This window comes from Pseudomonas sp. MF6396 (assembly GCF_002018915.1).
GTDB classification, from domain to species: domain Bacteria; phylum Pseudomonadota; class Gammaproteobacteria; order Pseudomonadales; family Pseudomonadaceae; genus Aquipseudomonas; species Aquipseudomonas palmensis.
Map to the genome: position 1 here is coordinate 170,888 of NZ_MVOK01000008.1, position 57,671 is coordinate 228,558.

A 57,671-nucleotide genomic window follows, 5' to 3' on the forward strand; every position below is an offset into this window, starting at 1 on the left:
TACCGCACCGATGAGGATCTGCTCGGCAATCAGCAGCAGCCCGCTGAGCGACAGCGGATTGACTTCGGGCATCGGCGGCAGGCCCGGCACCACCACCACGGTGATCGCCAGGGCCAGGTACAGGCGGATGCGCCCCGGCACCATCTTGGTCCCGATGATGGGCATGGTCATCAGCACGGCGGCAATGCGAAACAGCGGCAGGATGAAGCTCGCCACCCAGGTGGCGATCTGCGCATCGGTCAACTGGAGCATCGCGCGCTCAGCCGATCAACTGGGGAATGCTGCCGTACAACGACAGGATGTATTCCATGAACTTCTGCACCAGCCAGGGCCCGGCCACGATCAGCGTGATCAGCATCACCAGCAGGCGCGGCAGGAAGCTCAGGGTCTGTTCGTTGATCTGGGTGGCGGCCTGGAACATGGCCACCATCAGGCCCACCAGCAGGCTCGGCACCACCAGCACAGCCACGATCATGGTGGTCAGCCACAGCGCATCGCGGAACAGGTCGACAGCAACTTCTGGGGTCATGTTGTTCTCCTCGGCGCGCTAGACGCCACCGAAACTGCCGGCCAGGGTACCCATGATCAACGCCCAGCCATCCACCAGCACGAACAGCATGATCTTGAACGGCAGGGAGATGATCAGCGGCGACAGCATCATCATACCCATGGCCATCAGCACACTGGCCACCACCAGGTCGATGATCAGGAACGGGATGAAGATCATGAAGCCGATCTGGAACGCGGTCTTGAGTTCGGAGGTGACGAAGGCCGGTACCAGGATGGTCAACGGCGCCTCGTCCGGCGTGGCGATATCGGTACGCTTGGACAGGCGCATGAACAGGTCGAGATCGCTCTCGCGGGTCTGCGCCAGCATGAAGTCCTTGAGCGGCACCTGGGCCTTGGCCACCGCGTCCTGGGCCGACAGGGTCTCGGCCAGGTACGGCTGCAGGGCATCCTTGTTCACCCGGTCGAATACCGGCGCCATGATGAACAGGGTCAGGAACAGCGCCATGCCGGTGAGGATCTGGTTCGACGGCGTCTGCTGCAGGCCCAGGGCCTGGCGCAGGATCGAGAACACGATGATGATCCGGGTGAAGCTGGTCATCAGGATCACGAACGCCGGAATGAAGCTCAGCGCCGTCATGATCAGCAGGATCTGCAAGCTGACCGAGTACTCCTGTTGCCCATCCGCCCCGTTGGACAGGGTGATCGCCGGAATCGACAGCGGGTCGGCGGCTAGGGCCAGCGGCGCTGCGAACATCAGCAGCAGGGTCAACAGCATGCGCAATGCGCCCATCACGACTTGTCCTTTTGATCCTTGCCCAGCAGCTCCATCAGGCGCTGGGCGAATTCGGGCGTAGCCTGGCGGGCGCTGGCCGGTACCTGCACCGGCTCGGCCAGCACATGCAACGCGGTAAGGCTGCCCGGCGTATGACCGATCAGTATCTGTTCGTTGCCCACCTGCACCAGCAGCAGCCGATCACGCGGGCCGACCACGCGCGTGCCGACGATCTCGATGACCTGCTGGCCACGCGGCGTCACGTTCTGCACCCGGCGCAGCAGCCAGGCGAGAAAGAAGATCAGGCCCAGCACCAGCAACAACCCCAGCACCAGACGGCCCAACTGCCCGCTGGCACTGCCGGCTGCTGCCGTGGTCGCCGCGGCTGTCGTGGCCGCGGGCTGTGCCGCCAGTGCCAGGTCGAGCCAGAGCAGGCCGACCCCGGTCAGCCCCGCTTGCAGAAGACGCTTCACTCAGCGCAGCTTCTTGATGCGTTCGCTCGGGCTGATCACGTCGGTCAGGCGGATGCCGAACTTCTCGTTCACCACCACCACCTCGCCGTGCGCGATCAGGGTGCCGTTGACCAGCACGTCCAGCGGCTCGCCGGCCAGGCGGTCCAGCTCGATCACCGAACCCTGGTTCAGTTGCAGCAGGTTGCGGATGTTGATTTCGGTGCTGCCCACTTCCATCGAGATGCTCACCGGAATATCCAGGATCACGTCCAGGTTCGGGCCGTCCAGGGTCACTGCATCGTTGCCCTTGGGCGAGCTGCCGAATTCTTCCATCGGCAGGCGGTTGGGCGAGCCGGCACTGCTGCCGCCGTCAGCCGCCAACAACGCGTCGATGTCGGACTGGCCGGCGTCGCCGGTCTCGCTCAGGGCTGCTGCCCACTCATCGGCCAGGGCCTGGTCTTCCATGGAGGTGATATCGTTTTCGTCAGCCATCTTGTCCTCGACGGGGCAATCAATTCAGTGTTAAAGCCAGGGTACCGATCAGCGGCGCTCGATCGGCTCGGTTACTTGCAATGCCAGCGTGCCCTTGTGCGAGCCCAACTTGGCCTTGAACGACGGTACGCCATTGGCGCGCAGTACCAGCTCGTCCGGCAGTTCGACCGGGATCACATCACCCGGCTGCATGTGCAGGATGTCGCGCAGGCGCAGCTCGCGGCGTGCCACGGTGGCGCTGATCGGCACGCTGACGTCCAGCACGTCTTCGCGCAGGGCCTTGATCCAGCGTTCGTCCTGGTCGTCCAGGTCGGACTGGAAGCCCGCGTCGAGCATTTCGCGCACCGGCTCGATCATCGAGTAGGGCATGGTCACGTGCAGGTCGCCGCCACCGCCATCGAGTTCGATGTGGAAGGTGGACACCACCACCGCCTCGCTCGGGCCGACGATGTTGGCCATGGCCGGGTTGACCTCCGAGTTGATGTACTCGAAGTTGACCGGCATGATCGCCTGCCAGGCTTCCTTGAGGTCGACGAAGCACTGGTCCAGCACCATGCGCACCACGCGCAATTCGGTGGGCGTGAACTCGCGACCCTCGATCTTGGCGTGACGACCGTCACCGCCGAAGAAATTGTCCACCAGCTTGAACACCAGCTTGGCATCGAGGATGAACAGCGAGGTGCCGCGCAACGGCTTGATCTTCACCAGGTTGAGGCTGGTGGGCACGTACAGCGAGTGCACGTACTCACCGAACTTCATCACCTGCACGCCCCCCACTGCCACATCCGCCGAGCGGCGCAGCAGGTTGAACATGCTCACGCGGGTATACCGGGCGAAACGTTCGTTGATCATTTCCAGGGTCGGCATGCGCCCGCGCACGATCCGGTCCTGGCTGGTCAGGTCGTAGCTCTTGATGCTGCCGGGGTCGGCGCCGCTATCGGTTTGCACCAGCCCGTCGTCGACGCCGTGCAGCAGGGCATCGATCTCATCCTGGGACAGCAGGTCCTGCATGGCCATCTTGGGCTCCTACTGCAATACGAAATTGGTGAACAGCAACTGGTCGATCACCAGCTTGCCGACTTCTTTCTGGGCCACTTCCTGCACGCTGGCGGTGGCCTTCTGGCGCAGCATCTCCTGGCCGACCGGGGTCGCCAGGGAGTCGAACGGCTGGCCGGAGAAGAGCATCACCAGGTTGTTGCGGATCACCGGCATGTGCACTTTCAGCGCATCCAGCGCAGCCTGGTCGCGCCCCTGCATGGTGATGCTCACCTGCATGTAGCGCTGACGACCGTTCTGGTTGAAGTTGACGACGAAGGCTGGCGCCAGCGGCTCGTAGATGGCCGCAGGCCTGACGTTGCTGACGGTTGCCGGGTCGACCTGAGGTTTGCTGTCGCCCCTTTGCAGGAAGAACCAGGTGGCGCCCACCGACAAGCCGATGGCCAGCAGCAATGCCAGCACCAGCAGCAGGATCAGCTTGAGTTTGCCTTTTACGGCGGGGTCTTTCACTGCTTCGCTCTTCGCCATGCCAATAATCCGTCACTCACAAGAGGTTTGTCCCACATGGCGAGGGTTGAGCAAGTGTTATGCCAGATTTGCGGGCCACACCGGCCCGATTGAGGAAGGCGACGAACGCAGGGGCAGATTCATCCGTGAAGGGCTGGGCAGCCGCCCCGCAACGCCCAGCCCTACCCGTGCAATCAGGCGTAGAAATCGACCGCGCTGGACCCCAGCACCACCGGTCGCTCCACCGGCTGGGCCGCCGCGTCGGCGTCGGCCTCTTCGCCGCCCGCGCCTTCATTGCGACGCGCGGCCACGCCGCTGAGCTTCGAGGTGCCGTCCTGCGAGCCCTGCTGCTGCTCGCGGGACTGGTCGGCCACGTTCACGTCAGGTTGCGCCAGGCCCTGTTCGGCGAACATTTCCTTGAGCCGGCTGGCCTGGTTTTCCAGCGCTTCGCGCACCACCACGTTGCCACTGGTGAAGGTGATCTGCGCCTGCTGCTCGGGTGTCATGTGCACGCGAATGTCCAAGCGCCCCAGCTCGGCTGGCTCCAGCTTGATTTCAGCCGACTTCAGGTTCTGGCTGGACAGGTACATCACGCGATTGACCAGGCCTTCGGTCCAGCCACCCTGGTGCATCGCCAGCGGCTGGTTCAGCGGCATCGCCACCGGCACCGCATTGGCGGTCTTGGGCGTCGCAGCCTGGGTCAGCGCGCTGAGGCGCTCGGCAAAGTCATCGACACGGGTATCGCTGGAGGCGCCCTTGAGGTCCTTAAGGCCGTCATCGAGCAGGTTGCTGAAGCCCTTCTCGCCCGGCTCGCTGTCGCCCGGATCGGCCTGACGCGGGTCGAGCATGGCCGCCAGGGTATTGACGGCAGGCTGGCCCTGGGTGGCTTCGGGTTGCGCCGTGGTCGGCTTGCTGGCATGGGCAGAGGTGGTGCCCTGGGCCTGGGCGTTCTGCTCCAGGGCCAGGCGCAATGCCGGCAGGTCCTCGAGCACGTCGCCGGCCGGGTCGAAAGCGGGTTCTTCCGGGGCCGGTGGCTGCGGCGCGACGGCCGGGGCCTGCACCTGGGCCTGCAACTGTGCGGCAGCCGCCTGCACCACTGGGGCCACCGCTTCGGCCTGAGCCTGGATCAGCTGTGCACCGGCCTGGGCGTCAGTAACCTGACCCGCCACCAGGCTCGAATCGAGCAGTTGAAGGTCATCGGCAACTGGCGTCGACTCGTCCGATACCGGCTTCTGTTCAGGCAATGAATTGCCGCTGTCGGCAACAGTGCGCTCCTGATCGGTCGCCGTCTTGCCGGCATTTGCCGCCCCGGCTGCAACGCCCGCCTTGTCGGCATTGGGCACATCCGCCTTGGCCGGCAGCTTGTCGCGGGACTGATCGGCATACACCTTGGAGAAGCCCGCAGCCTTGTCATTGGCGACCTGGGGCACCTTTTCGGGCGCTGGCGCAGCCGTGCGCGAGGCCTTGGCCACGGCGGACGGTTGCAGCAGCGGGTTTGAAGCGACAGGCATGGGAAGGGTCTCCACTACAGAAGCGCGAACTTGAATAGCGAAGAGACTGCAAGAGTCGCGCCAGGTTTGCGCTACACAGGATGCCTGACCGCCTGCGGCGACACGCGCTCCAACTCGGCGACATAGAAGGGACGCACTTCGAGGTACTCGCACCTGATCTGGCTGATCAGGTCCTCGATGCCGTGTGCCGGCTGCTCCATCACGCGCACTTCCAGCTGCCGACACAACTCGGCCAGGTCGGTGGCGCCCATGTTGCTGCAGCTACCCTTGAAACTGTGGGCAGCCTCACTCAGCTGCCGGGGGGAGCGGGCGTCGCGCAGTTGCACCATGCGCTTTTCGCAATCGGCCAGGAAGGTCTCCAGCAACTCGGCATACTGGCTACCCATGACCTCCCGCAACTCGCCCACTACCTTGTTATCGATACGCTGATCGGACACTTGCTCACTCCTTGATCAAGTTCAATTATGCCAGAGCCACCCAGGCGAACTCCACGCGGGCCCTGCGCCCTCCGTCGGCCCATTCGGCGTGACGGCTCAAACGCCGGATCAGGCTCAGGCCACGCCCGCACAACCGCTGCTCCAACACCGGTCGGGCCAGCACTGTACCCACATCGAAGCCACTGCCGCTATCTTCGATCTCAATCACCAGACGCCCGCCACCCGCTACGGGTTCAACCTGAAGGTGCAAGCGTATGTAACCTTCCTGCAATGCCTGCAGGCGTCGGCTGCGCTCCTGATAATAGGCGGCAAACCCCTGGGCGTCGCGCTTGAGGGCCGAGTCGAGGGCCAGCACACCGTGCTCCAGTGCATTGGTGTAGAGCTCGTTGAGCACGCTGTGCAGCGCACCGCTCTGGGGGCGCAGGCCGTGTATTTCCTGCAGTACCTGCAACAGATAGGGCAAGGGGTTGAAGCGTTTGAGGGTCTGCGCGCGAAACTCGAACGACAGCGACCAGTCCAGTGGGCTGGACTGGCCGCTGTCCGAATAGACAAGCGGCGGCGGGGCCAGTGTCTGTGGCTCGACCACACTGATCTCGAGCATGCTGACATCGTCGCGGGACTGGCCGCGAAAGTCTTCGAGCGCCTGCAGCACATCCTCGAACAGGTGCTGCGGCGCACGGTTGCGCGCAAACACCTGGCGCAGGCGTTCCACCCCGAACAGCTGCTCATCCTGGTCGCAGGTATCCACCACCCCATCGGACAGCAGGAACAGACGATCCCCCAACGCCAGCGATACCACCTCGGGGTGCTCGTCGAAACGCTCCGGCGCCAGCACCCCCAAGGGCAAGTGCCGCGACACCAGCGCCTGGGGCTCGCCACCGGCCGCGGGCAGCAGGTAGCCGTCCGGCATGCCGCCGTTCCATACCTCGGCCAGGCGTCGTTCGAAACTCAGGCTGAGCATCATTGCGCAGCAGAACATGTCGACCGGCAGGATGCGCTTGAGCTTGGCGTTCATCTCGCGCAAGGTTTCGGCCAGGCCGTAGCCCTTGGCGGTCATGCCGTAGAACACCTCGGCCAACGGCATGGCGCCCACTGCAGCCGGCAGGCCATGGCCAGTGAAGTCGCCAAGCAGCACATGCATTTCACCGGTCGGCGTGAACGCCGCCAGCAGCAGGTCGCCGTTGAACAGCGCATAGGGAGATTGCAGGTAGCGGATGTTCGGCGCATTCAGGCACCCCGAATGCGTGACCTGATCGAACACCGCCTTGGCCACCCGCTGCTCGTTGAGCAGGTGACCGTGGTGGCGCGCCAGCTCGTCGCGCTGCTCCAGCACGGTCGCCTGCAGGCGACGCAGGCGATCCATCGCCTTGATCTTGGCGGCCAGGATCACCGGGCGATAAGGCTTGGGCAGAAAGTCGTCGCCACCAGCCTCCAGGCAACGCACCAGGGCCTGCTCCTCACTCAGCGAGGTAAGAAAGATGATCGGCACCAGCGCCTGGCCAGCCATCAGCTTGATCTGGCGAGCCGCCTCGAAGCCGTCCATCACCGGCATCAGCGCGTCGAGCAGCACCAGTTGCGGACGCAGCTCGGCAAACAGCGCCACTGCCTGCGCACCGTTCTCGGCCGTGATCACCGAATGCCCCTGCTCGCGCACGATGCGCGCCAGCAACAGGCGGTCGGTGGCGCCATCTTCGGCAATCAGCACGGTCAGCGACGACTGCTCGTTCACGAGGTCGCTCAAGTGATCTCGAACAGCTTGTCGAAATTGGAGATGGCGAGGATCTTGCGAACGTCGGAGCTGGCGTTGATCACCCGTATATACGCATCGTCGCCGCCGGCGTGGTCACGCAGCAGCAGGAGCATGCCCAGGGCGGAGCTGTCGAGATAGGTGGCGTCCTTCAAGTCGACGACCACGCCCTTGGAAGGTACTGGCTCGCGCTCGTAGCATTCACGAAACGCCTGGTGCTTGCCGAAATCGAACCGTCCCTTGACCCTGATCGTCAGGCTGTTCCCATCCGGCGATAGATCGTGCTCCACGGCCATATGCTCGACTCCTTCGATCATGGCGATTGCAGACACCACAGGTTTAGCAGCCCGCCCGCCCCTGGGCAACCTGCGCCGACCAATGCCGTGCTAGAAGCGATCGTGGCGCGGCAATCGCTGGGACAATTCGTCGAGCAGCTTCTGCTCGCGCTTGTCCTCGAGCATGCGGGCTTCATCGCGGTAGCGCTGTACCAGCTTGCGCAGGCCCTCGACCCGGGCGTAGGCCTGCTGCCAGGTGGCCCGTGCGTTGTTGAGGTTGGTCTGGTGCCACACCAGGCTCTGGTGTTGCTGGGCCACGGCGGTGTCCAGCTGGCTGAGAAAGCGCTGATAGCCCAGCAGCCAGCTGCCTGAAACGCCCTGGCCGCCCTTTTCCATCCACTGGTTCTGGTACTCGCTGCGAAACTGGTCCAGTTCCCGGAGCTTGGTTTCGGCCATGCTCACCTGCTGCTGGAAATGCCCGAGGCGCTGCACAGCCTTGCGCTCGGCCTCCTCGGCCATCTCCACCACCGGCACCAGGCGCGCGGCACGACTTGGCAGGGCCATCGGTTATCAGCCCGAAGCCGCTGGGGCGAACACCGCCGCCAGTTCATCGCGGCTCTGCTCATGGCTGACGTTTTCATTGAGCCCCTGGCGCAGGTACTGCACCAGCTTGGGTTGCAGGGAAATCGCCAGGTCCGTCTCGCGGTCGCCGCCAGCCACATAGGCACCCACGCTGATCAGGTCGCGGCTTTGCGACAGGCGCGACCAGAGCTGCTTGAACTGCTGGGCCTGGGTCATCTGCTCGGGGCTGACCACCTGCGGCATGACCCGGCTGATCGAAGCCTCGATATCGATGGCCGGGTAGTGCCCCTCTTCGGCCAGGCGCCGGGACAGCACGATATGGCCGTCGAGTACGCCCCGCGCGGAGTCGGCAATCGGGTCCTGCTGGTCGTCGCCTTCGGACAACACGGTGTAGAAGGCGGTGATCGAGCCACCACCGGCCTCGCCGTTGCCGGCGCGCTCCACCAGCTTGGGCAGCTTGGCGAACACGGAAGGCGGATAGCCCTTGGTGGCTGGCGGCTCGCCGATGGCCAGGGCGATTTCCCGCTGGGCCTGGGCGAAACGGGTCAGCGAATCCATCAGCAACAGCACGTTCTTGCCCTTGTCGCGAAAGTACTCGGCGATCCGCGTGCAGTACATGGCGGCGCGCAGGCGCATCAGCGGCGCATCATCGGCAGGGGATGCCACCACCACCGAACGCTTGATGCCCTCCTCGCCCAGGATGTGCTCGATGAACTCCTTGACCTCACGCCCCCGCTCACCGATCAGCCCCACCACGATGATGTCGGCCTCGGTGAAACGGGTCATCATGCCCAGCAGCACACTCTTGCCCACGCCGGTACCGGCGAACAGGCCAAGGCGCTGGCCACGGCCCACCGTCAGCAGGCCATTGATGCTGCGAATGCCCACGTCCAGCGGCTGGCTGATGGGGTCGCGGTTGAGTGGGTTGATGGTGGGGCCGTCCATCGGCACCCAGTCCTCGGCCTTCATCCCGCCCTTGCCATCCAGCGCCCGGCCGGCACCGTCCAGCACGCGACCGAGCATGCTCATGCCCATCGGCAGGCGGCCGCTTTCGGCCAGCGGCACCACCCGCGCACCGGGCGCGATGCCGGCAACGCTGCCCACCGGCATGAGAAACACCCGGTCACCGGCAAAGCCCATGACCTCGGCCTCGACCTGCACCGGATGGTAGCTGTCATCGTTGATCACCAGGCAGCGGCTGCCGACGGCAGCGCGCAGGCCCTCGGCCTCCAGGGTCAGGCCGACCATGCGCAACAACCGCCCTTCCACCACCGGCTGCGCCGGCAGGCTCACGGCCTCGGCATAGGTGCCCAGGCGCTTGCCGAAGCTGGTGCGGTCAAGGCGCATCGGGCGTGGCCTCGCGGGTGCCCGGGTCGCCAGCAAGGTCGACGTGCAAGTCTGGTGCGGCAGGGTGCAGGCCCTGGTCATGCAACTGGTCGAACAACTGGGTCATGGCCTTTTCGATGCGGGTCTCGACGGTGGCGTCGATACGGCTGTGCAACGTCTCGATGCGGCAACCACCGGGCAACAGTGCGTCGTCTTCGAGCAGGCGCCAGTTTTCCTCATGACGCTCGCGCAGGGCCTTGGCCAGCTCGAAGTCCTGCGGATTGACATGAATGCGGATGTTTTCGGCGCCCATCGGCAGCAGCTTGAGGGCCTCGCGCAGCACGTGGGTGATCTGGCTGGAGTCGGTGGCCAGCTCACGCCCGATCACCTCGCGGGTGATGCGGCTGACCATGTGCACCAGGGCCTTCTCGATCTGGTTGTCCTGCTCGGCGATCGGGTCGAGCAGGTGGCCCATCAGCTGCTCCAGGCTCGCCAGCTTGGCGCTCAGGGCCACTTCGGCCTCCTGGCGGACCTTGAGCTGGGTGCTGTGAAACCCTTCGCGCTCGCCGGTGGCAAAGCCTTCGTTGTAGGCTTCCTGGCGAATGCTTTCGAGCTCTTCGAGGGTCAGCGGCTGGACTTCTTCCAGCGGCACTTCTTCGACTTCCTCGACGATTTCCGGCTCGGGTTCGGGCTCGGGTTCCGGCTCCGGGTCGAAGCTGGGCAGCGCCCAGCGGTCGAAGCCCTCGACGTCGCGGGCGGGGATCAGTTCACTCAGGTGCTCGTTGGTCGACATGATTCCACGCGTTCAATTGGGTAGGCGCCGGGGTGGTCGGCGATGCGGCTGCCAGGCACCGGCGTGTACCGCGTTGAGGCATCCGCCGGCAAGGCCGGCTCCTGTGGAGGAGCCGGGGCCGGCGAACGGCTTTAGATCATTTCTTCGGCGCCCTTGCCGCCAAGCACGATCTCGCCGGCTTCGGCCATGCGCCGGGCAATGGTGAGGATCTCTTTCTGCGCCGTTTCCACGTCGCTGACCCGCACCGGGCCCTTGGCCTCGAGGTCGTCACGCAGCAGCTCGGAAGCCCGCTTGGACATGTTCTTGAAGATCTTGTCCTTGACCTTCTCGTCGGCGCCCTTGAGCGATACCACCAGCACGTCCGAGGACACTTCGCGCAACAGCGCCTGGATACCGCGGTCGTCGACATCGGCCAGGTTGTTGAAGACGAACATGAGGTCTTCGATCTGCTCGGACAGCTCGCCGTCGACGTCGCGAATCGCGTCCATCAGCTGGCCTTCGACCGAACTGTCGAGGAAGTTCATGATGTCGGCCGCGCGCTTGATACCGCCCAGTGTGGTACGCGCCGCGTTGGAGTTGCCCGAGAACTGCTTCTCCAGAATCTGGTTGAGCTCCTTGAGCGCCGCCGGCTGCACGGTGTTGAGCGAGGAGACGCGCAGGATGATGTCCAGGCGCACCTTGTGATCGAAGTTGCCCAGCACCTCACCAGCCTGGTCGGGGTCCAGGTAGGCCACCACGATGGCCTGGATCTGCGGGTGCTCGTAGCGGATCACGTCGGCCACGGCACGCGGCTCCATCCACTTCAGGCTGTCCAGGCCGCTGGTGTTGCCACCCAGCAGGATGCGGTCGATCAGGCCGTTGGCCTTGTCCTCGCCCAGGGCCTGGGTGAGCATCTTGCGGATGTAGCCGTCAGAGCCGACACCCAGGCTGGTCTGGTCGCCGACGATCTCGACGAACTCGCTCATCACCTGCTCGACCTGTTCGCGATGGACGTTGCCCATCTGCGCCATGGCCACGCCGACCCGCTGCACTTCCTTGGGGCCCATGTGGCGCAACACCTGCGCCGCATCGGTTTCACCCAGCGACAGCAGCAGGATGGCCGCCTTGTCGACACGGGTCAGTTTGGCGGTAAGGGCTCGATTATCACTCATCGGCGTTGATCCACTCTTTCACGACCTGGGCCACACGACCCGGGTCTTCGGCCACCAGGCTCTTGATTGCGTTCAGCTGAGCGTCGTAACCCTCGCTCGGGCTAGGCAACAGAATGCTTTGCGGACCACCCAGGCTGACGCGGTCGTTGGCCAGATCGCCATCCAGACCGAGCATGCCGCCCAGTTCCATGTCGCCATCGGCACCGGCGCCCTGCTTGCCGTTGCCGGTGATGTTGTTGAGCACCGGGCGCAGCACGCCGAACACCAGCACCAGGATGAACAGCACGCCCATGACCTGCTTGATGATGTCCCAGAACCACGGTTGCTGGTAGAACGGAATCTCGGTGAACACTTCGCCACGGTCGGCGGCGAATGGCACGTTGATCACGCTGACGCTGTCACCGCGGCTGGCATCGAAGCCGACGGCGTCCTGCACCAGGCGCGTGAAGCGCGCCAGGTCTTCGGCCCCCCATGGGGCGCGTGTCGACTCGCCAGTGGCCGGGTCGAGCTTGACCTGGTCGTCGACCACCACCGCGACCGACAGGCGGCTCAGGCGCCCCTGCTGCTGGCGGGTGTGGCTGATGGAACGGTCCAGTTCGAAGTTCTTGGTCGACTGCTGACGCTTGTCGGCCGGGTACGGTGCGAGCATCGGCTGGCCGGTGGCCGGGTCCATGATCTGCTGGCCGTTGGCGTCCAGCAGCGGCTGGCCTGGTTGCACCATGCCCGCTGCAGCCTGTGCCTGACCGGTCTGCTGTGGCGCAGTGGCCGGGCCGGGTGGCTGGTTGCTCAGGGCACCAGGCACGCCCTGCGGGCCCATACTGCTGGAGCGTTGTTCGTTCACCGACTGCTCGCTGCGCAAGGCAGGCTGGTCGGGGTTGAACTGTTCGGAGGTGGACTCGACCGCACTGAAGTCGACGTCGGCGGAGACTTCGGCCTTGTAGCGGTCGTTGCCCAGCACCGGCAACAGAATGTTGTGCACGCGCTGGGTGAGCATGCCTTCCATGCGGCGGCTGTAGTCGAACTGCTTGCCGGCCATGGTCAGCTCGGAGTTCTCGCCCTGGTCGGACAGCAGGTTGCCCTTCTGGTCGACCACGGTCACCTGGGACTTGTTCAGTTCCGGAACGCTGGACGCCACCAGGTTGACGATGGCCGCCACCTGGCCGGGCTCGAGGCCACGCCCCGAATACAGCTCGACCAGTACCGAGGCACTGGGCTTGCGCTCGTCGCGCACGAACACCGAGCTTTTCGGGATGGCCAGGTGCACGCGGGCACCCTTGACGTTGTTCAGGCTGGAGATGGTACGCGCCAGTTCACCTTCCAGTCCGCGACGATAACGGGTGGCCTCCATGAACTGGCTGGTGCCCAGCCCCTGCTCCTTGTCGAGCAGTTCGAAGCCGACGTTGCCGTCGCCTGGCGCCACGCCGGCCGCGGCAAGTTTCAGTCGCGCACGGGAGAGGTCTTCGGACTTGACCAGCAGCGCCCCGGAGCTGGGCTCGACGTTGTAGGCGATGTCGGCAGCGGACAGGGTGTCCATGACCTGCTTGGTGTCCATGCCGGCAAGGCTTGGGTACAGCGGGCGGTAATCGGGCTGCTGCGACCACAGCACCACGGCAAAGCCGATCGCCACGCTCGCCGCCAACCCGACCAGCAGGCCGACCTGACGCAGCATGGGCATCTCTGCGATGTTTTCCAGAAAGGACATGCCGAACAGCGGCGGCTTGGGCGCCGGGCTGCCTTTGGCGGGCACGTTATCAACGACTGCTTCGGCCATGACTCAATCTCGCCCTTATACCGGCATCTGCATGATGTCTTGATACGCCTGCACCAGCTTGTTGCGCACCTGGGTCAAGGCCTGGAACGACACGCTGGCCTTCTGCGAGGCGATCATCACGTCGGTAAGGTCGACGCCGCTCTTGCCGATCTCGAAGGCGTTGGCCAACTGGGTGGACGCCTGCTGGGTATCGCTGACCTTGTTGATGGCCTGGCCAAGCATGTCGGCAAAACCGCTCGAGCCAAGCTCTGGCGCAGGGGCAGCCTTCGACATCGACATGGCGTCCGCCTGCATGGCCCGCATGTCCAACATCAATCGATTAAATTCAACACCTTGGCTCATTGACTCTTCTCTCCGACGACCCGCATTTTTTTGACACTACGCAGCGGACAGGCAGAACTTAGCAACAAGAGTGCCAGCTCTACCCCCAGGACCAACAAAAACGACCGGTTACGGCGTCACACGCCGCTGGCGTAGAGACTCGCCTCCACATCCAGGCCGGCATCACGCATCTGTGCCAGCTTGTAGCGCAAGGTGCGCGGGCTGATGCCCAGACGCTCGGCAGCCTCCTTGCGGCGCCCGCGCTCGGCGCGCAGGGTATCGATGATCATCTGGAACTCGTGGCGGCGCAGATCATCCCCCAGCCCGGCTGGCTCGGACGGCTCGGCCAGCACCGGCACCGGCTCTACGGGCGATGCCGCCAGCAGCGGCAGCACCCCGGCCAGGCAGAAGTCCGCCGCCTCGATCACCCCGCCCTGCTGCAGGATCAGCGCCCGCTGGATGGCGTTGTCCAGCTCGCGCACGTTGCCCGGCCACGGATAGCCTTGCAGGCAGGCCTGGGCCTGGGCCGACAGGCGCACGGGGGCATGCTTCATTTTATTGACGTGTCGCGCCAGCAGACGCTCGGCCAGCGGCAGAATGTCGGCGCTGCGCTCGCGCAGCGGTCGCCAGGCCAGCGGGAACACCGACAGGCGATAGAACAGGTCTTCGCGAAACCGCCCCGCCGCCACTTCGCCGGCAAGGTCGCGGTTGGTGGTGGCGACCACGCGGATGTCCAGCGCGATCGGCTTGCGCCCGCCTACCCGCTCGACCTCGCGCTCCTGCAGCACCCGCAGCAGCTTGGCCTGCAGCCCCAGCGGCATTTCGGAAATCTCGTCGAGCAGCAGCGTGCCACCGTCGGCCTGCTCGAACTTGCCTGGCTGGGCGGCTATCGCCCCGGTGAACGAGCCCTTTTCATGTCCGAACAACGTGGCTTCGAGCATGTTGTCGGGGATGGCGGCGCAGTTGATGGCCACGAATGGCTGGTCGGCACGCAGGGACTGCTGGTGAATGTAGCGCGCCAGCACCTCCTTGCCGGTGCCCGATTCGCCGGAAATCAGCACGGTGGAATCACTGCGCGCCACCCGCGCGGCCAGTTCGAGCAACTGCGCACTGGCAGGCTCGCGCGCCACCGGACCGTCGGCGTCCGCGCCGCTGGCAACGCCCAGGGCATGACGGGCCACCAGGTCGAGCAAAGCTCGCGGCTCGAAGGGCTTGACCAGATAGTCCGCAGCGCCCTGGCGCATCGCATCCACTGCACGCTCAACGGCGGCGTGCGCGGTCATCAGCAACACCGGCAACTGCGGCTGGCGGGCCCGCAACGCGGCCAGCAACTGGTGGCCGTCCATGCCCGGCATGTTGACGTCGCTGACCACCAGGCTGAAGGGCTGACTGGCCGCCACTTCCAGCGCTTCTTCGGCCGAGCCCACCGCGTGATAGGCAAAACCGCCCAGCTCCAGGGTATCGGCCAGGGCCTGGCGCAGTACGCGGTCATCCTCGACCAGCAGAACCTTGATCGCCCTCATGCCGTTGCCTCCAGCGGTGCGCCGATCAGCGGCAGGGTCACCAGCGCGCAGGTACCGCGCCCGGGGCGCGAGCGTAGCTGCACGGTGCCCTGGTGTGCACGGGCAACCGCCATCACCACCGCCAGGCCAAGCCCGGTGCCAGTGGCCTTGGTGGTCAGGAACGGCTCGCCCAGGCGCGCCAGCAATGCACTGTCGATGCCCGGCCCGGCATCGCTGATGCACAGGCGCAGGCTTTGCCCGCGACGATACAGGTGTACCTTGAGCCGAGCAGCGCCGGGCGCGGCCTGCAGGGCGTTTTCAATGAGATTGAGCAGCGCCCCCACCAGGGTGTCGCGGTTGCACAGCAATTCGCCCAGGTGGCTGTCGCACTGCCAGCGCACAGCATGCCCCTGTACATGTACCTGCGCGGCCTGCTGCAGCGCCTGGAACAACGCCTTGGGGGTCACGCGGTCGGTCAGCGGCAGTTCGCCGCGGGCGAACACCAGCATGTCGCGTACCTGGTGCTCGAGTTCGTGCAGACGCTCCTTGAGGCTGCCGGCAAAACGCTGACGGGTGTCCAGCGGCAGGTCCTGCTCGGCCAGGTGACTGGCATACAGCAAGGCGGCCGACAGTGGCGTGCGGATCTGATGCGCCAGCGAGGCCACCATCCGCCCCAGGGTCGACAGGCGCTCGTGCCGCGCCAGCTGGCTTTGCAGGTGGCGGGTTTCGGTGAGATCGGTCAACAGCACCAGCTGGCCCGGCTCGGCATCCAGCGAGCGGGTAGCGATCGACAGGCGGCGACCATCGCGCAGCGACACTTCGTGGCCGTCGTCCTCGCGCGGCGCAAAGCTGCGGGCGATCACCTGACGCCACAGCTCGCCCACCAGCGGCTGACCCAGCAGTTCGACGGCGGCCGGGTTGGCCTCGCGCACGCGGCCCTGGCCGTCGATCACGATCACCCCGCCGGGCAACAGCGACAGCAGGTTCTGCAGGCGGTTGGCCAGTCGCTCCTTCTCCGCCAGCTCCGCCATGCGCTGCGCACTGACCACGGCCAACTCCCCCTTGAGCTCGGTGACACGGGCCTCGAGCAGGTTGTAGGACTGGCTCAGTTGGGTCGACACCTGGTCGAACAGGGCAAACGCCTGCTCGAGCCCCTGACGACTCTGCTGTTCGGCGGCGTCAGAACGCCTGGGCTCGGCGGCGGGGATGTGGGCGGCGTGGGGCATGGGTTGCTCTCTCGCATGGCTCACCGTCATAAAACGGTATGTTGCCAGCGGTATAGCAATAGACGTGCCGGATACTTTGACGGGGGGGTGCCAGCAGCAGCGGCGCGCCGCCCAAAGCCAGCAAGGGCAGGCTTTACAGCCCTGTGGAAAATAGGGGTATTGCGTTCGGCAGGCCCCGGTCGGGGCCTGCCAGCAGGAAGCAGGCGTCAATCCTCCGCCTGTTCGTCTCCATCGCGACGGCTCATGCCGTACTTGCGCATTTTTTCCACCAGCGTGGTGCGGCGGATGCGCAGGCGCTCTGCGGCACGCGCCACGATACCGTTGGCATCGTCCAGCGCCTGCTGGATCAGGCCCTGCTCGAGGCTGCCCAGGTAGTCCTTGAGGTCGAGACCTTCGGGCGGCAACATCGCATGGTTGCTGAAATTGGGCGTATGGCCGTTGATTGCCACGCGCTCTTCCAGGTCCGAGCGCAGGCTGTCGACCAGTTGCTCGTCCTCATCATCGACGTAGCGGAACTTCTTCGGCAGCTCGGACACGCCGATCACGCCATACGGGTGCATGATCGCCATGCGCTCCACCAGGTTCGCCAGCTCGCGCACGTTGCCCGGCCAGCCATGGCGGCACAGCGACATGATCGCGGCGGAATTGAAGCGGATCGACCCCCGCTTCTCGTGCTCCATGCGCGAGATCAACTCGTTCATCAGCAGCGGAATGTCTTCGACCCGCTCACGCAGCGGGGCCATCTCGATCGGGAACACATTGAGGCGGTAGTACAGGTCTTCGCGAAAGCTACCCACCTCGATCATGCTCTCGAGGTTCTTGTGAGTGGCGGCGATGATGCGCACATCGATGCTCTGGGTCTTGTTGCTACCCACACGCTCGAAGGTGCGCTCCTGCAGCACGCGCAGCAGCTTGACCTGCATCGGCAGCGGCATGTCGCCGATTTCGTCGAGGAACAGGGTGCCGCCATTGGCCAGCTCGAAACGCCCGGCACGGCTGGTGATGGCGCCGGTGAACGCCCCCTTCTCGTGACCGAACAGTTCGCTTTCGAGCAGCTCGGCCGGGATCGCGCCGCAGTTGACCGGCACGAACGGCGCTTCACGGCGCTTGGAATGGTAGTGCAGGTTGCGCGCGACCACTTCCTTGCCCGTACCCGACTCGCCGAGGATCAGCACGCTGGCGTCGGTGTCGGCCACCTGCTGCATCATCTGGCGCACATGCTGGATGGCGCGGCTGGTACCGACCAGGCTACGGAACAGGTTGGGCTCACGCTGACGACCGCGCTCGCGGGCCTGGTCGTACATCTCGCGATAGACCTGGGCACGGTGCAGCGAATCAAGCAGCTTGCTGTAGCTGGGCGGCATCTCCAGGTTGGAAAGCACCCGGCGGCGCAGGTCCTCGGGCAACTCGGCAGAAGATATTTCACCCAACAGCAATACCGGAAGGAACTCATCCCAGGCAGCCACGGTCTTAAGCAAGCCCAAAAGGCTTGCCGGAGCGTTCACGGTGCCGACCAGGACACAGAGTACTTCACGGCTGGATGACAACGACTGAACGACCTGCTGCCAATCGTGGCTGGAGCAGGAAAGATTTTCTTCGCCAAGAAAATTCAGCACCACCGCCAGGTCGCGGCGGCGAGCGTCATCGTCATCGATCAGGAGAATTTTGGTTTCACGCCACATGCAATCGAAACTTCCCTAGTCAACTCGACACCCAATGTGGGCATGCTCGACATCCATTCCGACTGGAGCGGTCAGTGATCGGACGTCTGAAATTAGAAAACAGCCACTAGTTAAGTCAAAAAATCGTACACAGTCAAATTTATGGCGCACTGCATTTTCGAACCGTCCAGCGTCAGCTGAACAGATGGTATACCTTTGCGGCGTTTTTCGCTTGGCGGATCTGCGTCATCTCGTCGACTATTGTTTGACGTTCACCACTTGCAACATCAATTAGTTGGCGGTAGACGTCGAGCAATTCCTCAAGACTGGTGCGCAGAACCTGTTCGTTGGTCGATGCCTCGGCCAGTACGTCCTCGACGCAAACACGGCAGCTCAGGTCCAGTTCGGTGATCGTTTCCCAGTCGCGGCTGGCCAATGCCCCGAGCAGGGCTTCGCGGGTTTGTTCGATACGTTCGAGCACGGCACTCATGGCGTTCTCCTAGACGTCGGCGACCTGATCGCCGATCGCGTCCCAACCTTCCTTGACGGTAATCAGCAGGCGTGCGACTTCATTGAGGATCTCCGGGTCGTTCTGCACGTTGGCCTCGACCAGGCGCCTGCTCATGTAGGCGTACAGCCCATCGATGTCGGCCAGTGCCTCGGCCTGGTTTTCGAGGTCGAGCCCTTCGCGCAGACCGCCGATGATCCCGATGGCCTTGCCGATCAGGATGCCCTTCTGGGCCAGGTCATTGCGCGCGATTGCACCTTTGGCCTGCGCGATGCGATCCAGCCCGCCCTGCATGAGCATCTGCACGAGACGGTGCGGGCTGGCCTCGGAGGTCTGCGCCACGCCGTTGACTTTCTGATACTGCCGAAGGGCCAACATAGGGTTCATGTTCTACCTCGTAACAAACGAAAAGGTTCATATACCGCCTGTATCGCCTGCGGGTCAAAAAACTTTAACCCCGAAAACGAAAAGCCCGGAGCACCCGAAGGGGTGCTGCCGGGCTTTTTTGCGGCCCCTGCTATCAGGAGTTCTTCTGCTGCGCTTCGATCGAGGCGAACATCGAGGCAATGTTCTTGCGCTGCGCCTCGAGCTTGCCGACCAGGGTATCCATGGCCACGTAGCGTTTGGTCAGCGACTCGGTCAGCGACGCAATGCGCCGATCCAGGGCCTCCTGCTGGTTCTCGAGGTCTTTCTGCAGCCTGTCCAGGCCGTTCTTGCGCGAGTCGAGAATGCCACCGGTCTGCAGGTACGGTTCGATCGCCTTGTTCATGTGCGCGAACACGCCATTTTTACCGGTGAAGAGCTCCTGCACGTCGGCACCGAGCTTCTTGTCCTTCATCGCCGCGTCGTACTTGACGGAGTTGAACTCGAGGGTACCGTCCTTCTGGGTGTTGATGCCCAGCTGGCTGAGGGTGGTCAGGCGGGTACCGTCCGACTCGGTCGCCAATTGGCTGCGCAGGTCGCTCAGCAGCGAACGGGTGGTCGGGTCGTTGGTCAACGGGCCCAGCACGGTGTTGCCATCGGCATCCTTGCTCACGGAGGTCAGGTTGGTGACCGCCTTGATCAGGGTGTTATAGGCATCGACATAGGCCTGCACCGATTTTTTCAGCCCATCGGTGTTCTCACCCACCGTAACCTGTACAGCCTTGCTGGCGTCGGGGCCGGTTGCCTGAAGCAGGTCCAGGCTGATGCCACTGATGGCACCGGTGACGGTATTGCTCTTGCTCGTGACCGGCAGGCCGTCGACGTACAGTTTTGCGTCCTTGGCCGGCTCACCGATGTAGCCGGCACCGTCACCATCCATCTTCTCGCCCGGCGCGATCTTGAGCGCGTCGATGGTGCCGTCGACGGAAATGTCCGTACCCTCACCGGTCTTGGTCGAACTGAACACCAGGCGCGAACCGTCTGCACCATTGACCAGGTTGGCAGTGATGCCTTTCTCGGACAGCGACGAGTTGATGGTGTCGCGCACGGACTGCAAGGTTGCACCAGGGCCGACCTTGACGGTGTGGGTGACACCGTCCTGGGTAATCAGCAGGTCGCCTTCGGGAATCGGCGTGGTGGCGCCGGTGTCGAAGTTCTGGCTGGCCACCTTGGACGAGGTGGCCAGGTTGTCGACACGGATCGTGTAGGTACCAGGCACCGCGGTATTGTTAGAGGTTGCCTTGATCGCGGCGTCGTTGCTGGACGTTGCCGCATAGGCATTGAACGACGGCGCGAGGGGATCATTGAGCTTCTTCATCGCCGCCTGATAGACAGACAGCGCGCTCTTGAGCGATGCGACACCAGAAAGCATGGCCGAGTTGTTGGCAGTCTGGCGTTTGATCTGGTTGGCTTTCGGATCGGTTTCAGACGCCACCAGCGTGCTGACGATCTTGTTGATATCGACCCCAGAACCCAGACCGGTGCCCGGTAAAATTGAACTCGCCATTGCTATTCCCTCTTGGTTGCGCGCCGCCCCTAGCCGATCAAGGCTAGCGAACGTGCTGCTCGGACGCCAGCATCAGACCTTGGCGTTGAACAGCAGGCTGTTAACATCGCTCAGACTGTGGGCAATTCTCAACGCCTCTTCCGAAGGAAGTTGGCGGATCAGCTCACCGGTTTCACTGGCGATGACTTTAACTACAATTCGGCCGGATTCTTCATCCGTGGAAAATTCGAGATTGCGACGCGACGAGGCGAGAAACTTCTCGATGTCCTTGAGCGCGTTCTTGACCTTCTCAGCTTCGGTCAGGCCGCTGTCGGCGCTTTCCTTCGCTGGCTTGATGGATTCGACAGCCTCCACGGGCTTGACCGCAGGGCGCTCGGTGGGCTGCTCCACAGGCTTTGCAGCCTGGTAGGACAGGTTCAGCTTGACGCTCATATCCATGCCAACCACCTCTCAATGCAAAAGGCGGGGGAGCGCCACAGGTGCACTCCCCCGCCGATAACCATCAGGCGATTACTGAAGCAGTTTCAGTACGGCGGATGGCAGCTGGTTGGCCTGGGCCAGAACCGAAGTCGAAGCTTGTTGCAGAGTCTGCTGCTTGGTCAGCTGAGCGGTCTCGGCAGCGAAGTCGGTATCTTGTACACGACCACGGGCAGCGTCGGCGTTTTCGTTGATGTTCTGCAGGTTGTTGATGGTGCTGGTCAGACGGTTCTGAACGGCACCCAGTGCAGCACGGCCTTCACCGATGGTCTTGACCGCAGCATCGATCGCGTCCATTGCAGCCGAGAAGTTGGTCTCGGCAGTGGCGCTGTCGCTACCGGCGATGGTGATGGCGTTGGTGATACCCAGGTCGCTGGCCAGGTACTTGCCGGTCAGGTCGATGCTGATCTGGTTGATGCCACCGGTTTCCGAACCGACCTGGAAGGTCATGGTGCTGGCGGAACCGTCCAGCAGGTTCTTGCCGTTCAGCTGGGTGGACTGAGCGATACGGGTCAGCTCGTCACGCATCTGAGCGAACTCGGAGTTCAGCGAGTCACGGTTGTCCGAATCGTTCGAGTCGTTTCGCGATTGCAGAGCCAGTTCACGCATACGCTGCAGGATGTTGACCTGCTCTTGCATCGCGCCTTCAGCGGTCTGGGCGATCGAGATACCGTCGTTGGCGTTTTTGATTGCCATGGTCTGACCGCGGATCTGCGAGGTCATACGGGTAGCGATCTGCAGGCCAGCGGCGTCGTCTTTGGCGCTGTTGATTTTCAGGCCGGAAGACAGGCGAGTCATCGAGGTGCTCAGGGCGTCGGAAGCGCGGTTCAGGTTTTTCTGAACGTTCAGCGACGTGACGTTGGTGTTTACGGTTAATGCCATGACGAATTCCTCGTTTGTGGGTATTGCGGCTTCCGGCCCTGGCAAGCGCCGGGTGTGGCCTAGAGAACCTTCGTAATAGTTATCGTCGTCTGTGCAGGTTGCTTTAGGGGTTTTTTGAAAATTTTTACTGGCACCCTGCCACTCCAATGAAATCAAGGGTTTGACGCCAGCTTTATGGCCCCTGCGGCACAGCCTTGGTTGTGGCATACCGCCAAGGCAAAAAAAAGCGCCACCTTCAAGGCAGCGCTTCTGTAGACGGGAGGTCGGTTCAGTCCCGACGCTCGATGATTGCCGAGCCCCACGACAGGCCCACGCCAAAACCGCTCAAGGCCACACGCCTGTGCTGGGTGCCCAGTACGTGCTTTTCCAGCAGCAACGGGATGCTCGAGGACACCGTGTTGCCGGTCTCGACCATGTCCTTGACGAATTTCTCGATGGTTTCGGGCTTGTCTTCCTCGAAGCGGCGCGCCACGGCATCGACGATTGCCGCACTGCCCTGGTGAATGCAGAACAGGTCGATGTCGTTGGCCCCCAGGTTGCTCGCCTCGAGCAACTGACGCAGGTGCGCAGGCACCTTGAGCAACGCGAAGTTGAACACCTGGCGACCGTTCATGAAGAACACCCCGTCATTCACCTTCAGGTGCTCTGCGCCGCCACCGTCGGTGCCAAAGCTCGATTTGCCCAGTTGCCAGGCCGCGTCCTCGCCCATCCAGGTGACCGTGGCAGCATCACCGAACAGCATGGTGGTGTTGCGATCTTCCGGATCGACGATCTTGGAATAGGGATCGGCGGTGATCAGCAGGCCGTTCTTCAGTCCCGCCGCCTCCATGAAGCCCTTGATGGCATAAAGGCCGTAGACGTAACCGGAACAGCCCAGGGAAATGTCGAAGGCTGCCACATGGGTGGGCAAGCCAAGCTTGTGCTGGACGATCGCGGCAGTGTGCGGCAACCCTTCGGCGTCGCCGTTCTGGGTGACCACGATGAGCACATCGATCGACTCCGGGGACAACGAAGGATTGGCAGCGAACAGGACCTTGGCGGCCTCTACACACAAGTCCGAGGTCTCCTGACCTGCCTCCTTGCGCGGCAGAAAGGTCGAACCGATCTTGCCCAGAATGAAGTCCTGATCCTTGCCGAATTTCGCACCCTGGGCGTAATTGTTCAGACCCTCGACAGGTACGTAACTCGCGATACTTTTGATGCCAATCATTGTGGCTTCCCGATAGATATGCGGATTTTCACGGGCCTCACTCCCCTGCAGGCAAGGGATCTCACGCAGCGCCGCTCCAGGCCACCTGCACCGCCCGCTGATTCATTAGCTTAGAGATGCACGTTTCGACTGCCAAGTCACGGCATTGTACGCGAACCAGGGCGATGCTTGTGCACAGCACTTCACGGTCACGTGAGGACGGCCAGGTCGGGAAGGCCCGACCGCCCTGCAAAACCACTCAGCCCGCCAGCCAGGCCGCGCGCCACAGCGCCAGGCGCTCGCCCTCGAGCAGCCAGTCGCGCCGCACCCTGGCCTGCAGCACCTCGCCCAGGCTGGCGGAAGCCTGCGGGTCGCCCAGGTGCAGGCGGATCGCGGCCAGCCAGTCGGCCGTGGTGTTGGCCACGCGGGTCAGCGGCAGCACATCGACACCGGCAAAGCCCGGCACATTGCTGCAGATGATCGGGTAGCCACAGGCGGCGTACTCCAGCAACCCCGGGTTGCCCGAGCAGGCATTGAGCAGGCTCTGGGCCATGGGCGCCAGCGCCAGGTCCAGGTTGAGCGCGGCCAGCGCTGCGGCCTGCCGTTCGGGGGCGACGGCGGCGTGTACCTCCTTCATGTAGGGGCGCAGGGCCTCGGGGCAGTCGCCCAGCGCCACCCACTCCACCTCCGCGGCCAGCGTCCTGACCACATCGACCAGCAGGTCGGCATCCACCGCCCCGGCCCAGCCGACACGGGGCTTGCTGCCCATGCCACGCTTGCCCTGGAGATTGCGCCACCATCGGCCCGGCAAGCTGGCCTCCAGCACACGAATATCGTCGTGCTGGCCTGCCAGCACCTCGGCCAGCGCGGGCGCAGGCACGATGATGCGATCGGCGAGGATCACCGCGCTCTGCAAGCGCTGGCTGATTTCGTCGGCGCCAAACCCGGCATGCGCGCCCTGCAAGCGCATCTGCGGCAGATAGCCGTCCACGTCGAGCACCTTGAACGCCCGCGAGAACGCCCGCAGGCGCCGCATGGCCAGCAGTTGCGCGTCATCGAGCGGGCGCTGCAGCAGCACGGTGTCCGGTGCGTAGCGCTCCAGCTCCACGGCAGACAGCAGGTGCGGCGTGACCAGCCCGTCCACCCACCCCGCCTCGCGCAGCGCCTTGAACGGCTCGACGATGCGCTGCTGGCCGGCGCCCTGCAGGTCGGCCGGGTGAGCCAGCAACATGGGCAGCGGGTGCCAGCTTTTCAGCGGGTTCCACACCAGCGAGTTGCTCGCCCGGACAAAGCCACCCGGCACCTGCAACGACAGGTTGGCGTTGTATGCCGGATCGCGGGCCAGGCGTGGCAGCCAACGGGCCAGCAGAGCGTCCTCCTGCTCCGTGGTCGCCGCGTCGCGCTCGCAAGCGTCCATCAGCAATTGCACATGGGGCGTCCAGACGTTCAGGTAACCGGCCTCCTGCAGCTTCAGGCACAGGTCGACATCCACCCAGCGGGCCAGCAGCGGATCTTCGGCAAAGCCGCCGGCCTCGAGGAACAGCGCCCGGCGCAGCATCAGGCATTCGCCACTGAGCGCCGAACAGTCCTGATCGACCTGCAGCCGCCCCATGTAACCGGCCTGCTGATGATCGACCCCGTCGAATGCCGAGCCCACCAGGCCGGTGAGCCCCAGCACCAGGCCGGCATGCCGGACCTTACCGTCGGCCGCCAGCAGCTTGGCCCCCACCGCGCCCACCTCGGGCCGCTGGGCGTGATTGAGCAATTGCTGCAGCCAGTCGCGCGCGAGGATCCCCGCACGCGCATCCAGCCACAGCAGGAAATCGCCACGGGCCTGCTGCGCCGCGTGATTGCACATGGCAACCCGCGACTGGCCGGCAGCATAGTGCAGAACCTGAATCTGCTCACCGCCGATCTGCTCGACCATCGCCAGCCATTCACGGGCAGCCTCGTCCAGGGCAGACGGCGCCAGCAACAGCACTTCGAAGCCGCCAGCCAGCGCCGTGTTCTCCAGCAAGGTTTCGATGCAGCGCTGGAAGTGGCCGACGCTGCCTTCCAGGGCGATCAGGATACTCACCGAGGCGGCCTGGGCATGCCCGTAATCAAGACGATAACGGCCCGGCAACGACGCCAGCACCGCGACCTGCCCCTGTGTATAACCGCGGGCCTGCAGGTGGCGTTCCAGCACCGCGCGCTCGTGGGCGCAATCACGCAACGGCAGGGCCTCGCCGATCAGCAACGGCTCGGCGACATGCCCCACGCAGCCCAGGCCTTGCTGTTCGACCAGGCGCAGCTGGTACTCCAGCTCGAAGGCCCGAGCGCAGTCGAGGGCGAAGCCGCCCCGTTGCAACAAGGCCTGGCGCTGGTACAACCAGTGCCGCGACAGGCTCGCCGGGAAACTCAGCAGCAGGTCGAGGTTGAAATCCGGTCGCAGTGCGATGTCGGTGCTGCCATTGGTCGCGCGCATCGCTTCATCCGCCATGTACGCTAGGCAACCGGCCTCGGCACCGACAAGCTCGAGTGCCGCGATCAGCAGGCCCGAGGCCGTGAATTCGACGCCCGCCTCCACGATCAGGAACCAGTCGCACCGGCTGTGCTGCAGCGCAGTATTGATGGCTTCAGCTTGCCGCTCCCGGGCACAGGGCACATGCCGTACCTGCGGGTCGGCCAACGACTGGTTGCCAAGCACGCTGACCTCAAGGTGCGGGTACAGGCAGCGCTGCGTACCCAGGCTGGCCAGGGTGGCGGCCAGGCGCTGGCGATCATCACCGTCATCCAGCACAAGCACACCGATGACCGGCATCGGCTGGCTGTCGAGGCGCTCGTTGATCAGGCACAGCTGCTGGGCATCCGGGTGGCGCTCGCGCAACCAGGGCAGCACGCCCAGGTTCAGGTCCGCCGCTTCGAGCGCGGCCGCGGCCTGGGTCTTGGCAATGAACGTATCCAGCTGCTGCCAGAACGGCAGCGTTGCCAGCACGTAGCGCTGCAATGCCCCCTCCACCCCTGCCCTGGCGGTGGCCAGCGCGTCCGGCTGGTCAAGCAGGGCAAAGCCGGCGCTGCCAAGGAAGCCGGTTTCGAGAAACGCCTGGTCGACACCACTACCGGGCATGAAGATCACCGGGCAGCCACACAGCACGGCGATCACGCAGGTCATCGACCATTCGTAGCTGTACATCACCTCGGCCGAGCGCAGCACCTGGGCCAGTTCATGAAGCGGCAGCGCATTGGCGATGCGCAGCAGCTGGATACCCTCGGGCAACAGCGAGTAGTCGATCTGCTCCAGGGGATGACGGTTGTGATACAGGTAGCAACCCCTGCGTGGCGTGCCCGCCGGCGGCGCCTTGAACAGGTCGATGTCGAGCACCGGCAGGCCCAGCAGGTCGGGGTTGGCGTGGCCGCGTTTTTCAGCCAGCGCCGGGCCGTAGTAGAACAGCAGGTCGGTGGGCGCGGCCTCCATCGACTTGCCGTTGATCAGCCCTTCGAAGTTAAGCAAAAAGCGCGAAACCACCCTGCGCCCCAGCGGGTTGCCGACCACCACCTCCGGATACACGGCGATGGCCACCTTGCCCTGTTGCTGATGCCGCTGCTCGGTGGCGGCGTCGAGCAGCGGCGTCTTCAGGTTGGGGTTGACCACCTTGGGCCCGCACAGGTACGCCTCGCGCCCGTTCAGGTTGAGCACGTGACACAGGTAGTGCAGCGACACGATGCCCGAGGAGGTGTCCCGGTAGTCGGGCGCCATGATGTAGTAAGGGTGTTCGGGCTTGGCGAACATCAGGGTGTGTCGAAACAACGCCTGCTCAAGGACCTGCGCGTCGACCTGCGAGGCATGCGACATGGTGAAACTCCAATCTCTGATTAGGGGCGTGCTGCTGTCAGCGCGAGGCGCTCGAAGGCTTGTCCTGGAAAAAGCGCGCGATGCACGCACACACATGCGCCACCTGGCGGCTACGCATGTCGGAAAACAACGGCAGGCGCAACAGGCGCTGCGAGACATCCGTGGTGATCGGCAACTGGCCGCTGCTGCGCGCATAACGCAGGCCGGCTGGCGAGTCATGCAATGGCACATAGTGGAACACCGCATTCACCCCATGCTCGCGCAGAAACGCGATCAACGCCGTGCGCTCTTCGACACTGCGCACCAGCAGGTAGAAGATGTGCGCGTTGGCCGGCTTGTCGTCCAGGGTACGTGGCAGCTGAAACAGACCATCGGCGGCCAGTGGTCGCAGCAGGCTGAAATACTTCTCGTACAGGGTCCGACGGTGCTTGTTGATGCGCTCGCCATGCTCGAGCTGCGCGTACAAAAATGCGGCCGTCAGCTCGCTGGGCAGGAACGACGAGCCGACATCCACCCAGGTGTACTTGCTCACTTCGCCGCGGCTGAAGGCCTTGCGGTTGGTGCCCTTCTGCCAGATGATCTCGGCCCGCTCGACCAGCCGCGGATCGTTGATCAGCAGGGCACCGCCCTCGCCGCTGATGACGTTCTTGGTTTCGTGAAAGCTCAGGCAGCCCAGGTGCCCGATGGTGCCCAGGGCGCGCTTGCGGTCGCGGGCCAGGATCGCCTGGGCGGCATCCTCGATCAGGAACAGGCCATGCTTTTCGCAGATCTGCGCCAAGACATCCATGTCGCACGGCTGCCCGGCGTAGTGCACTGCCACCACGGCCTTGGTCTTGTCGGTGATGGCCGCCTCGACCAGGCGCTCGTCCAGGTTCAGGGTGTCGTCGCGAATGTCCACGAACACCGGTACCGCACCGCGCAGAACGAAGGCATTGGCCGTGGAGACAAAGGTGAAGGACGGCATGATGACTTCGTCGCCCGGCCCGACGTCGGCCAGGATCGCGGCCATTTCCAGCGCAGCGGTGCACGAATGGGTCAGCAGCGCCTTTTCACAGCCCAGGTTGTTTTCCAGCCAGCCCTGACACAGCGTGGTGAATTCGCCGTCCCCCGCAATGGAGCCGTTCATGACCGCCTGGGCAATGTAGAACAGCTCTTTGCCAACCACGAACGGCTTGTTGAAAGGGATAACCTGTTTGCTCACGGTAACGCCTCCATCGCACGGCCCTGGGGCCGGTACGATCTGTGTAGGTTTTTCAGGCGATCACAACGGCGCACCTGCGGCTTGAAAAGCCCGCCCGCCCTGCGATGGCTGTCAATAAACTGCCGTACCCCGGCATGATCCTGACGCGGCGCTCATGCCTGAGCGGGTCGGGCACAAAAAAGCCGGGTACGAAACCCGGCTTTTGCAAAACCCGCGCCATCAGCCCAGGTCGGCGAGCCACTCCAGCACCGGCGAACCACCGGCAGCGACCGAGCGCGACACATCGACACCAAACCGGCCGTCGATGATCACCCGGCTGCTGAACGCAGCCGGCCAACGGCCTTCCAGCGCCTGGCAGGCCTGGGCATCCGGCATCGGCACCTGGTCGCTGAGCAACTGCGCCTGTGGCGCCCAGATCACCAGCAGGCCGGCATCGGCTGCCTTCAGGCACAGCTCGATGTCGGCACCGCCCTCGGCAGACAGGCCATCGCACTGCTCGAACAGTGCCTTGCGTACCATCAGGCAGTCAGCCGACACCGCCGCACAACTGCGGACCACGCCCGACCACAGCGACGCCTTGCTGTCGCGCGTCGACACCCCCAGCCAGGGCGACTGCACCTGGGCGCCGGCAAGCAGTTCGTAACCGGCATGGCTGATGGCGGCTTCGCGGTCCACCAGACGCGCACCTACCACGCCCACTTCAGGGCGCTGGGCCTGGTTGAGCAGGGCTTCGATCCAGGCCGGCGTCACCACCTGGCAACGGCTGGAGAGCAGCACCAGGTACTCGCCACTGGCGTTGACGGCAGCCAGGTTGATGAGCTGCGAGGCTGACTGCACGTGTTCGCCGGCCAGCAGCTTGACCCGCCCGCCAAACCCTTGCAGCGCAGCGACCGTGAGGTCTGCCAGGGTGTCGCGGCAGGCCACCAGCACTTCGTAGCGCGGGTAGCGGGTACGTTGCAGCACACTGACCACGCAGGCCTTGAGTTGCTCGAGGTCATCGTCGGCCGCGATCAGGATGCTCACCAGTGGCGTGGACTGATGGCGGAAGTCGATCTGCAACTGCCCCTCGCCTGCGTCATTGACCTGGCCACGGTAGCCCAGCGCCGCCAGGTGACGGTTGAGCGTGGACAGCGCGTCCTGGGCCATGCCCTCACGCCCGCCCCGACCGATCACCAGGTACTCGTCCATGTGTGCCAGGCAGTTCAGGCCGTTGTGCTCGACCAGACGCAGCAGCAGGTCGAACTCCACCGCCTGCGGGTAGGTTTCGCTGTAGCCGCCCAGCTCGACCACTGCCTCGCGACGTACCAGCCAGTGCTGCGACATCAGGTCGGGACGGCTGCGCAGCAGGTCCAGGTTGCCACCCTGGCGCACCACGCTGACCAGACGCCCGTCGGAGTCGCGCTGCACTTCGTTGGCGCAGATGGCCAGGCAGCCCGGGGCTGACGCCAGCTCCACCTGCAGGCGCAGCAAGCCGCCCACGGTCAGCAGGTCGCCGGCCTGCAGCAGCAACAGCCATTCACTTGGTACCTGACGCGCCACCTGGTTCAGGTGGGAGACGAAATTGCCCGGCGTCACTTGGATGAAATGCAGGGTATCGCGGGGCGTGGTCACCACCGGCGGCTTGCCGGCCTTGAGCACGACCAGCTTGAAGTCGCGCAGGCCACTGGCCAACAGGCTGTCGAAGGTGTTCTGCAGTGCGCCGTTGTCGTCTTCCAGGTCGACAACCACGAAGGCGATCTGCGCAGCACGCTGCTTGCTCAGGTGGGCGACGATGCGCTGCTGGGTGGCGGCGTCCGGCGTGGCAGCGGCAATCGACTCCTGCACCAGGCCCGAGGCGGTGGCCCTGAGCCACGCGGCCGGGTCGATGCCCGGCAGACCATCCAGGCGTTCCAGCCATGCCTGCAGCTCGCGGGCATCGGCCTGGACGTCCTCATCCACCAGGGTCGCAAGCAGACGGCGGCAAACCTCGGGGGTGAACACCCCCAGGTCCAACGCTTGCCAGTAGCGTGCCCTCAGGGTATCGACGGTGTCGTTGGGGTGCTCGCGCAACAGCTCGAACTGGCTCACCCAGGTACCCTCGACCGCCTGCCGATGGGCCTGTCCCACAGGCCAGGCGTGCAACAGGAACTCCAGACCGGTCAGTACCTCGAACAACGGCGCATTGTAGTAAGGCAGCTCGACAAACTGGCGCGGCTCGAACCTGCGCTCGGGCGCTGCATTCATGCCGCTCCAGGTGGAGGTGAACAGCAGATCGGTAGCAACACCACCCTGGGTGGCGCCAACGAACCGGTCGATGACGGTGAAGCCCTCATCGTCGGCGCATAGCCGAAGGTGGTCGGCGTCCCACTGGCGCAGCACGCGCACCGCACGCACTCGCTGCTCTTCGCGTTCGACCTGGCTCAGCCGGCTTTCGGCGTACTGCACCAGCGCATCGGTCTGGTCCAGCCGCTTGAGCGCGCCCTGGCCGAGCATCGAGTACGACACCACCACCAGCCAGGTATCGAAATCGAGCCCGGCGGGCAAGGTCGCCAGCACAGCCTGCAGCGTCGGTCCTCGCACGAGCGCACGCCAGGCCGACTGTCCGCTGGCGGCATACTGCTCGATGGCAACACGTGCGTTTTCGCCAACGGTGGCATCAAGTGCATCGCCGATCTTGTGGTAGGCCACCTGCTTGCTGCCGGGGGCGTGGCCCAGCACGTAGCCCTGGGCCAACTGGCACTGCGGGTGCGCATGAAGATGCTCTGCCGCAGCCTCCAGGGCCTGAACACGGACAAAGTCGGTATCCAGCGCCAGGCTCACGAACGGCGTTGCAAGCTGCGAAAGCAGCGCCTGCAGCCCCTGGGTGCAGGCATCGCCAGTCAGGTTCGACGAGGCGTGCTCGACCACTGCACAGGCGAGACCCTGCGTCTTGTAGTAATGCAGTGCGCGCTCGCGATAGCCCTGCTCTTCATGCCCCAGCAGCACGACCGTAACGTCTTTGCCCAACCCGGTTGCGTTGTCAGTCATAAAGCACCTACCTCTGTTGTTGGATGCCCGGCCAGGCGACTTGCCGGCCGGTGGAGGTCAATCGGCCAACCAGCCGTTGGCCCATTGCTGCAGATTGTGTGTATTGAGTACGTAGTCACGCAGTACCGCTTCGCGTAGCGCATCGCCCTGGCGATAACTGGCCTGCGGATCTGCCAGGTGCATGCGGATCGCGTCCAGCCACTGCTCGGTGGTGTTACTGGCGACCCGCGTACAGGGCAGGTAACCACCGTAGGCCTTGGTCTGGGTGCAGATCACCGGGAAACCGCAAGCACCGTATTCCAGCAGGCGCAGGTTGCTCTTGCAGTCGTTGAACAGATTCTGCTCGAGCGGTGCCAGCGCCAGATCGAGGTTCAGGCCCGCCAGCTTCTGCGGGTACAGGTGCAGCGGCACGCCGGCATGAAACTCCTTGATGTAGGGACGCAGCAGCGGCGGGCACATGCCGAAGAACACCCAGTCGACCTCATTGGCCAAGGTCTTGACCACCTCGGCCAGCAGTTCGAGGTCGCCGCGGTGACTGGTGCCGCCCGCCCAGCCGACACGCGGACGCGCCGACGTCTGGCGGCGCCCCTTCAGGCCGCCCCACAACGAGCGCGAGAGCATGTTGGGGACCACGCGAATATCCCGGTGCATGCTCGACAGCGCGTCGGCCAGTGGCTCGGTGGAGACCACCACCCGATCACACAGGGCGATACCGCGGCTGACCATTTCGCGCATGTTGCCGGGCATGTTGCGCCGGTGTTCATTCTTCTCGGGCACATCGATGATGTAGTCATCGATCTCGTAGATGCGCCGAGCCGAAGAAAGTCGCTGGATGCGCGCCATCTCCTCAAGCGAGCCGGTGGTATAGCGGCACTGCAGGATGATCACATCCGGCTTGCAACGCTCAAGCTCCACCATGCTCGGCAGCACATAGTTCAACTGTCCCTGTATCCAGCCGGCCCGTTCCAGCTCCTTGAACGGCTGGCTGACGCGATAGTGTCCGACCGCAGTGGTGTTGATTGGCAAGGCCATGACAAAAGGCAGCACCGGCTGGATGAACGGCACCCACCCCTCGCGCAGGCCCGGCTCCAGGTTGAAACTGGCCATGCGCAAGCTGAGGTTGTGGTTGTACGCCGGGTCATTGGCCACGCGCGGCAGCCAGCGCTCGTAGAAGCTGTCCTTGTGCTGCTCGTCCAGGGCCACCGTCTGCGAGGTGGCCTTGGCAACCACCGCAAAGGGAGTCCAGACGATCAGATAGCCATGGTCGCGCATACGCAGGCAAAGGTCGGCATCACTCAAGCCGGTCGAAAAGGTTTCGCCGTCCAGACCGCCAAGCTGGTCGAACAGCTCGCGACGTACCATCAGGCAGACGCCACTCACGGCGCTGTAGTTCTGCACGCAAGCCAACCGATTCATGTAGCCATTGGCGTCTGCGGGCTGGCCGAAAAACGGACTGCTGGCAAGGCCGTGCAGCCCCAGCACCAGGCCTGCTCCGGTCACGTTGCCAGTCTGGTTGCACAATTTTGGCCCGACGATGCCGACCTCTGGGCGCTGGGCCTGACCTACCAGTTCATCAAGCCATTGCGCGTCGAAAAACACGCAGTCCGAATCGAGCAACAGCAGGTAGCTGCCACGTGCCTGCAGGCTGGCCTGGTTGTAAAGCGCCGGGCCATTCGCCGAGGCTACCGGCACAATGCGCAACTGCTCGCTGCCAAGCCCCTGCATTGCAGCAAGCCAGCCTTGTACTGGCATCGACTCACGACCACTGACAGCAATCAGGATCTCGTAGTTGCGGTAGGCGGTGTGCTCGAAAATCGACTCGACGCAGCGCGTCAGTGCCTTTACGTCATCGCCTGCGGCAACGATGATCGACACCGCCGGCGTATCGGCATGTCGATACTGCACGTGGGCAAACATCGAACCTTCGGCGCTGACCACCTCGGCCTCGACGCCCAGGCGTGCCAGATGCGCACGCAGCACCCTGGGTGCCTGTACGGCACAGGCCGCTTCCCGCTGCCAGGCCTCATAGCCGTAGCGACATTGCACCAGCAGCTCGGCGACATGCCCCACCGCGCCCAACCCCTGACTCTCGACCAGTTTCCAGAGCATGTCGTGGGGGGCCAACGACTCGAACTGCGGGTCGAAACCGCCCTGCTCACGCACCCGGGCGGTATCGAAGGCCAGCAGCCTGCCTACGTAGGGAACACTGCGCATCAGGTCCAGGTTGAAGTCCGGCTTGAAGATCGGCTGGCTGGGCTGCAGGTTGTCGTGGGTGCCTTCATCGGTGTACAGGCACGCGCAGTCGGGTTGCAGTGCCATGCGCTCGGCCATGATGACCAACGCATGCGGGTGCAGGCAGTCGCCTGCACGCAGCAGGAATACCCAGTCACCCGCCCCATCGCGGGTCACGCAGTCATTGAGCTGCTCGATGGCGTGGCCCTGGGCGTGCACCTGCACGAACTTGGGGTTCAAAGGTTGCAGCGCTGCCGGGCCCAGCACGCAAATGGCCGCAGCGGCATAGGACTGTTGCTCGAGGCTGTCCAGCGTGGCCTTGAGTGCCACGCCATCGTCTTGGGCAGCGAGCACCAGCACGTCGATGCGCGGGCGACGCGGCCATTGCGCAATGCGCTTGGGCAGCAGGTCAAGCTGCGCCGCCGACAATACCCGACACCCCAGCCACTCGCCGTACAGCTCGGTGAAGCTCAGGCTGCTGGTGCCGACCTGTTGCTGAAAACTGGCGACCTGGCGCGCATACAGGCGCGTCAGCTCGAACTCTTCCCAGGCCTTGTCTGCGCCGGCGGTGTAGAGCTCCAGTGGAATGTGCCGCACCCAACCGCTGGCCGGCGCCGGTTCACTGGTGCGCGAGGCGAGCATCTGGCGCAACCACTCGCTTTCGGTAGCGAAAGCCAGGGTCATGCTGGGGTGATGGCTCAAGCGCCCAGGGTGAACGCGCTCCAGGCTGAGCATGGTGTTCAGGTAGGCCAGGTGGCCACGGCGCAGCAGGCAGATGAACAGCGCCTCGACCAGACGCGCGCGAAAGCCCTCGCCGTCCTGCACCAGTTGCGGCAGCAATGCCTGAACCTGGGCACGGCGCAACAGGGCATGGCTTATACCACCGAACAGGTTCGGCAGGCTGCTCTCCAGCGCTTCCAGCAAATCGCCGCCGTTGATCACCGCACTACTGGGGGAAATCATGCAATTGGCCGGGCGCATGGGCAGCAGCGTCTCGTCCGCCGCGCAGATCAGCCGATGGTGAACCAGCACATTCACATCCGGGCAGTCGAGCATCACCTGCACCGACTGAGCGATGCAGTCACTCACCAGCCAGTCGTCATCGCAGAGAAACTTGATGAATTCACCCTGCGCCTGCTCCAGGCACATCAGCACATTGCGCGAAAAGCCCAGCGTCGACGGGTTGCGCACATACCGCAGCGCGCACGTGGCCTGGCCTGCCCACAGGTCGAAAATCGCCTTGATCTCGTCACCCTGGCTGTCGTCGCACACGACCACTTCCACATTGGCATAACGCTGGGTAATGGCACTGTGCAGGGCGCGGCTGAAAAATTCGGGGTTGAACGCGGGGATGGCGATGCTGACGAGCGGCAGTTCGTTCATTGAGATAGACCTGGAGAAAACCCCGGGGGCGACTGAGCGCCCCCGGGTGGGTACTGCAGAAAAGGGTCAATCAGAGCCGGTTGAACAGCCCGAGCGCGGCCAGCTTGCTGAAGGCCAGTTGCGAGGCTTGCAGCATGTTCTGCTGAAGCGTGAGACGGATCATCGTCTCGGCAGGGTCGGCGTTGCGGATCGAGTTCTGCGTGATGGTGTTGGCCGACTGCAAGGCTTCGTTGGTTTCTGCCTGCACATCCAGTGCCGCACCGCGTCCACCGATGGAGCTGATGGATTCGGCGATCTTGTCCGCTGCGCTGGCCAGGTTGGAGATAGCCGAGTCCATCGACGCGAGGAAGTTGCGGCGGGCTGTCGGATCGTTGTCGACAGGTGTCAGCAGCGCGGTACGCAACTGATGGATGGTGTCGAGCACGTTCTGGTTCTGGTGGTTGTTGACCTGCACCGAGTACTGGTCGCCATCTTTCGGAGTACCAGTGAAGGTGAAGTCGACGCCGGCCACACGGGTCGGGCTGACGGTGGTATCACCGCTGCCCACAGGACGGCTGTCGGCAGTCATCGGCTGCGCATAGACATCGAACGTGGTGTCGCTGGTGAACTTGACGATCGCACCGCCACCGGGGAACGCAGCGTCGTATTTTGCCTTGTCCGCGATCGACAGGCCGCTGAGCTGGCCGTCGGGCGACACGTTGCCGGGGCTGCGGGTGCCGGTGATTTCGTCGGGCTTGGAAGCGAGGGTGAACTCGTGCCCGCGCACCGCGTCGTCAGCGGCGGTGGGGTCGGTCAATTCGTCGCCCTGCAGGCCGACTTCCATGCGGATGTCGACGCCGCGGAAATTGATGGTGGTGTTGCCGCCCTTCGGGTTGAAGACCCCGCCATTGGTGGCTTCCAGGGTACGGTCGACGTTGTTGACGTCGGTGATCTTGAATTCGGTGGCGCTGACGAACTCGATCTTGTACGGCTCGCCGCTGCGGAACAGGTCGTTGTAGGTCGAGCTGCCGGAGACCTGGCCATTGGACAGGTTGACACGCACGTCGGCCGGGTTGGCAGGCGCGGTCATGGTGGTCTGGCTGCGGCTGGTGTTTAGCGCCTTCTGGAACACGTCGTAGCCGGTCTCGTTGGTGGCCACGCTGAGCATGTCACCGACCTGCAGGTTGGTGGTGCTCTGGTCGCCCTTGTACGAGTAGGTGCCATCGGCATTGCGTTCGAACGGCTGGGTGTCACCACGCGAACCCGAGAAGATGTACTTGCCGTTCTCGTCGCGGCTGTTCATCAGACTGAACAGTTGCTCTTCGAGCTGCGACAACTCCTGCTCGTTGGCCTTGCGATCGTTGTCGGTCATGTTGCCGCTGCCGGCGCCGATCGCCAGCTCCTTCACCCGCGACAGCACATTGGTGATGCTGTTGAGGGTGGCCTCGGAGGTGCCCAGGCTGGAGCGTGCACTGGAGATGTTGCCACTGTACTGGGTGATCAGGTTGTTCTGCTGTTCCAGTTGCAGCAGGCGCGCGGCACCGACCGGGTCGTCCGCGGCGGTACGTACGCGCAACTGGTCACTGGCCTGCTGCTGGGACTCCACGGCCTTGGCGAAGTTAGCCTGATAGTTGGAGGTGCTGGTCTGGTAGAACTGGGCGGTGGAAATGCGCACGATCTACGACTCCTTAAAGGCTGTTGATCAGCGTGGAGAAAATTTCCTGCGCGATCTTGATGATCTGCGAGGAGGCCGTGTAGTACTGCTGGAACTTGATCAGGTTGCCGGTTTCTTCGTCCAGGTCGACGCCGGACACCGAAGCGCTGGCGGCTACCGCAGACTTCTGCAGGGCCCCGGTGGCCTCGGTATCGAGCTTGGCCTGGGCCGCCTTGCCGCCGACGTTCTCCACCAGCTTGCCGTAGGCATCGGTCAGGCTGATGCCCTTGCCGTTGGGGCCGACGTCGACGGTGGCCTTGGTCTGCAGATCGATCACCGCCTGGCCGTTGCGGTTGTCGGCCGAGCCGGCACCGGTCATGCCCACCGTGTAGTTGTCGCCCTGCTTGGGCGAACCGGCCACGGTCATTTCAAAGGTGATGTTCTTTTGTGGCGTACCCACCGGGTTGCCGCTGGCATCGACCATCGGCACGTTGATCTGCAGCTTGTTTTCCTGGCCCGGAATGATAGTACCGCTGCCGATTTCATCGCCCTGGGCGTTGTGGATCTTGTAGGTCTGCGGGTTGGTGCTTTCATCACCGAACACCAGCTTGACCGGCGTCGAGTACTTCAGGCCGTTCTGCAGCTCGATGCGCTGGGCCGAGTCGTAGATGTCGATCATCGAAGTCAGGTTGGGCTGACCGATGATGCCGGTACCCTGGTTGCCTGCACCGCTGGTGCCGGTCAGCGGCGCCGCCAGCGCGATGCGCTTGGGGTCGGTGAGCACGGTGTCGAGGCTGCCCGCGGCGCCGCGGGTCGGGGTGATCTTGAACGAGTCGCCCTTGCTGGGCAGGCCACCGTTCATTTCCAGGGTGAAGCCGTCGATCACCGGCGGTGGGGTCTCGTCCAGCTTGTAGGAGCCCACTGCAGTGCCACCCGGGAGCCGGGTGACGGTGTAGTTGTTGTCGTCGGTAAAGGTCACCTGGTAGTCGCTGGTGGTCAGCTTGCCGGTGTCCTTGATGTTGACGTTAAGGCTGCCGGTGGCGGCGTTGTTGCCCGCCTTGGCGATGCTGCGCTGAGCCATCATGGTGGCGTTGTTGATATCGTTGAACAGGGTCGCGCCGAAGTCACCGTTCTTGTCGATACCTTGCGCCAGCTGGCTGTTGATCCGGTCGGCCACCACCAGGGCCACACGGCCGAGTTCGTTGAGCGCCGGTTCCAGCACGTCATTGCGGTAGGTGATCAGGCCGCCGATCTCGCCACCGCTGACGCTGTTGGTGATATCGATCTTGGTGGTGCCGCGGTTGAGCACCAGGTTGGAACGGGTCGGGTCGGTCGGGCTGTTCACCGTCTCGAGGGTGTTGGTGGTCTTGCCGAGCACCAGCGACTGGCCGTTCTTGAGGTACACGTCGAGGTTGCCCTCGCGCTCGACCACATCCACGCCCACCAGGTTGCTGAGCTGGCGCACCGCTTCGTTGCGCTTGTCGAGCAGGTCGTTGGGGCTGCCCTGCAATGACGACACGCGGGAGATCTGGTCGTTGTAGTTGGCAATGGTGGCCGTCAGGTTGTTGACCTGGGTGGCCATCGACGACAGGTTGCCGTTGATGTTGGTGTTCTGCTGGTTGAGCTGCGCGGCGATGGTGTTGAAGCGCTTGCTCAGTGCCTGGGCGCTGGTCAGCAGCAACTGGCGCGAGGCGTCTTCGGTCGGCTTGGCGCCAGCGCTCTGCAGGGCGGTGAAGAAGCTCTGCAGGGCGCCAGTGATACCGGTGTCCTTGTCCGACAGCAGCTTGTCGGTGGGGCTGACCTGATCGAGAAAGGCGTTGGCCTCGCTGCTCAGCGAGTTGGTGGTACGCAGCTGGTTTTCCAGGAAGTTGTTGTACACGCGGCGCACATCGGCCAGCGTGGTGCCGGTGCCGATGAACACCTGGCCTTCGCGGATCGAACTCTTGGAGTTTTGAATGTTCTGCTGGCGCGAGTAACCAGCGGTATCGACGTTAGCGATGTTGTTACCCGTGGTGTGCATGCCCGATTGGGCAGCGCTGGCACCGGATAAGCCGATATTGATCAAACTCGCCATAATTCAAACCTTATAGTTTCGTTGTAGTAGCGACAGCTGCGTAGCTCTCGTACGACTTCATCTGTTTTGCGATCTGCGAGATCTTGCTGGCGTAGTCCGGATCGGTTGCATACCCGGCCTTCTGCAGCTCTCGCACAAACTGTTCAGGCTTATCGGCCGCATTTACCGCATCTTTATAGCGAGCATTGTTTTGCAACAGGCTCACCAGGTCGTGGAAGCTGTCCTGGTAGGAGTCATAGGAACGGAACGCAGCGGTTTCCTTAACGAACTGCCCGTCACGGAACTCGCTGGTGATCGCACGTGCCTGATCGCCTTTCCAGTTGCCGGTGGCCTTGATGCCGAACAGGTTGTGGCTGCTGCTGCCATCGGCCTGGCGCATCACCGATTTGCCCCAGCCGGTTTCCAGGGCGGCCTGTGCCACCAGGTACCGCGGGTCGATGCCGATACGCTTGGCGGCCTGCTCGGCCATCGGCAGCATGGTGGTAACGAACTCGTCGCTGGAATCGAACGCGCGCTTGGCCGGGGCCAGTGGCGGCTGCGCCACGGCACGTCCGTAGATACGCATCGAGCCCGGCGCGGCAAAAGTCTGGGCCGGGGCCCAGTCGCCCTTGACCAGCGCATCGGTCATGGCCGTGGTGCGCTGCGGCAACGCGGCAGTATTGGTGGTGGCTGGCGTTCCATCTGCCGACGGCACGATACCGGCCAGCAGGCGATCGGTGAGCTTGCCGGGCAATGCCAGGCGCCGCGAATTGAGCGCCGCCATGTCGTTGCGGTGGCTGGTGCTGGCGGCATCACGCAGTGGCTCGGCCACCTTGGTCGCCCACAGGCTGCGCTGCTGCAGATCGACCCGCGGGAACGGGCTGCTGGCCGCCGCTGCAGCGTTGGTGGCCTTCTGCTTGGACAGCTGGCGCATCAGCACATCCTGCAGGCCGATGCCGCCGCCCTCGCGGGACATGCTCACCGCCAGCTGCTGGTCGTACATCTGCTGGTACTGCTTGGTGGTTTCGGTATTGAGCGGGTTGTCCTTGGCCAGCACATCGCTGGCCGAGCGCATCGACTTGAGCATCTCGTTGAGGAACAGCGACTCGAATTCCTGGGCGACCTTGCGCAGGTTGGCGTCGCTGTCGCGATCACCCACCTTGAGCGAGTTGAGGCGGTTGAGGTCGGTGTAGGCACCACTGTCGGCGGCACTGATGCCGCTTTTAGGCATATCCATGACCAGCCCCTCAGATCACGATCAGGTCGGCTTGCAGCGCGCCGGCCTGTTTGAGGGCTTCGAGAATCGCCATCAGGTCACCGGGGGCCGCGCCCACCTGGTTGACCGCACGCACGATCTCGTCGAGCGTAGTGCCCGGCCCGAACTTGAACATCGGCTTGGCTTCCTGCTCGGCGTTGACCCGCGAGCGCGGCACCACTGCCGTCTCGCCATTGGAGAACGGGCCGGGCTGGCTGACGATCGGGTCTTCGGTGATGGTCACGGTCAGGCTGCCGTGGGTGACCGCCGCTGGCGATACCTTGACGTTCTGGCCGATCACGATGGTACCGGTACGCGAGTTGATGATGACCTTGGCCACTGCCTGGCCGGGGTCGATCTCGAGATTCTCCAGGATCGACAGGTAGTCGACGCGCTGGCTCGGGTCCAGGGGCGCGGTGACGCGCACCGAGCCACCATCCAGCGCCTGGGCCACACCCGGGCCGAGCAGTTCGTTGACCTTGTCGACGATACGCTTGGCGGTGGTGAAGTCGGGGCGATTGAGGTTCAGGGTCAGGCTGTTGCCCTGGTTGAAGCCGCTCGGCACCGAGCGCTCTACCGATGCACCGCCCGGAATACGCCCGGCCGATGGCACGTTGACGGTGATCTTGGAACCATCACGGCCCTCGGCATCGAAGCCGCCCACCACCAGGTTGCCCTGGGCAATGGCGTAGACGTTGCCGTCGATACCCTTGAGCGGGGTCATCAGCAGGCTGCCGCCGCGCAGGCTCTTGGAGTTGCCGATGGACGACACGGTGATGTCCACCACCTGGCCCGGCTTGGCGAACGCCGGCAGGTCGGCGTGCACCGACACTGCCGCGACGTTTTTCAGTTGCACGTTGCCCGAGCCCGGCGGCACCTTGATACCGAACTGCGAGAGCATGTTGTTGAAGGTCTGCAGGGTGAACGGGGTCTGGGTAGTCTGGTCACCCGTGCCGTTGAGCCCCACCACCAGGCCGTAGCCGATCAACTGGTTGGTACGCACGCCGGAAATGCTGGCGATGTCCTTGAGGCGCTCGGCATGTACGCCGAACGCGGTGGACAACAGGACAGTCGCGGCAATCAGCTGCTTGATGTTGAACATGATCATCCGAACCTAGAAAGGCCAAAGCGGGCTGATGAAGAAGCGGTCCAGCCAACCGGGCTGGCTGGCAGCGGCAAACGAGCCGGTGCCCGAATAGGTGATGCGCGCATCGGCGACCCGGGTCGACGGCACGGTGTTGTCGGTGGCGATGTCGTCGGCGCGTACCATGCCGGCAATACGCACCAGCTCGTCGCCGGTGTTGAGGGTCATCCACTTCTCGCCGCGTACCGCGATGATGCCGTTGGGCAGCACGTCGGCCACGGTGACGGTGATCGAACCGGTCAGGGTATTGCCCTGGGCCGCCTTGCTGTCGCCCTTGGTGGCGCGGTCGCCGCTGTAGCCGGCGCTGAGGCTCAGGTCACCGTCGCCAAACGGATTGTTGGTGTTGACCCCGGCACCGAACAGCGAGGTCAGGCCAAGCTCGGCCTTGCTGTTCTTGGCGATCTGCGAGTTGGCGTTCTTGCTCGCCTGGGTACGCTCGTTGAGCGTGATGGTGATGATGTCGCCCACCCGGAACGCCTTGCGGTCGCTGTACAGGTTCTGCTCGAAACCGGCCTGGTAGATGGAGCCGTTGTTGGCCGCTGCAGGCAGGGGTGTACGCGGCAACACAGGCGCGTAGTACGGGTCGTTGGGCTTTGGCGTCGGCGCGACGCAACCGGCCAGCAACACCACCCCACCCAGGGCGAATACGGACAACAAACGGCTCATGACTCTGACCTCACGGTGTAACAGGCGCCGCATCAGCGCCCCTGGGGCTTCACTTACAGGTTCTGGGTAACGAACGAGAGCATCTGGTCGGCGGTGGAAATCACCTTGGAGTTCATCTCGTAGGCACGTTGGGTGGTGATCATGTTGACCAGCTCTTCCACGGTGCTGACGTTGGAGTTTTCCAGGGTCTGCTGCAGGGTGGTACCGAAGCCGTTCAGGCCCGGCGTGCCGATCTGCGGCGCACCGCTGGCGGCGGTTTCCAGGAACAGGTTGTTGCCCATCGCCTGCAGGCCGGCCGGGTTGATGAAGTCGGCGGTCTGGATGTTGCCGATGATCTGCGCGGCCGGGTTGCCGGCGGTGGTGATCGATACGGTGCCGTCCTGGCCCACGGTGAAGGTCTGCGCGTCTGGCGGCACGACCACGGCAGGCTCGAGGGCGAAACCGTTGGCGGTGACCACCTGGCCATCGGAGTTCAGGTGGAAGGTACCGTCACGGCTGTACGAAACGGTGCCGTCTGGCTGCAGTACCTGGAAGAAGCCGCGACCGTTGATGGCCATGTCCAGCGGGTTCTCGGTGGTTTGCAGGCTGCCGGTGCTGAAGTTTTTCTGGGTGCCGACGATGCGCACACCAGTACCCACCTGCAGACCCGATGGCAGCTCGCTGTCCTGGGTCGACTGTGCACCTGGCTGGCGCTTGATCTGGTAGAGCAGGTCCTGGAACTCGGCACGATCACGCTTGAAGCCGGTGGTCGAGACGTTGGCCAGGTTGTTGGAAATGGTGGTCAGGTTGGTGTCCTGGGCGGACAAACCGGTTTTACTGACCCAAAGAGCCGGAAGCATGCTGTTCTCCTCGTGCGCCTGTTTTACGGCGCTACGTCTGTGTAATTAGCCGATTTGCAAAACCCGAGCCATGGCTTCGTCGCCTTCCTTGGCCGTGGTCATCATCTTGACGTGCAGTTCGAATTGACGGGACAGCGCCAGCACCGAGGTCATTTCCTCGACGGCGTTGACGTTGCTGGCTTCCAGGAAACCGGACACCACCTGCACGTTGGCATCGGCATCGGCAGGCTGGCCGCTCTTGGTGTGGATCATGCCGTCCAGGCCCTTGTTGAGGGTCTTGACGTCGGGGTTGACCAGCTTGATGCGATCGACCTCGGCCATCACCCGCGGGCCTTCACCCATGGCGCGAATGCTGATGGTGCCGTCCTGGCCGATCTCGACCTTCTGCTCGGGCGGCACGGCAATCGGGCCACCATTGCCCATCACCGGCATGCCGTTGCCCGCGCGCAGCACGCCCAGGGCATCGATGTTGAGGCTGGCGGTACGCACGTAGGCTTCGCTGCCATCCGGGGCCTGCACGGCGATGAAGCCGTCGCCACCAATGGCGATGTCCAGGTCGCGGCCGGTCTCCTGCATGGCACCGGGGCTGAAATCGGTGGCAGGACGTTCGGTCATGGCATAGGCACGCGCCGGAAAGCTGTCACCAAACACCGGCATCGAGCGCGCCTGCTCCAGGTCGCGCTGAAAGCCGCTGGTGGAAATGTTCGCCAGGTTGTTGGCATGCGCCCGTTGCGCCAGTGCGTTCTGGCTGGCACCGGTCATGGCCACGTAAAGCATCTTGTCCACAGATCATCCTCCGCTGCGCTGGCGAACACTTGCCGTTCACCGCTGCTTTGCCGGTCACTCAAGCAAGTTTCAAACCAACTCTGCAAAACAGGGGTAAAGCCCCGTCAATGCGGGGGCTGGAGCACAGGCCAGCGCCTGCGCGTGCGATGCACCGTCGAAAATACGGCGCCAGCTTGCCGCTAGCGGCAAACCTCAGTTGTCACGGCAAGCGCCATTGTTGAAAGGCCCGGCAAACCGACGCCAGCCCTCGCCCGGCGAAACCTGCGAACAGACGAGCCGGCCATCGGCCTGGCTTTCCCAGCGATACCAGGCGGCCATGTCGGCGCCGACCTGCACAGCCACCACCAGCAAGGCGAAGCCCACGATTGCGAGTGCGCACTTCATTTCTACTGCCTCCGAAACAACGAACCCCTTCCGAGAAAGGGGTTCGTCCATGCTCATTCCATCAGGCGATCATCAGGTCATCTGGATGATGGTCTGCATGATGGTGCTTTCGGTAGAGATGGTCTTGGAGTTCGCCTGGAAGTTGCTCTGCGCCTTGATCAGCTCGACCAGCTCCATGGTCAGGTTGACGTTGGACGCTTCCAGTGCGTTGGACTCGATCGAACCCAGGGTACCGGTCTTCGGCGTGTCGATGCCCGGGATGCCCGAGGCGTAGGTCTCTTTCCAGCGGGTACCACCCAGCTGCTCCAGGCCCTGCTCGTTGGCGAAGCTGGCAATCGCGACCTGGCCGATGGCGCGGGACTGCTGGTTGCTGAAGCTGGCGAACATCACACCGGTGGAGTCGATGCTCAGGCTGGACAGGATGCCGGTGGCATAGCCGTCCTGCGCCTGGGACATGCGGGCAGTGTCGGTGTTGTACGACGTGGTGCTGGTCATGTTCATACGGATGCCGTCGGCATTGCCGGCCGAACCGTTGGATGCCCACTTGTCGGTGGCCTTGTCGTAGGACGCCGGCACCCAGCCTTTCATGGTGAAGTTGTTGTTGACCACGGTGAATTCGGAGCCCGCCGGGTGACCGGTATTGTCGGCAGTCATGGCCTTGACACTGCCATCAGGATTGAAGCTGATGGTGCCGGACAGTGGCTTGGTGCTGGCAGGGTCGAACGGGTTGCGACCATCGACCAGCGTGTAGGTGGTCCACTGGTTGTCACCGGTCTTGCGATAGAACTGCTCCATCGTGTGCTCGTTGCCCTGACTGTCGTAGATCTTGGTCGGGAACGATTTGGTGTAGGTGCTCTCGTCCGAAGGGTCGAACGTCTTGTTGTCCACCAGCACCGGCGGCGTGCTGTCATCCAGTACCTGCAGCGGGATCGACGGCGCCGAGGAGTTCAGGTTGATGCCCTGATCGATCAGCGTGGTGGTCTTTGGCGCCAGCGCGGAGGTGTCGATCTTCAGGTCGGTCAGCACGCCCTTGATGATCTTGCCGTTGACGTCGGCCGCGTAACCTTGCAGACGGATACCGTCCGAGGTCACCACATAGTTGTCCTTGTTGGTCTGGAACGCACCGGAACGGGTGTAGCTCAGCGAGCCGTTGTCGCTCAGGACGAAGTAGCCCTGGCCCTGGATACCCATGTCCAGTACGTTGCCGGTGTTGTTGATGTCACCCTGACCGAACTGCTGGGAGACTGCAGCCAGACGCACCCCGTTGCCGACGGTCTTGCTGCCCACGCCCAGTTTGCTGGCCGAGTACACATCGGCGAACTCGGCGCGCGAGGCCTTGAAGCCGGTGGTCGAAACGTTGGCGATGTTGTTGCCGGTGACAGCCAGTTGCTTGTTGGCTGCATAGAGACCGCTAAGGCCGATATTGAAAGACATCTTTCCACTCCTTGTGCCGCGTTAGCCGGCTCTATATACCGATAGTTTGGACTTTGGACAGCGCAACGCTGCCCAGGCCAGCGAGGTTGAGCATCAGCTCGCCGCCGGTCTGACTGATGGTGACGCTGCTGACGGTGGCCGGCAGCAGGGTGTACATCTCGGCCGACTTGCCATCGACGGTGGTCTTGGCCGTGAAGGTGTAGGTACCCGGATCGACCTTTTCGCCCTTCTCGTTGGTACCGTCCCAGATGAAGTCGGCATTGCCGGCCTTCTGCTCGCCCAGGTCGATGGTCTTGATGGTCTTGCCATCCTTGTCGGTGACAGTGACGGTGCCCGAAGTGATCGACTGCGGGACCACCACCTGGCCAGTGAAGCTCTTGGTGGTGTCGACCACGGCCTTGTCGGCCTGGGTGATCACCGAGCGACCGACCAGCCCGGAGGCCTGCAGCGCCTGCGAGGAACCCATGGCCCCCGTGATGGCGTTGACCGAATCGTTCAGCGAGGTGATGCCTTCGAGGCTGGAGAACTGCGCCAGCTGGGCCACGAACTCGCTGTTGTCCTGCGGGTCGAGCGGGTTCTGGTGCTGCATCTGGGTAACCAGCAGCTGAAGGAACGCGTCCTTGCCCAGGGTCTGGCCGTTGGCGGTCTTGCCGCCCAGGCCGCTTGCCGCGTTCGTATTGCTGGACTTCTTGACGCCGGAATTGGAAATGACGTCGTTCAGGTTTACATCAGCCATAAAAAACGCCCCTTATCACTGACCCAGGGTCAGGACCTTCTGCATCATGGTTTTGGCCGTGTTCATCAGTTCGGCGTTGGTCTGGAACGAGCGGCTGGCGGAGATCATGTCAGCCATTTCCTCGACCACGTTGACGTTCGGGTAGTAGACGTAGCCGTCCTTGTTCGCCGCCGGATGGTTGGGCTGATAGCGTGCCTCGAGGTTGCTCTGGTCTTCGACCACACCCAGTACCTGAACGCCCTGCCCGGCTTCGCCCTGGTCCTGGAACAGCGACTGGCTGACGCCATTCTGGGCCTGCTGGAACGTGGTGGCGAACACCGGGTGGCGGGCACGGTAGGTCTGGTCGATGCTCGAGGAAACGGTCTCGGCGTTGGCGATGTTGGAGGCAACGGTGTTCAGGCGCGTGGTCTGCGCGCTCATGCCGCTACCGGCAATGTTGAAAACGCTGGCAAGGGACATGACTTACTCTCCGCGCAGGGCTGACACCAGCCCTTTGAATTTACTGTTGAGCAGCGTGAAGCTGGCCTGGAAACCCACGGCGTTCTCGGCATAGCTGGATTGCTCGAGCTGCGCGTCAACGGTGTTCTGGTCGATCGAGGGCTGCATGGGCGTGCGGTACTGCAGGGTTTCGTCACCCATCGCCAGGCCTTGGGCCTCGATGTGCCGGGTGTTGGTGCGCTCGAGGGAGAAATGGCCGTTCTTGACCTTGTCGGTCTCGGCCGCCAGCACGGACGAGAAGTCCATGTCGCGCGCCTTGTAGTTGGGGGTGTCGGCGTTGGCGATGTTGTTGGCCAGCACTTCGGCACGCTGGGCGCGAAAGCCCAGTGCCTTTTCGTGAATGCCAAGCGCTTTGTCGAAACTGATGCTCATGTCGGGGAAACCTTTGAAGGTTGACCGTGGGTTCGTTGCCGGTGACAGAGCAAGTCCCGTGCCAAAATACAAAACCCAGCAAAGCCGGGGCTTTGCCGCGTTTGCCAGCCATGGCAATGCCAGAAAAGCGGCAACGGATTTCCGCCAGACACCGGCAAAGCGGCAATGCCTGGCAGCGGCAACCCCACCCTGCGCCCTTTTGGCGTCAAAAATTAATGTCAATTCGCCATCTCTCATCTAAGATCCGTCCCGCTCCGCTGCGTGGCATCTGGCTATCACCGCACAGCCGTCATGCCACGCAGGCAAGCGCCGAATTCAATACGCTGTGTTTAAGGAATAAACCGTGACTCCTGTGATGTTTCGCAAGACCCTGCTCGCCCTGGCAATCACTGCCACCGCCCTGCCTGTCGGCGCCCAAACCATCAAGTTGACCGATGCCGGCTTCATCAGCGAGCACAAGACCTACGAAGGCAACCTCGAATTCACTGGCGCCTACACCGGCAGTGCCGCCGAAGACGCGATCGAATTCAACGGCAACCACGTCAAGGGCGACCTGATTCTCAACACCACGATCAACAGCAGCGGCAACTTTGCCGGCGGCATCGACCTGGACGCCTGGGAAGACGGCAGCAACTGGGCCAGCAACCAGATCGACGGCAACCTGATCAACAAGGGCAGCATCAGCGCCGTGGGCGGCGGCTCCAATGCCCTGATGATCGACCCGGCCACCATCAATGGCAGCGTCATCAACCAGGGCCTGCTCAGCGCCACCGGCGAACCGCTGCTCGACGGCAGCGAAATGGACGTGGCCCGTGCACTGGACTTCACCGGCACGATCAAGGGCGACCTGCTCAATGACACCACTGGCCGCATCATCGCCAAGGGCACCAGCGCCAAGGGCATCAACCTGGAAGGCGGCCGTATCGACGGCAAGCTGATCAACAACGGCCTGATCCAGGTTACCGGCGACGGCGCTACCGCCATCGACGCCACTACCAGCTTCAACGGGCAGAATGTGGACATGGTCGACCTGGCCGGCATCGTCAACAACGGCACCATCATCGCCACCGGCGATGACGCCGAAGGCATCCGTGTGGACGGCGCCAGCTTCACCACCGCCGAGCGCCAGATCGTCAACACCGGCACCATCAAGGCGACCGATGCGGCCATCGTGATCGGCAACTTCGACATCGATGCCTACGATGACAACCGGCTGTACAACAGCTATGCAGGGCTGGAAATCGTCAACAGCGGCACGCTGATCTCCGAAGACGAAGCGGTCGATGCCTCCGAAACCGAGCGCAGCGTGTACCTGACCTTGCTGGACGGCAGCAAGATCACCGGCAACCTGATCGACCTGACCACCGTCGAGGTGTACGGCAAGGTGGACTTCAGCGGCACCGACAGCAGCAGCGACGGTGCCAACATCCGTCTGCGCCAGGGCGGCTGGATGGACGTGGGCAGCGTCAGCCGCAATGCGCCAGCGCACCTGAACTTCGTGCAGCCGCACACCACCATCGACGGCAACCTGTACGTGGCCGGCAACTCGTCGCTGGACTTGAACCTGAGCAGCGCCACCCGTGCCGACACCGCCGTGGTGGCCGTCAGCGGTACTGCCGAGTTCGGCAAGGGCGCACAGATTCGCCTGGCCGCACAGGGCAGCGACTTCAGCGCCCAGGGCAGCACGTACAACCTGTTCCAGGCCGGGCGCATCGATCTGCTGGACGCTTCCGACAATGTCGACGCCAACGGCAAGCTGAACCTGGTGAGCAGCTCGGCCCTGCTCAAGATCGACAGCTACAGCCTGCAGGACAACAAGCTGGTGGCTACCGTCACCGGCAAGGGCGCCGAAGAAGTCACCGACATCCTGGTCGGCCAGGGTGCCTCGGCCAACAGCCAACTGGCCCTGGGCAGCCTGAACCGCGACAGCATCCTGAGCAAACTGAGCGCCAACGACCCGCTGCTGCAAGCTTTCGCCAATGCCGACGAGGCCCAGCTGGCCAAGCTGGCCGAGCAACTGACACCTGAAGTCAACGGCGGCGCCACCCAGGCAGCCACCACCAGCCAGAACCTGGTGAGCAATGTCACCGGCAGCCGTACCAGCAGCCTGCGTGGCGCCTCCTCGGGCGAAGCGTTCAAGGACACCGGCGTGTGGGTGCAGACCCTCTACAGCGATGCCAGCCAGGACCTGCGCGACGGCGTGGCCGGCTACAACGCCTACAGCCGCGGCATCGCGGTGGGTGCCGACGGCAAGCTCAACGACAACCTGACCCTGGGCCTGGCGTACAGCTTCATCAACACCGACGTCAACGGCAAAAGCGGCAACCAGACCAAGGTGGACAGCCACGCCTTCACGCTGTACGGCGGCTTCGAGCAGGGCAACTACTTCGTCGATGCCAGCCTGAGCTATGGCTTGAACGACAACGACAGCAAACGCAAGATTGCCGGCACCTCGGCCAAGGCCGATTACGACAGCGACCTGCTGGGCCTGAACGTGGTGGGTGGCTACACCTATCACATCAACCCGCAGATGCTGGTCGAGCCGCGCATTGCCGCGCGCTACAGCCTGGTGAACATCGACGGTTACCGCGAGAAGGGTTCGTCGGCTGCACTGAAGGTCGAAGACCAGCGCTACGAGGCCATCGAGCTGGGCGCAGGCCTGCGCGTTGCCGGCGAGTATCCGCTGGGCGCCGGCACCCTGCAGCCACAGGCTCGCCTGATGGCATACCATGACTTCGCGGCGGACGAAGCCAAGAGCACCTCGACCTTCCTGCTGGGTAGCACCCCGTTCGTCACCAGCGGCGCCAAGGCCGTGCGCAACAGCTACGAAGCCGGCGTAGGCGCCGACTACAAGCTGGGCGCGGTGACCCTGGGCGTGAACTACGACTACATCGGCAAATCGGGCTTTGACGCCGATGTGTTCTCGGCCAAGGTGCGTTACGACTTCTGATCGATGACAGCAGCTGCATGAAAAAGGCCGGTGTCTCGCGACACCGGCCTTTTTCGTTTCACTTGGCCTGGTAGATGATCCCCGGGCTGCACTGCACCATCTGGTAATGGTCGGGCAGCCCGTTGAGCGCCTCGGACGCCCCCAGGAACAGGTAACCGCCGGGCTTGAGCGTGCCGTGAATGCGCAGCAGGATGTCCTTCTTCACCTGGGCGGAGAAGTAGATCAGCACGTTGCGGCAGAACACGATGTCGAACTTGCCCAGGCTCGCGTAGCTGTCGAGCAGGTTGAACGAACGAAACTCGACGCGGCTGCGGATCGGGGCCTTGACTGCCCAGCGCCCCGGCCCCTTGGGGTCGAAATAGCGTTGCAGGCGCTCCTGGGACAAGCCACGGGCAATGGCCAGGCTGTCGTACTCACCGGTCTTGCAGTTGGCCAGCATCGAGCCGGACAGGTCGGTGGCGACGATCTGCGCGCCCATCTTCAATTGCCCGATGTTGCTGCGCTCGAACTCATCGATGGCCATGGAGATCGAGTACGGCTCCTGCCCCGACGAACAGGCCGCCGACCAGATGCGCAGGCGCTGGCCAGGGTTGGCCTTGATCTGCTCGGGCAAGACCTTGTTCTTGAGCACCTCGAACGGATAGTTGTCGCGAAACCACAGGGTTTCGTTGGTGGTCATCGCATCGACCACCTGCTCGCGCAAGCCGCTGCGCGGCTGGGTCTGGATCCGCTGCACCAGCTCGCTCAACGATTTGATGCCCTGCTGTTCCATCAGCTTGTTGAGACGGCTGGAGACCAGATACTGCTTGTTTTCGCCCAGCAGGATGCCACAGGCTTTTTCCAGGAAGACCCGGAATTGTTCGAAATCCAAATTACCCGTAGACAATGATGCCGCCTCTTAAATCATGTGTAACGCCAGGGACGAGCCCTGGCCGTTAGTGGGTGGCCTTGATCCGGTCGACCACGCGTTGCGCCAGGTCATCCGGCCGGAACTTGGCGAGAAAATCATCCGCGCCCACCTTCTTGACCATGGCCTGGTTGAAGACGCCGGAAAGCGAAGTATGCAGGATGATGTGCAACTTTTGCATGCGCGGGTCGTTGCGGATTTCTGCAGTCAGGGTATAGCCGTCCATTTCCGGCATCTCGATGTCGGAAATCATCATCAGGAATTCCTCTTCCGGATGCTTGCCCTCATCGACCATCTTGCGCAGGTAATCCAGCGCCTGCCGGCCGTCGTTGAGCGCCACCACCTCGACCCCCACCGTCTGCAGGCAACGGCTGACCTGCTTGCGTGCCACCGAGGAGTCATCCACGGTGAGCACGCGCAGCGACACGGCCTTGACCTGCACTTCTTCGTCGACCACACCCAGGGAGATCGCCTCGGAGGTCGGCGAGACCTCGGCGAGGATCTTCTCCACGTCGATGATCTCGACCATCTTGCCGTCCACCCGGGTCACGGCCGTCAGGTAATGGTCACGACCGGTGCCCTTGGGTGGCGGATGGATCTCCTCCCAGTTCATGTTGACGATGCGTTCGACCGAGTGCACCAGAAACCCCTGGGTCTTGGTGTTGTACTCGGTGATGATCACGAAGCTCTTGCTGACATCTTCACTCAGACCGGGCATGCCGGTCGCCATCGCCAGATCCAGGATCGGGATGGTTGCCCCACGAATATTCGCCACACCGCGCACCACCGGGTTGGACTTGGGCATCACGGTCAGGTTCGGGCATTGCAGCACCTCCCGCACCTTGAACACGTTGATCCCGTACAGCTGCTCGCCATTGAGGCGGAACAACAGCAGTTCGAGACGGTTCTGCCCTACCAGTTGTGTGCGCTGGTTAACCGAATCCATTACACCAGCCATGCCAGACTCCTCGACCAAATGCTCGAGCGTCGTACCGCAGTCGGCACGCGCCTTGCTTTTTTAACTGTATGAACACGAAAACGACATTTTTCCGACGCCTGACCCGCCCCTTGCCCGGCATCCTTGCTGCGCTGTGCCTGCTGGCCCCCGGCGTTCGAACTCTGGCTGACGCTTTCACCTTGCCTGAACAGCTTATCGGTGTCACTCAGGGGTTTCTTGAATTCACGGTCGAGGATTACCTGGCGACCAGCCAGACCGAAGGGCGCTTCGAGATCCAGGTCAACAGCCTCGACCCGCGCCTGCGCATGCCACTGTGCGACCAGCAACTGGGCGCCACCCTGGAAAGCCCGGCGCAACCGCTGGGCAGGGTGACCGTGCGCGTACGCTGCGATGGCAGCTCCCCGTGGACGGTGTTCGTGCCGGCCCAGGTGCGGCTGTTTCGCAATGTGGTGACCGTGGCGCGTCCGCTCAAGCGCGACAGCGTGGTCGGCGAACAGGACGTGAGCCTGCGCGAGCGGGACGTGGGCATGCTCAACCAGGGCTACCTGACCAGCCTGGAGCAGGCCGTGGGCCTGAAGGTCATCCGACCGACGGTCATCGATCAGGTGCTCACGCCGCTGCATCTGGAGCAGGCCGAAGTGGTCCGCAAGGGCGATCATGTGGTCATCATCGCCCGCAGCGGCACGCTGAGCGTGCGCATGCCGGGAGAAGCCTTGAGCAAGGGCGGCATCAGTGAACAGATACGGGTACGCAATCTGAACTCCAAACGGGTGGTGAAGGCACGGGTCACTGGACCAGGGCAGGTGGAAGTCGCGATGTGAAGCGGGTCACGACGCCAGAACAAACAAGGCTGGCGGTCAGGAACCGCTTTTCCTAAACTGTGTCGAACCGGGTTGATGGGCTGGCCGCGCAAGCTGCACTGCATTTGCGTCTAAAGTTTCTTTCGGGTTGGCCGAAAACAAGGCAAGCGTCCAAACACCCAGAGGTTTTCTGATCATGGTCATCGACTTCAGTCGTTTGAATAATTCCCCGTCCGTGACGGGCGCCGTGCGCACTGGCAACAGCCAGGAAAGCACGGCCACTGCTCGCACCGCCACCAGCGCTACCGAGGCTGGCCAGAGCGGAGAAGCCGTACACCTGAGCCACGAGGCCCAGCAGTTGCAACAGGTCAGCGACAAGCTGCGCGATCAACCGGTTGTCAACAGCGCCCGCGTGGCCGAGTTGAAACAGGCCATCGCCGACGGCAGCTACCAGGTGGACGCCCAGCGCGTCGCCAGCAAACTGCTTAATTTCGAAGCCCAGCGCTAGCCCTCTGGCGCGCTGACTTCAGGACGCTAGAACCAAGAGCCAGCCAATGCACGACACTACTCTGCTGCAACTGATCGAAGATGATATTGCTCCAGCGCAACAACTGCTCGAGTTGTTGCAGGCTGAAGCCGTGGCCCTGCATGGCCGCGACATGCCCTTGCTGGAAAATATTCTGGCCCGCAAGCAATCGCTGGTGGTGCTGCTCGATCAAGGCGGACAACGACGTAGTGCGCTGCTTGCGAACCTGGGCCTGCCGCAAAGCCGCGAAGGTGTAGTGGCCATGGCCGAGCAATCGGACCTGGGCTCCCTGCTCATCGAGCAGCTCGATGTGCTGGCTGCGCTGATGAATGATTGCCAGGCGGTCAACGCACGCAACGGCCAGGCGATCCAGCTTCAGCAGTACACCACCGAAAACCAGATCAAGATCCTCATGGGTGGCGAATCACCGTCGCTCTACGATGCCCGTGGCACTACATCGCCGCTTTCAAAGCCTCGTGCACTCAGCCAGGCGTGACCCCCTCTATCAAGGCACGATTCATGCTGGCAGAATGCCAGCAATTGCCTGTGTCGTTTTTGCCTGGAGATTCATCAACCGTGTTCAATGACGAAGAAGCTCCTCAGCCTCCGAAGGTGCTGACTACGCCTTTGGAAATTGCCGCTCATTTGCGGATGTTGCTAGAGAGCCATGACCCACTGATCATCACGTTCCCCGAACGCAGCCAGCGCTTCCAGAGTTATGTGGTGGAGGTAGACCGGGACAGCAACAGCATGGCCCTGGACGAAATGATCCCGCGCGATGGCGAACGCTTCCTCGAAAATGGCGAACCATTCCGTATCGAAGGCTTCCATGACGGCGTGCGCATTGCCTGGGACTGCACTACCCCGCTGAGCATCAGCACCTCTGACGGCTCACGCTGCTACCGCGGCAGCCTGCCCACAGAAGTTACCTATCACCAGCGTCGCAATGCGTTTCGCGCAGCACTGAAGCTGTCGCAACTGGTCGACGTGATTTTCGACGGCGAGAAACTGCGTGGCGAGCACCCGCTCAAGGGCAAGCTGCTGGATATTTCGGCTACTGGCTGCAAGCTTCGCTTCGAGGGCGATATCGAGGAGCGGTTGCAGTTGGGCCAGGTCTACGAGAAGTTTGCTACCGGCCTGCCGCTGGGGCTTTCTCAGGTAATGGTCGAGCTGCGCCACCTGCACTATGAAGAGCGCCTGAACGCCACCTTCGCCGGCATTCGCTTTCATAACGTGACAGGACAGATGGCGCGCAAGATCGAAAGCTTTGTGTACCAGCTGCAACGTGAAGCGCGACGCTTCGACAAAGACGATTACTGATAGACATCACGCTTCACATTTCCAAGGGTCGCTACCCATTCAGCGGCAACGGATTCATCCGCAAAGGGGCGCCTGGCGCCCCGCCTGCCAGCGGAACTCAGACGCAGCCCTTCGCCACTATCTGCCCCCCACGCCACTCACACTTCTGGCGCAGACTTGACAGGTTCGACGCCCTCAGCCTCCCCGGGCGTGCCCTCCTCCTCGGTATCTTCGGCACCTACCGGTGCCTGCATCTGATCCTGCACCACCTGCTCATCAACCCGCGGGTCGAGCGCCGCAGACAGCGGTGAACCTGCCGCCGGCATCGCTACGTGAAGCAATGGCGCATCCTCGACCTGATGCAGGTTGGTAACCGCTTTGGGACGGATGCGCCACACCAGCACCAGCGCGAAGAAACAGAAGAACGCGTACAGCATCTGGTCGCCCAGGGTCTTCATCAGCACACCGGCCACCAGCGGCCCGATGCTCGCCCCCACGCCATAGGTCACCAGCAGCATCGCGGTGAGCGAGACCCGTCGCTCGCTTTCAACGTGGTCGTTGGAAAACGCCACCGCCAGCGGGTAGAGGCAGAACTGCAGCAGCGAGACCGCAAAACCGGTGATGAACAGCACCTCGAGCGGCACGCTCGGCAGCAGCGCCAATGGCAGGGAGGTGACGGCCAGCCCCACCGCCACACTGCGAATCAGCACGGCCCGGTCGTAACGGTCCGACAACCAGCCCAATGGCCACTGCACCAGCAGGCCGGCAAAGATGCAGCAGCCCATGAACACACCGACCTGTTCTGTACTGAGCCCCTGCTTGGAGGCGTACAGAGGCGCCAGACCATAGAACGACCCCACGATCAGCCCCGCCCCGAGTACCGTACTCAGCGACTGGGGGACGCGCTTGATGAAGAACCGCGGCTCCATGGGGGCCGGACGCAGCGGTGCGGGGTGGATGCGCCGGGTCAGGGCCACCGGAACCAGGCATAGCGCAAAGCACATGGCCACCAGCATCAGCAGCTCCAGGCCCAGCTGCGGGTGAACCACCAGAATCAGCTGGCCCAGTACCAGGCCCAGATAGGAGGCGATCATGTAACCGCTGAACACCGCCCCACGCTGCTTGGCGTCGGCCTGTTCGTTGAGCCAGCTCTCGATCACCATGTACTGGCACATCATGCCCAGGCCGACGATCACCCGCAGCAGCAGCCAGGCCGGCAACCAGCTGACCAGACCATGACCAAGCACCGCTGCGCCGACGATGCCGGCACACGTAGCGTAGGCGCGGATATGCCCCACTCTGGCGATCAGCCGGTGCCCGATCTTGCCCCCCAGCGCCAGGCCGAAATAGTTGGCCGCCATCAGCGCACCGACCCACAGGCTGTCGACCTGATCGGCCGCCAGGCGCAGGGCCAGGTAGGTGCTCAACAGGCCGGAACCGATCAACATCATCAATGCGGCGAAATACAGCGCGCGAAAAGACTTCCAGATACTTCGCATCGACGTCCCTGAGGGCCCCTTGAGCAGGTGAAAAAACTGCTTGAAAGCATAAGTGAAAAAAACGCCGACGCGGCGGGCCGGGCATAAAAAAACAGGTGACAAACCATGATCTCGATCATGGCTGCCACCTGCCTCCGCTTACCCTGGCGCCAGGCGGCATTGCCGCCCCGCAGTTACGCCTGTGCCGCCAGCACGCGCCGCTCCCACGGGGTGATCTCGTCGAAGAAGCTGGTCAGTTCCAGGGTCTTGGACGCGATGTAACCTTCGATGAACTCAGTCCCGAACAGTTCCCTCGCCAACTGGCTGCGCTTGAGACGCTCCAGTGCCGCGTGCAGCGTGCAGGGCAGTGACAGGTTGTCGGGCACCTCGAATTCGCCCTGGATCGCTGGCGCCGGCTCCAGTTGCTGTTCGATGCCGTACAAGCCGGCCGCCAGGCTGGCGGCGATGGCCAGGTAGGGGTTGGTATCGGCCCCGGGCAGGCGGTTCTCGACCCTGCGCGCTACCGGTGCGCTGGCAGGGATACGCAGGCCCGCAGCGCGGTTGTCCTGCGACCAGCAGGCATTGTTGGGCGATGCATAAGGGTGGCACAGGCGCTGGTAGGAGTTGACGTTGGGTGCGAACAACGCGGTGAAGTCGGCCATGCATGCCTGCTGGCCACCGATGAAGTGATAGAAGGCAGGGGTTGGCTGCCCCTGCGCATCGCTGAACACGTTACGGCCGTTGTCGATCTCGACCACGCTCTGGTGAATGTGCATCGAACTGCCTGGGGTTCTGGCCAGCGGCTTGGCCATGCACACCACATTCAGGCCATGCTTGAGCGCAACCTCCTTGAGCAGGTGCTTGAACAGGAAGGTCTGGTCGGCAAGCAGCAGCGGGTCCCCGTGCAGCAGGTTGATCTCGAACTGGCTGACGCCCATCTCGTGCATGAAGGTGTCGCGCGGCAGGCCCAGGGCCTCCATGCAACGGTAGACCTCGCTGAAGAACGGGCGCAGGCCATTGTTGGAACTGACGCTGAACGCCGAATGGCCGTCCTCGCGCCGACCGTCCAGCCCGGTGGGCGGCAGGAACGGCTGGCTCGGGTCGGGATTGGGAGCGAACACGAAGAACTCGAGTTCGGTGGCCACCACTGGCGCCAGGCCGTGCGTGCGATACCGCTCGATCACCGCCTTGAGCTGGCCGCGGGTGGACAAGCCCGAACTCTGTCCATCGAGCTCATTGGCATCGCAGATCGCCAGTGCCCTTGGTTCGTCGCTCCAGGGCAGGCGGTAGATATGCAGGGGGTCGGCCGCCAGGGCAAGGTCGCCGTCGTCGCTGCCGTAAAAGCGTGCCGCAGGGTATCCGCCCATGATGCACTGCAGCAGCACGCCGCGTGCCATCTGCAGGCGCCGCCCTTCCAGGAACCCCTCGGCGGTCATCACCTTGCCGCGAGGCACGCCATTAAGGTCGGGGGTGACGCATTCGATTTCATCAATGCCCGTCAATCGCTCGGCGAGAGAACGTTGGCCATTGGTCGTCATGACTTGATCCTTGTTATTTTTAACAAGCCGCGAACGGCGACCCGAACAACATAGTCCGGGGGTGTTAAAAATATCAAGCACCATGTAGGCCCGATCGCTGGGCGAACGCCGCCAGCCAACCCGTAGAAGCTGTCTACACTGTGCCTGGCAGCGTAATACCGTTCGCCGGCAGCGGCAGCGCAGTCTTGTAGCGCACCTGCTTGAGGGCGAAGCTGGAGCGAATATTGGCCACCCCGGGCAAGCGGGTGAGGTAGTCCAGAAACCGCTCCAGGGCCTGAATGCTCGGCAGCAGTACACGCAGCAGGTAATCCGGATCGCCGGTCATCAGGTAGCACTCCATCACTTCCGGGCGCTCGGCGATTTCCTCTTCGAAGCGGTGCAGCGATTGCTCCACCTGTTTTTCCAGGCTGACGTGGATGAATACGTTCACGTCCAGCCCCAGCACTTCGGGCGACAGCAAGGTCACCTGCTGGCGAATCACGCCAAGCTCCTCCAGCGCCTTGACCCGGTTGAAACAGGGGGTGGGCGACAGATTTACCGAACGGGCCAGCTCGGCGTTGGTGATGCGGGCATTGTCCTGAAGGCTGTTGAGAATGCCGATGTCAGTACGATCCAGTTTGCGCATGAGACAAATTCACCTGCTTCTTGTTCTTTTGAAGAATGTTTATCCGCAAGCCAGCCCAAAGGCAATGAACTTGAGAAAAATATTCTTCCGCCAGCGGAATATGATGTAGGCAAGA

53 protein-coding genes (1 of these 53 cut by a window edge) are annotated in these 57,671 nt (G+C 63.4%); 6 read left to right on the forward strand and 47 right to left on the reverse strand.

Annotated features, from left to right (window positions below; all coding sequences use genetic code 11):
- The 20 genes from fliR to fleQ all read right to left on the reverse strand — a co-directional run.
- On the reverse strand, positions 1 to 252 hold the 5' end (the start) of the coding sequence (gene fliR, locus MF6396_RS10760) for a flagellar biosynthetic protein FliR (protein WP_054915627.1). 525 nt of this gene lie to the left of the window's left edge; the window shows 252 of its 777 coding nt (coding positions 1–252); the start codon lies at positions 250 to 252; its stop codon lies off the left edge, out of view.
- Positions 253 to 259: 7 nt separating this feature from the next.
- Entirely contained in the window at positions 260 to 529 is a 270-nt protein-coding gene (gene fliQ, locus MF6396_RS10765; RefSeq protein ID WP_043861818.1) for a flagellar biosynthesis protein FliQ, read from the reverse strand.
- An 18-nt stretch (positions 530 to 547) separates the two neighbouring features.
- Complete coding sequence (gene fliP, locus MF6396_RS10770; protein ID WP_054915628.1) at positions 548 to 1,300, reverse strand: flagellar type III secretion system pore protein FliP; 753 nt, start codon at positions 1,298 to 1,300, stop codon at positions 548 to 550.
- Entirely contained in the window at positions 1,300 to 1,731 is a 432-nt protein-coding gene (fliO, locus tag MF6396_RS10775; RefSeq protein ID WP_370409109.1) for a flagellar biosynthetic protein FliO, read from the reverse strand. The genes fliP and fliO overlap by 1 nt, the downstream gene beginning before the upstream one ends.
- 24 nt (positions 1,732 to 1,755) lie before the next feature.
- A complete protein-coding gene (fliN, locus tag MF6396_RS10780) occupies positions 1,756 to 2,226 on the reverse strand; it encodes a flagellar motor switch protein FliN (RefSeq protein ID WP_043861815.1) in 471 nt (156 codons plus the stop codon).
- A gap of 48 nt (positions 2,227 to 2,274) precedes the next feature.
- Positions 2,275 to 3,243, reverse strand: coding sequence for a flagellar motor switch protein FliM (gene fliM / locus MF6396_RS10785; protein WP_043861814.1), 969 nt, complete (start codon positions 3,241 to 3,243; stop codon positions 2,275 to 2,277).
- A 9-nt stretch (positions 3,244 to 3,252) separates the two neighbouring features.
- Complete coding sequence (fliL, locus tag MF6396_RS10790) at positions 3,253 to 3,750, reverse strand: flagellar basal body-associated protein FliL (RefSeq protein WP_054915630.1); 498 nt, start codon at positions 3,748 to 3,750, stop codon at positions 3,253 to 3,255.
- 173 nt (positions 3,751 to 3,923) lie between these two features.
- The gene (locus MF6396_RS10795) at positions 3,924 to 5,240 is read right to left on the reverse strand and encodes a flagellar hook-length control protein FliK (RefSeq protein ID WP_043861812.1); all 1,317 of its coding nucleotides are present in this window, start codon (positions 5,238 to 5,240) and stop codon (positions 3,924 to 3,926) included.
- Between the two features lie 71 nt (positions 5,241 to 5,311).
- Positions 5,312 to 5,677 carry an Hpt domain-containing protein gene (locus tag MF6396_RS10800; RefSeq protein WP_078480280.1) on the reverse strand — a complete coding sequence of 122 codons (366 nt, stop codon included), beginning with the start codon at positions 5,675 to 5,677 and terminating at the stop codon, positions 5,312 to 5,314.
- 25 nt (positions 5,678 to 5,702) lie between these two features.
- Entirely contained in the window at positions 5,703 to 7,418 is a 1,716-nt protein-coding gene (locus MF6396_RS10805) for a fused response regulator/phosphatase (RefSeq protein WP_043861810.1), read from the reverse strand.
- Positions 7,415 to 7,720: an STAS domain-containing protein gene (locus MF6396_RS10810; protein ID WP_043861809.1), complete on the reverse strand. Its 306-nt coding sequence runs from the start codon at positions 7,718 to 7,720 to the stop codon at positions 7,415 to 7,417. Before MF6396_RS10810 ends, MF6396_RS10805 begins: the two co-directional genes overlap by 4 nt.
- A gap of 90 nt (positions 7,721 to 7,810) precedes the next feature.
- Positions 7,811 to 8,263 (reverse strand): flagellar export protein FliJ, encoded by a 453-nt coding sequence (gene fliJ, locus MF6396_RS10815; RefSeq protein WP_043861808.1) that lies wholly within the window; start codon positions 8,261 to 8,263, stop codon positions 7,811 to 7,813.
- Between the two features lie 6 nt (positions 8,264 to 8,269).
- Positions 8,270 to 9,628 (reverse strand): flagellar protein export ATPase FliI, encoded by a 1,359-nt coding sequence (fliI, locus tag MF6396_RS10820; protein WP_043861807.1) that lies wholly within the window; start codon positions 9,626 to 9,628, stop codon positions 8,270 to 8,272.
- Entirely contained in the window at positions 9,618 to 10,400 is a 783-nt protein-coding gene (gene fliH, locus MF6396_RS10825) for a flagellar assembly protein FliH (RefSeq protein WP_058542054.1), read from the reverse strand. Before fliH ends, fliI begins: the two co-directional genes overlap by 11 nt.
- A 131-nt stretch (positions 10,401 to 10,531) precedes the next feature.
- The gene (gene fliG / locus MF6396_RS10830) at positions 10,532 to 11,551 is read right to left on the reverse strand and encodes a flagellar motor switch protein FliG (RefSeq protein WP_043861805.1); all 1,020 of its coding nucleotides are present in this window, start codon (positions 11,549 to 11,551) and stop codon (positions 10,532 to 10,534) included.
- A complete protein-coding gene (gene fliF / locus MF6396_RS10835; protein WP_043861804.1) occupies positions 11,544 to 13,322 on the reverse strand; it encodes a flagellar basal-body MS-ring/collar protein FliF in 1,779 nt (592 codons plus the stop codon). The genes fliG and fliF overlap by 8 nt, the downstream gene beginning before the upstream one ends.
- 15 nt (positions 13,323 to 13,337) lie before the next feature.
- Positions 13,338 to 13,664 (reverse strand): flagellar hook-basal body complex protein FliE, encoded by a 327-nt coding sequence (gene fliE, locus MF6396_RS10840; RefSeq protein ID WP_043861803.1) that lies wholly within the window; start codon positions 13,662 to 13,664, stop codon positions 13,338 to 13,340.
- Between the two features lie 116 nt (positions 13,665 to 13,780).
- Positions 13,781 to 15,166, reverse strand: coding sequence for a sigma-54-dependent transcriptional regulator (locus tag MF6396_RS10845; RefSeq protein WP_054915634.1), 1,386 nt, complete (start codon positions 15,164 to 15,166; stop codon positions 13,781 to 13,783).
- Complete coding sequence (locus MF6396_RS10850; RefSeq protein ID WP_054915635.1) at positions 15,163 to 16,371, reverse strand: sensor histidine kinase; 1,209 nt, start codon at positions 16,369 to 16,371, stop codon at positions 15,163 to 15,165. Before MF6396_RS10850 ends, MF6396_RS10845 begins: the two co-directional genes overlap by 4 nt.
- A 206-nt stretch (positions 16,372 to 16,577) precedes the next feature.
- Positions 16,578 to 18,029, reverse strand: a complete 1,452-nt coding sequence (gene fleQ, locus MF6396_RS10855) for a transcriptional regulator FleQ (protein ID WP_229590457.1) — start codon at positions 18,027 to 18,029, stop codon at positions 16,578 to 16,580.
- Between fleQ and MF6396_RS29010 the strand changes: the two genes are divergently transcribed.
- Entirely contained in the window at positions 17,943 to 18,131 is a 189-nt protein-coding gene (locus tag MF6396_RS29010; protein WP_229590459.1) for a hypothetical protein, read from the forward strand. The two genes, fleQ and MF6396_RS29010, sit on opposite strands and share 87 nt — an antisense overlap.
- Before the next feature lie 94 nt (positions 18,132 to 18,225).
- Here MF6396_RS29010 and MF6396_RS10860 read toward each other — a convergent pair whose 3' ends face one another.
- The 22 genes from MF6396_RS10860 to flgB all read right to left on the reverse strand — a co-directional run bounded on the left by MF6396_RS10860 (position 18,226) and on the right by flgB (position 46,475).
- On the reverse strand, positions 18,226 to 18,522 hold the full coding sequence (locus tag MF6396_RS10860) for a flagellar assembly protein FliT (protein WP_043861799.1): 297 nt from the start codon (positions 18,520 to 18,522) through the stop codon (positions 18,226 to 18,228).
- Between the two features lie 9 nt (positions 18,523 to 18,531).
- Positions 18,532 to 18,927 (reverse strand): flagellar export chaperone FliS, encoded by a 396-nt coding sequence (gene fliS, locus MF6396_RS10865; RefSeq protein WP_043861798.1) that lies wholly within the window; start codon positions 18,925 to 18,927, stop codon positions 18,532 to 18,534.
- 133 nt (positions 18,928 to 19,060) lie between these two features.
- Positions 19,061 to 20,470 carry a flagellar filament capping protein FliD gene (gene fliD / locus MF6396_RS10870; protein ID WP_078480281.1) on the reverse strand — a complete coding sequence of 470 codons (1,410 nt, stop codon included), beginning with the start codon at positions 20,468 to 20,470 and terminating at the stop codon, positions 19,061 to 19,063.
- A gap of 72 nt (positions 20,471 to 20,542) precedes the next feature.
- Entirely contained in the window at positions 20,543 to 20,908 is a 366-nt protein-coding gene (locus MF6396_RS10875; RefSeq protein ID WP_043861796.1) for a flagellar protein FlaG, read from the reverse strand.
- Positions 20,909 to 20,980: 72 nt separating this feature from the next.
- Entirely contained in the window at positions 20,981 to 21,829 is an 849-nt protein-coding gene (locus tag MF6396_RS10880) for a flagellin domain-containing protein (RefSeq protein WP_054915638.1), read from the reverse strand.
- Between the two features lie 268 nt (positions 21,830 to 22,097).
- Entirely contained in the window at positions 22,098 to 23,039 is a 942-nt protein-coding gene (locus MF6396_RS10885) for a ketoacyl-ACP synthase III (protein WP_054915639.1), read from the reverse strand.
- A 238-nt stretch (positions 23,040 to 23,277) separates the two neighbouring features.
- Positions 23,278 to 26,853, reverse strand: coding sequence for a glycosyltransferase (locus MF6396_RS10890; protein ID WP_078480282.1), 3,576 nt, complete (start codon positions 26,851 to 26,853; stop codon positions 23,278 to 23,280).
- Positions 26,854 to 26,890: 37 nt separating this feature from the next.
- Positions 26,891 to 28,054, reverse strand: a complete 1,164-nt coding sequence (gene rffA / locus MF6396_RS10895) for a dTDP-4-amino-4,6-dideoxygalactose transaminase (RefSeq protein ID WP_078480283.1) — start codon at positions 28,052 to 28,054, stop codon at positions 26,891 to 26,893.
- Positions 28,055 to 28,273: 219 nt separating this feature from the next.
- Positions 28,274 to 31,060, reverse strand: coding sequence for a glycosyltransferase (locus MF6396_RS10900; RefSeq protein WP_078480284.1), 2,787 nt, complete (start codon positions 31,058 to 31,060; stop codon positions 28,274 to 28,276).
- Positions 31,061 to 31,117: 57 nt separating this feature from the next.
- On the reverse strand, positions 31,118 to 34,675 hold the full coding sequence (locus MF6396_RS10905; protein WP_078480285.1) for a glycosyltransferase: 3,558 nt from the start codon (positions 34,673 to 34,675) through the stop codon (positions 31,118 to 31,120).
- Between the two features lie 70 nt (positions 34,676 to 34,745).
- Positions 34,746 to 36,329, reverse strand: a complete 1,584-nt coding sequence (locus MF6396_RS10910; RefSeq protein ID WP_043861791.1) for a flagellar hook-associated protein 3 — start codon at positions 36,327 to 36,329, stop codon at positions 34,746 to 34,748.
- 13 nt (positions 36,330 to 36,342) lie between these two features.
- Entirely contained in the window at positions 36,343 to 38,382 is a 2,040-nt protein-coding gene (flgK, locus tag MF6396_RS10915) for a flagellar hook-associated protein FlgK (RefSeq protein WP_054915644.1), read from the reverse strand.
- A gap of 10 nt (positions 38,383 to 38,392) precedes the next feature.
- Entirely contained in the window at positions 38,393 to 39,598 is a 1,206-nt protein-coding gene (gene flgJ, locus MF6396_RS10920; RefSeq protein ID WP_043861789.1) for a flagellar assembly peptidoglycan hydrolase FlgJ, read from the reverse strand.
- Positions 39,599 to 39,608: 10 nt separating this feature from the next.
- Positions 39,609 to 40,718 (reverse strand): flagellar basal body P-ring protein FlgI, encoded by a 1,110-nt coding sequence (locus tag MF6396_RS10925; protein ID WP_054915656.1) that lies wholly within the window; start codon positions 40,716 to 40,718, stop codon positions 39,609 to 39,611.
- A 12-nt stretch (positions 40,719 to 40,730) separates the two neighbouring features.
- Entirely contained in the window at positions 40,731 to 41,426 is a 696-nt protein-coding gene (gene flgH, locus MF6396_RS10930) for a flagellar basal body L-ring protein FlgH (protein ID WP_078480286.1), read from the reverse strand.
- Between the two features lie 53 nt (positions 41,427 to 41,479).
- Complete coding sequence (flgG, locus tag MF6396_RS10935) at positions 41,480 to 42,265, reverse strand: flagellar basal-body rod protein FlgG (RefSeq protein WP_043861787.1); 786 nt, start codon at positions 42,263 to 42,265, stop codon at positions 41,480 to 41,482.
- Between the two features lie 45 nt (positions 42,266 to 42,310).
- On the reverse strand, positions 42,311 to 43,051 hold the full coding sequence (locus MF6396_RS10940) for a flagellar basal body rod protein FlgF (RefSeq protein WP_043861786.1): 741 nt from the start codon (positions 43,049 to 43,051) through the stop codon (positions 42,311 to 42,313).
- A 192-nt stretch (positions 43,052 to 43,243) separates the two neighbouring features.
- On the reverse strand, positions 43,244 to 43,435 hold the full coding sequence (locus MF6396_RS10945; protein ID WP_043861785.1) for a hypothetical protein: 192 nt from the start codon (positions 43,433 to 43,435) through the stop codon (positions 43,244 to 43,246).
- 72 nt (positions 43,436 to 43,507) lie between these two features.
- Entirely contained in the window at positions 43,508 to 44,869 is a 1,362-nt protein-coding gene (gene flgE, locus MF6396_RS10950) for a flagellar hook protein FlgE (protein WP_043861784.1), read from the reverse strand.
- Positions 44,870 to 44,900: 31 nt separating this feature from the next.
- Positions 44,901 to 45,605, reverse strand: coding sequence for a flagellar hook assembly protein FlgD (gene flgD, locus MF6396_RS10955; RefSeq protein WP_043861783.1), 705 nt, complete (start codon positions 45,603 to 45,605; stop codon positions 44,901 to 44,903).
- A 15-nt stretch (positions 45,606 to 45,620) separates the two neighbouring features.
- Positions 45,621 to 46,064 carry a flagellar basal body rod protein FlgC gene (gene flgC, locus MF6396_RS10960; protein ID WP_043861782.1) on the reverse strand — a complete coding sequence of 148 codons (444 nt, stop codon included), beginning with the start codon at positions 46,062 to 46,064 and terminating at the stop codon, positions 45,621 to 45,623.
- 3 nt (positions 46,065 to 46,067) lie between these two features.
- Complete coding sequence (gene flgB, locus MF6396_RS10965; protein WP_054915646.1) at positions 46,068 to 46,475, reverse strand: flagellar basal body rod protein FlgB; 408 nt, start codon at positions 46,473 to 46,475, stop codon at positions 46,068 to 46,070.
- A gap of 355 nt (positions 46,476 to 46,830) precedes the next feature.
- Here flgB and MF6396_RS10970 point away from each other — a divergent pair, with 355 nt between their 5' ends.
- Positions 46,831 to 49,425, forward strand: a complete 2,595-nt coding sequence (locus MF6396_RS10970; RefSeq protein ID WP_078480287.1) for an autotransporter family protein — start codon at positions 46,831 to 46,833, stop codon at positions 49,423 to 49,425.
- 58 nt (positions 49,426 to 49,483) lie between these two features.
- On the opposite strand, the gene cheR is transcribed toward MF6396_RS10970, so the two are convergent.
- Positions 49,484 to 50,311, reverse strand: coding sequence for a protein-glutamate O-methyltransferase CheR (gene cheR / locus MF6396_RS10975; RefSeq protein ID WP_043861780.1), 828 nt, complete (start codon positions 50,309 to 50,311; stop codon positions 49,484 to 49,486).
- Positions 50,312 to 50,360: 49 nt separating this feature from the next.
- Positions 50,361 to 51,290: a chemotaxis protein CheV gene (locus MF6396_RS10980; RefSeq protein WP_043861779.1), complete on the reverse strand. Its 930-nt coding sequence runs from the start codon at positions 51,288 to 51,290 to the stop codon at positions 50,361 to 50,363.
- Positions 51,291 to 51,358: 68 nt separating this feature from the next.
- Between MF6396_RS10980 and flgA the strand changes: the two genes are divergently transcribed.
- The 4 genes from flgA (at position 51,359) to MF6396_RS11000 (ending at position 53,936) form a co-directional block, all read left to right on the forward strand.
- Positions 51,359 to 52,111: a flagellar basal body P-ring formation chaperone FlgA gene (gene flgA / locus MF6396_RS10985; protein ID WP_043861778.1), complete on the forward strand. Its 753-nt coding sequence runs from the start codon at positions 51,359 to 51,361 to the stop codon at positions 52,109 to 52,111.
- A gap of 175 nt (positions 52,112 to 52,286) precedes the next feature.
- Positions 52,287 to 52,598: a flagellar biosynthesis anti-sigma factor FlgM gene (gene flgM / locus MF6396_RS10990; protein WP_043861777.1), complete on the forward strand. Its 312-nt coding sequence runs from the start codon at positions 52,287 to 52,289 to the stop codon at positions 52,596 to 52,598.
- 46 nt (positions 52,599 to 52,644) lie between these two features.
- Complete coding sequence (locus tag MF6396_RS10995; protein ID WP_043861776.1) at positions 52,645 to 53,112, forward strand: flagella synthesis protein FlgN; 468 nt, start codon at positions 52,645 to 52,647, stop codon at positions 53,110 to 53,112.
- Between the two features lie 80 nt (positions 53,113 to 53,192).
- On the forward strand, positions 53,193 to 53,936 hold the full coding sequence (locus tag MF6396_RS11000) for a flagellar brake protein (RefSeq protein ID WP_043861775.1): 744 nt from the start codon (positions 53,193 to 53,195) through the stop codon (positions 53,934 to 53,936).
- Between the two features lie 137 nt (positions 53,937 to 54,073).
- Here the strand turns inward: MF6396_RS11000 and MF6396_RS11005 are convergent, their stop codons facing one another.
- The 3 genes from MF6396_RS11005 to bkdR form a co-directional block, all read right to left on the reverse strand.
- Complete coding sequence (locus MF6396_RS11005; RefSeq protein WP_078480288.1) at positions 54,074 to 55,414, reverse strand: MFS transporter; 1,341 nt, start codon at positions 55,412 to 55,414, stop codon at positions 54,074 to 54,076.
- A gap of 173 nt (positions 55,415 to 55,587) precedes the next feature.
- On the reverse strand, positions 55,588 to 56,829 hold the full coding sequence (locus MF6396_RS11010; protein WP_173925107.1) for a glutamine synthetase family protein: 1,242 nt from the start codon (positions 56,827 to 56,829) through the stop codon (positions 55,588 to 55,590).
- A 235-nt stretch (positions 56,830 to 57,064) separates the two neighbouring features.
- On the reverse strand, positions 57,065 to 57,556 hold the full coding sequence (gene bkdR, locus MF6396_RS11015) for a Bkd operon transcriptional regulator BkdR (RefSeq protein WP_043861772.1): 492 nt from the start codon (positions 57,554 to 57,556) through the stop codon (positions 57,065 to 57,067).
- Positions 57,557 to 57,671 lie beyond the last annotated feature (115 nt).

Bases quoted from the DNA above. Each gene is read 5' to 3' on its own strand.
- MF6396_RS10860 (WP_043861799.1), bottom strand. From the start codon at position 18,522: ATGAGTGCCGTGCTCGAACGTATCGAACAAACCCGCGAAGCCCTGCTC.
- fliL (WP_054915630.1), bottom strand. From the start codon at position 3,750: ATGGCGAAGAGCGAAGCAGTGAAAGACCCCGCCGTAAAAGGCAAACTC.
- fliQ (WP_043861818.1), bottom strand. From the start codon at position 529: ATGACCCCAGAAGTTGCTGTCGACCTGTTCCGCGATGCGCTGTGGCTG.
- MF6396_RS10945 (WP_043861785.1), bottom strand. From the start codon at position 43,435: ATGAAGTGCGCACTCGCAATCGTGGGCTTCGCCTTGCTGGTGGTGGCT.
- MF6396_RS11010 (WP_173925107.1), bottom strand. From the start codon at position 56,829: ATGACCGCCGAGGGGTTCCTGGAAGGGCGGCGCCTGCAGATGGCACGC.
- MF6396_RS10970 (WP_078480287.1), top strand. From the start codon at position 46,831: ATGTTTCGCAAGACCCTGCTCGCCCTGGCAATCACTGCCACCGCCCTG.
- fliS (WP_043861798.1), bottom strand. From the start codon at position 18,927: ATGAACCCTATGTTGGCCCTTCGGCAGTATCAGAAAGTCAACGGCGTG.
- fliH (WP_058542054.1), bottom strand. From the start codon at position 10,400: ATGTCGACCAACGAGCACCTGAGTGAACTGATCCCCGCCCGCGACGTC.
- fliP (WP_054915628.1), bottom strand. From the start codon at position 1,300: ATGGGCGCATTGCGCATGCTGTTGACCCTGCTGCTGATGTTCGCAGCG.
- MF6396_RS10980 (WP_043861779.1), bottom strand. From the start codon at position 51,290: ATGGCTGGTGTAATGGATTCGGTTAACCAGCGCACACAACTGGTAGGG.
- MF6396_RS10905 (WP_078480285.1), bottom strand. From the start codon at position 34,675: ATGAACGAACTGCCGCTCGTCAGCATCGCCATCCCCGCGTTCAACCCC.
- flgM (WP_043861777.1), top strand. From the start codon at position 52,287: ATGGTCATCGACTTCAGTCGTTTGAATAATTCCCCGTCCGTGACGGGC.
- flgJ (WP_043861789.1), bottom strand. From the start codon at position 39,598: ATGGATATGCCTAAAAGCGGCATCAGTGCCGCCGACAGTGGTGCCTAC.
- fliF (WP_043861804.1), bottom strand. From the start codon at position 13,322: ATGGCCGAAGCAGTCGTTGATAACGTGCCCGCCAAAGGCAGCCCGGCG.
- flgH (WP_078480286.1), bottom strand. From the start codon at position 41,426: ATGAGCCGTTTGTTGTCCGTATTCGCCCTGGGTGGGGTGGTGTTGCTG.
- bkdR (WP_043861772.1), bottom strand. From the start codon at position 57,556: ATGCGCAAACTGGATCGTACTGACATCGGCATTCTCAACAGCCTTCAG.
- flgG (WP_043861787.1), bottom strand. From the start codon at position 42,265: ATGCTTCCGGCTCTTTGGGTCAGTAAAACCGGTTTGTCCGCCCAGGAC.
- MF6396_RS10925 (WP_054915656.1), bottom strand. From the start codon at position 40,718: ATGTTCAACATCAAGCAGCTGATTGCCGCGACTGTCCTGTTGTCCACC.
- flgE (WP_043861784.1), bottom strand. From the start codon at position 44,869: ATGTCTTTCAATATCGGCCTTAGCGGTCTCTATGCAGCCAACAAGCAA.
- fliI (WP_043861807.1), bottom strand. From the start codon at position 9,628: ATGCGCCTTGACCGCACCAGCTTCGGCAAGCGCCTGGGCACCTATGCC.
- fliD (WP_078480281.1), bottom strand. From the start codon at position 20,470: ATGGCGAGTTCAATTTTACCGGGCACCGGTCTGGGTTCTGGGGTCGAT.
- fliE (WP_043861803.1), bottom strand. From the start codon at position 13,664: ATGAGCCAAGGTGTTGAATTTAATCGATTGATGTTGGACATGCGGGCC.
- flgA (WP_043861778.1), top strand. From the start codon at position 51,359: ATGAACACGAAAACGACATTTTTCCGACGCCTGACCCGCCCCTTGCCC.
- MF6396_RS10885 (WP_054915639.1), bottom strand. From the start codon at position 23,039: ATGATTGGCATCAAAAGTATCGCGAGTTACGTACCTGTCGAGGGTCTG.
- MF6396_RS10890 (WP_078480282.1), bottom strand. From the start codon at position 26,853: ATGTCGCATGCCTCGCAGGTCGACGCGCAGGTCCTTGAGCAGGCGTTG.
- flgC (WP_043861782.1), bottom strand. From the start codon at position 46,064: ATGTCCCTTGCCAGCGTTTTCAACATTGCCGGTAGCGGCATGAGCGCG.
- flgD (WP_043861783.1), bottom strand. From the start codon at position 45,605: ATGGCTGATGTAAACCTGAACGACGTCATTTCCAATTCCGGCGTCAAG.
- MF6396_RS10850 (WP_054915635.1), bottom strand. From the start codon at position 16,371: ATGCCCCACGCCGCCCACATCCCCGCCGCCGAGCCCAGGCGTTCTGAC.
- MF6396_RS10810 (WP_043861809.1), bottom strand. From the start codon at position 7,720: ATGGCCGTGGAGCACGATCTATCGCCGGATGGGAACAGCCTGACGATC.
- fliM (WP_043861814.1), bottom strand. From the start codon at position 3,243: ATGGCCATGCAGGACCTGCTGTCCCAGGATGAGATCGATGCCCTGCTG.
- MF6396_RS10845 (WP_054915634.1), bottom strand. From the start codon at position 15,166: ATGAGGGCGATCAAGGTTCTGCTGGTCGAGGATGACCGCGTACTGCGC.
- MF6396_RS10795 (WP_043861812.1), bottom strand. From the start codon at position 5,240: ATGCCTGTCGCTTCAAACCCGCTGCTGCAACCGTCCGCCGTGGCCAAG.
- fliN (WP_043861815.1), bottom strand. From the start codon at position 2,226: ATGGCTGACGAAAACGATATCACCTCCATGGAAGACCAGGCCCTGGCC.
- flgK (WP_054915644.1), bottom strand. From the start codon at position 38,382: ATGGCGAGTTTGATCAATATCGGCTTATCCGGTGCCAGCGCTGCCCAA.
- MF6396_RS10900 (WP_078480284.1), bottom strand. From the start codon at position 31,060: ATGACTGACAACGCAACCGGGTTGGGCAAAGACGTTACGGTCGTGCTG.
- MF6396_RS11005 (WP_078480288.1), bottom strand. From the start codon at position 55,414: ATGCGAAGTATCTGGAAGTCTTTTCGCGCGCTGTATTTCGCCGCATTG.
- MF6396_RS10875 (WP_043861796.1), bottom strand. From the start codon at position 20,908: ATGGATATGAGCGTCAAGCTGAACCTGTCCTACCAGGCTGCAAAGCCT.
- fliJ (WP_043861808.1), bottom strand. From the start codon at position 8,263: ATGGCCCTGCCAAGTCGTGCCGCGCGCCTGGTGCCGGTGGTGGAGATG.
- fliG (WP_043861805.1), bottom strand. From the start codon at position 11,551: ATGAGTGATAATCGAGCCCTTACCGCCAAACTGACCCGTGTCGACAAG.
- MF6396_RS10880 (WP_054915638.1), bottom strand. From the start codon at position 21,829: ATGGCATTAACCGTAAACACCAACGTCACGTCGCTGAACGTTCAGAAA.
- flgB (WP_054915646.1), bottom strand. From the start codon at position 46,475: ATGAGCATCAGTTTCGACAAAGCGCTTGGCATTCACGAAAAGGCACTG.
- MF6396_RS10995 (WP_043861776.1), top strand. From the start codon at position 52,645: ATGCACGACACTACTCTGCTGCAACTGATCGAAGATGATATTGCTCCA.